Here is a 57,671-nt window from a genome sequence, read left to right as displayed (position 1 = left end):
CTTGATCTTAGAAATATTTAAAGCTGCTTCTTTATCTACCAAAGCAACCCTTACTATCTCACAACCAGCCTCTTCTAATTCTTTAATTTGATCAATTGTTTTCTTTAAATCCTTAGTGTCCGTCTTAGTCATAGACTGAACAACAATAGGAAAACCACCTCCAATAATAAGGCTTCCTACTTTAATCTTTTTAGAAATTCTTCGCTTCACTTACTTAACTACTCTCAAGATATCATTAAAAGTGACAAATAAAATAAGAGCAATTAAGATACTAAATCCCACTTGAGAAGTTATTTCTTGAGTCTTTCCACTAAGAGCCTTACCGCGGAGTTTTTCCAGAGCAAAAAATAAGAGATGCCCTCCATCTAAAGCTGGAATAGGAAGGAGATTTAAGACCCCTAAATTAACACTTAAAAAAGCAATAAAGAATAACAAGCTCATTAGACCACCTTGAGCTTGTTGGCCTGCTATTTGAGCAATACCTAAGGGACCAGCTAAGTATTTTACAGAAATTCCTCCACTAATTAATTTCCATAAAACAAAGAAGACATACTGAATAGAAATAACAAGTTGGGTAAATGCTTTTTTAATAGAGTCTATTGGTCCATACCTTTGAATCTTGGTCTTAGGAGAAATCCCAATCGCCCCTACCTGAATTACTCCTTCTTTTCCTTGAATCTCCTTAAGGATAGGAGTAATTTTAAATAAAATTTCTTGATCTTTTCTTTTAACTAAGATTTTTAGGGGAGTAGGTTTTGAATGATGAATAATTTCAGACATTTCACTCCAACAACTAATATCTTTCTCATTAATCTTTAAGATCTCATCTCCTTCTTCCATTTTAGCTTTTAAAGCTGGAGATCCTTTTTCTAATTTTCCAACCACCGGAGGGATAAAAGGATGGATGCCTAAGAACTTACTTTGATCTTCTTCTGAAATAATCAATACTTTTTTTAATAGTTTATCTTCCCTGACTACTTCTATGACAATTTTTCCTTTTAAACTTCCTTTCAAGAAAGCTTCTTCTGCATCTTCCCACTCTTCTACTTTTTTGCCATTTACCTGGGTGATAACATCCCCTTTTTGAACCCCTTCTTTCCAAGCTAAACTGCCTTTTTCTACTAAGCCAACTTTATTGTCTAGTTTAAGAACAGGCAGACCAATCATAAAGACCATGATAAAGAATAAGAAAGCTAAGATAAAGTTCAAAAGTGGTCCAAAGAAGACAATTTTAGCTCGATCTCCTACTGGTCGAGAATAAAATTCATCCACTTCGCCCGTAAGTTCTTCACTCCTTTCTTCTCCTTTCATTTTTACATATCCACCTAAAGGGATAGCTGAAATGAGATATTGAGTGCCATTATAGTTAAATCCTAAAAGTTTTGGCCCAAACCCTATAGAAAATTTTTCGACCTTTACACCCACCTTTTTAGCCATAATAAAATGGCCTAATTCATGAAAAAAGATGACTAGACCTAATGTAAGTAAAGTAGCTAATATAGTAATAATCACATTATCTCTCCTTTAGTTTTTTAATTATTTCAGCCGTCTTTTCTCTTGCCCATTGATCAGTCTTTAGTATCTCGTCAAGATCAGGATTTTCTATCGTTTGATGAAAAGACAAAACTTTCTCAATAACTTTAGGTATTTCTTTAAAACTAATCTTGTGGTTTAAAAATTCTTCCACCCAAACCTCATTGGCAGCATTTAAGACACAAGGAAGACTTCCTCCAATCTTGGCTACTTCTAAACAAAGCTTCAAGGCTGGAAATTTTTCAAAGTCTGGCTCAAAGAAGGTAAGTTCTTTGACTTGAGTTAAGTTTAAATCGGGCAAGTTAGTCTTATATCTTTTAGGATAAGTTAAAGCAAAAGCAATAGGAATTTGCATATCAGGAATACCTAATTGAGCTAAAACTGTTCCATCTATAAATTCAACTAAAGAGTGAATTATGGATTGAGGATGAATTAAGACCGAAATTTTAGAAGCGGGCATATTAAACAAATGAGTAGCCTCAATAACTTCTAATCCTTTATTCATCAAAGTTGCTGAATCGACAGATATCTTCTTTCCCATTTTCCACCGAGGATGATTTAAGGCTTGAAAAGGAGTAATTCGATCAAAGAAATTTTTATCTTTTTTTCTAAAAGGACCTCCTGAAGCTGTTAAGATTAATCTTTTTACCTCTTCTATCTTTTGTCCCATTAAGCATTGAAAGATAGCACTATGCTCGCTATCCAATGGTAGTAAGTTTACCTGGTGTTGTCTAACTAAATTCATGACAATCTTACCAGCCATTACTAAGACTTCTTTATTGGCTAAAGCTATATCTTTATTACATTTAATGGCTTCTAAAGTAGGCATTAAGCCTATTGACCCAGCTATACCTGAAATTACTAAGTTAACTTCTTTGAGAGAAGCTACTTCACAGACTCCAGCCAGACCTTCGTAAATTTCTACCTGGGAGATTTTACCTAACTTCTTTCTTAAAAGATTTGCTTTTTCTTTACTTGTTACCGCCACTGCTTTAGGCTGGTATTTCTTTATTTGTTCTTCTAAAAGCTCAATGTTTTGAAAAGTAGTCAGTCCATAAACCTTAAATTGTGAAGGTAAATTATCAACTACTTTTAAAGTACTTCTGCCTATAGAGCCCGTCGAACCTAAGATTGATAATCTTTTCACCAACCAGCTTCACCCTCAAGACTATAAATTCTTTCTTACTTTGGTAATTCTTGCCTTAATGGACTTATTCCTAATAAAATTGCTAGCCGCAAGCTGATACCGGAACGTTTTCTTACTCTTTAACAAGATCAAAGATCAACATTCATATGGTAGTTAGATAAAGATAGCCGTAAAGGAAGGGCGCGTTGAAAATAACCCCATCAAATATATCTAAAATACCTCCATGTCCAGGAATAGTGCTGCCAGAATCCTTTAAATTCGCATCTCTCTTAAAAAAAGATTCTACCAAATCACCTAACTGACCCCATATTCCTAAGGCTATTCCTATTATAATTATATTAAGAAAGGATACATCCTTAAGAAAAAAGGATTTAGTAACCAGCGAAAAGGCAACGCTTCCTATTATTCCAGCTATAAAACCTTCGATGGTTTTATTAGGACTAATACGTAAAGATAACTTGTGCTTACCCAGAAAAGTTCCAAATCCATAAGCAAATACTTCACTCATCCAAGTAATCATAAATAAAAGAAGTAAATATTCCTTTCCCTGAGATAACTTCTTAAGCCAGAAAAGAAAAGATAAGTTCCAGCTGATATAAATTATTCCTAAAATAGTTACCGCTACGCTTAAGATAGCCCCTTCAACCTCTTTTTTTAGCAAGCCATTTAAGGATATGGCAAAAAAAGTTATCGAAGCAACTAAGATGATTAAATTAATTTCTGAAAAGATATAAAAGCTTAAAGCTAAAAATATTCCTCCCAAAATACCTAAATAATTCTGAGATTTTATCTTTTTTATTTTAGAAAAATTGTAAAATTCTAACATTCCTAAAATAATGATACCTTGAATCAAAAGATAAAATAAGAAATCGTATTTAAAAAATATAGTATAAAGTAAGATAGGAATAAATATTAAACTAACCGTAATTCTTTTTAGAAGCATTTATTCTTTTAGTCCTCCAAATCTACGTCTTCGATTTTGAAAACTTATTATAGCTTTTAGTAAATCTTTATCTTGAAAATCCGGCCAAAGAACATCAGTAATCCAAATTTCAGTATAAGCAATCTGCCAAAGCATAAAATTACTTATCCTAAATTCTCCACTGGTCCTAATTAGCAGGTCAGGGTCAGGTAACATTTTGGAATATAAATACTGACTAAAGTATTCTTCGTTTAGTTTTTTTTCTATCTCTAATAAATTTTCTTGATGATCCTTTAACAAGTTTTTAATACCCTCAATAATATCTACACGACCGCTATAATTTAAAGCTACATTTAAGATTAATCCTTGATTATCCTTAGTTAAATTTAAAGCAGAATTTATCTCTTTTTGGACTTTCATAGGAAGCTGGCCTAATCGTCCCATTGCTTTTATCCTTACATCACCTTTGTGGAGTTCTTTAATCTCTCTTTTTAAAAACTCCATTAATAAAATCATTAAACCATTTACTTCTTTTGGCGGACGAAGCCAATTTTCAATAGAAAAGACAAATAATGATAAGACCTCTATTTTTAAATGATTACATAATCTTATCATTTTTTTAACGGTCTTCATTCCTTCTCGATGGCCAAATAAACGAGGCTTTTTTCTTCTCTTTGCCCAGCGACCATTACCGTCCATGATAATAGCAATATGTTTAGGCAACTTATCTTTATTGATTAAACTTAATAACTCTTCTTCGGTTAAAGGATCAAGTTCTTTAGCATTCATACTTAGCGATATTTTTTACCTCATCTTTTAAGCCTTGCCATTTGTAATTGTTCAGCTATCAGGAGATTAGTAGTTAGCTCATAAAATCAACTAAAAACTGATAGATATTATCTCTTCTTCCAGTTGATTGCTGATACCTGAAGTTTTATAGCACTTATTAATGAAAATTTGACATAGAGCAAATTAATTGAGTACCAACAAGTTTATCTTTTATTGCTCGGTATTATTTCCTATGGCTGGTTTTCGTTAATAACTACTATATTTAAAAGTTTTATTCAAAAATTAATGGGTAATAGGTGTTACCTATTACCCATTAATCTCATTCTCTTTTGCTTTTACTCTTAAATAACCTTAAAATTCTAAAATTTCTTTTTCTTTTAGAGATAAGATTTTATCAATTTCTTTAATAGTTTCATCAGTTATCTTTTGAATTTCATCCTCGGCTTTTTTAGCTTCATCATCTGAAACTTCTTTTTTATCTTTTAGATTTTTTATTTGATGGATGGCTTCTCGTCGAATATTTCTAATCGCTATTCTTCCTTCTTCTGCTTTCTTTTTAACTACCTTATCTAATTCATCTCTTCTTTCAGAAGTTAGAGGAGGAATAGTAATGCGAATTAAATGACCATCATTTGTGGGGGTAAGACTTAAATTTGACTTAAAAATAGCTTTAGAAATGCTATCCAGGGTAGACCTATCCCACGGTTGAATAATAATTAACCGAGGCTCTGGAACATTAACTGTAGCTACTTGGTTTATGGGCATCAAATTTCCAAAGTATTCCACCTTGATATGATCCAATAAAGATGATGAGGCTTTTCCTGTCCTAATGCTGGTAAATTCATGTTTAGTTGCCTCAATAGCCTTCTTCATGTGGTCTTTACTAGTGGCATATATCTCTTCTAAAGGCAAGGTCCCCTCCTTTAAACTTAAGTTTTATTAAAAACTATCATATTTAAGTTTTGAGGTCAAGAAAAAATAAGCCCTGTGTTAGCAATTCTCATGATGAAAAAACTGTTAGGCTCTAGTCTATCTAAAATTTTTGCCAACTAATTTTCATTAGGTAATCTTACCGATAAACTTTTATAACATTAGAAACTTTTTCTATCCTCTCTGTTATCTCCCTTAAATGATTAACATTTTTAATCATCATAACTAATTTTCCTGTGGCCATGCCTTTACTGGTGTGCTTAGCATAAGCTTCATTAACAACAGTGGAACTTTCATGAACAATATTTAAGATATCCGCTAATAATCCTTCTCGATTGTAAGCTAAAATGAAAAGGGAGATTTCAAAGGTACTTCCATCTTTTACCAACCATTTTACTTTGATAAAATGTTCCTTTGAAAATTTACTTGCCATAATACTATGGCAAGTAGTTCGGTGAATAGAAACACCTCGTCCTTGGGTAATATAACCTGTAATTTCGTCCCCCGGGATAGGATTACAACATTTAGCAAAGTAAGTTTCTACTTCTCCTTCAATTTCAGGAATAATAACGTTAGATTTAATTTCTTCTTTCTTTTTGGAAATTCCTAATTTTTCTTTAGAAATTTCTTTCTTTGGCGTTGTTTTTACAGTTTCTTTTTTTTCGACTTCCTTCTCTCTTTCTTTGAACCAATGCCTAATACAACTTTTAGCTTTGGGAGTTTTAACTATTTTTAACCAGTCTCTACGGGGCCTTTGCTTAGAGGAAGTCATAATGTGAATAATATCACCGCTATTTAGTTGATAGCTTAAAGGTACTATCTGGTTATTTATCTTAGCTCCAATACAAGTATGTCCAATATCAGTATGAACTAAATAAGCAAAGTCAATCGGCGTAGAACCTTTGAGTAAAGATCTTACTTCTCCTTTAGGAGTAAAAACAAATACTTCATCAAAGAAGAGCTCCATCTTTAAATTTTCCATAAACTCTTTAGGACTTTTTAGTGTTTCTTGAATCTCTATTAAATCTTGTAACCAACTAATCTTTTTATTAAACTCCTTGTCTATCTTCAATTTTTCTTTATACATCCAATGGGCAGCAATACCTTCTTCTGTAATCTTATTCATCTCCCAGGTTCTTATCTGAATCTCCATTAATCTACCCTCTGGTCCTATAACTGAAGTATGAATGGATTGATACATATTTGATTTAGGTATAGCTATAAAGTCTTTAAATCTGTGAGAAATAGGTTTAAAAAGAGTATGAGCAATCCCTAAGATAGCATAACAATCTTTAATACTCTCCGTAATTATTCTAAAAGCTTGTAAATCATAAATCTTATTCATCTCTATATTTTGAGCCTTTATTTTCTGGCAGATACTATAAATATGTTTTGGTCGTCCCGTAATCTCTGCTTTTATTTCAGCCTTCTTTAATTCCTGATCTAAAACTTTTTTTATATTTTCTATGTATCTTTCTCGTTCTTCTTGAGATTGATCTAATCTTTTTATTGTTTGATCATAAATTTCTGGCTCTAAACAACGAAAGGATAAATCTTCTAATTCCCATTTTATCTTTCCCATGCCTAATCTATTAGCCAAAGGAGCATATATTTCTAAAGTTTCATGAGCTACTTTTAATTGTCTTTCCCTTTCTAAGTATTCTAAAGTTCTAATGTTATGTAATCTATCAGCTAATTTAACTAAGATTACTCTAATATCTTTAGCCGTAGCTAATAATAGCTTCCTTAGATTTTCAATTTTTCTTTCTTCATGGCTTTGATCGGTAATCTTTTTAAGATGAGAAACCCCTTCTACTAATTCGGCTATTACCTCACCAAAAGTTACTTTTAGGTCTTTAAGAGTAACCTTGGTATCTTCTAAGGTATCATGAAGAAGTCCACAGACAATAGAATAAAGATCTAACTTTAAATCAGTTAAGATTTCAGCCACACATACCGGATGGATAATAAAAGGTTCACCTGAAGCTCTTTTTGTTCCTCGATGGGCAAGCTCAGCAAATAAGTAAGCTTTTTCTACTAATCTTAGATCAGCTAAGGGATGATATTCTTTTACTTTTTCTAAAATATCTTGAATACTCATTTATCTTTTGTCTGTCTTAATAAGGATGAACATGAATCATAATCTGATTAACAAAACCTATCTCTTTTTTAAGCGTCTTTTCTATTGAATTACAAATTTTGTGGCCTTCATCTACAGTAATCTTACCATTAATACTAATAGTTAAATCTATGTTAATCTCAGAACCTGCCTTATAAGCTTTAAGCCCCCTAATGCTTTTTATTTCTGAAATGCCTCCAATTATTCTTCTTATTTTGTCCATAATTTCGTCTTCAATCACGCCATTCATTAGTTCATCATAAGCTTGGTGAAACATAGAAATTCCAGTCTTGATAATCAATCCAGAGACAAAGATACCAGCCAAAGGATCAAAAAGAGGATAGCCAGCCAGAGTCAATAAAATTCCAATTAAAGCAGCTAAGGAAGAAAGAGCATCGGAACGATGATCCCAAGCACTGGTTATTAAGATAGTACTAGAAAGTTTATTGCCAATTTGCAAGGTATACCTAAACAAACTTTCCTTGACCACAATAGAAAAAATGGCTGCCATTAAGGCAATCAGGTGAAGTGGTTTTAAACTTGAAACAAAGATAGCTTTTAGGGACACATAACTTACTTCCAATCCAAACAAGATTAAAAGGATAGCTACTACCTTAGCAAAAATAGCCTCTGCTCTGGCATGACCATAAGGATGTTCTTCGTCAGCCGGCTTTTTGGCAATTTTAAGTCCGACAATGATAATTCCTGAAGAGATTAAATCTGAAAGAGAGTGAATAGCATCAGCCATCATCCCTTTGCTATTTCCAAAATAAGCAGCCCATAGTTTAATGAAGCATAAAGAAAAATTAACCACCATTCCTACCCAAGCGCAACGTTCACTTAGGTAATAATAAGTTCGATTAGTCTTCATCAGCTTACATCGGGTGTCAGTCATCAGCTAAATCCAGCAAAATCAAGACAAAAATAACTTTATGATTTACGGCTTTTATCTTTGGGGGCTAATTAACTTAGAAACTAAAGTTTTTGACTGGTACTTGACAGCTTAAACATTATAAATTGTAGTATTGAGATGCTCCTGTATCAATACCTTTGGACATACGCTTTAATCCTTCAGGATTTGGACTGATACTTAAAGCTTCGTCAAAAGCAATCCATCCTTTATTATATAATTCTACTAATGATTGATCTAAAGTCTGCATCCTATAATAAAGAACTGACGATTCAATGGCTTTATGAATTTCGGAGGTTTTTCCTTCTTCGATAAGTTTCTTAATGGTAGGTGAATTTATCAAAAGCTCAACTGCAGCTATTCTTCCTGAGCCATCTGCTTTATTTAGTAATCTTTGAGAAATTATCCCCTGAAGAACTAAAGAAAGCTGAAGTCGAATTTGTGGTTGCTGATTGACAGGAAAAGAATCAATTATCCGATCTACAGCTTGAGTAGCATCATTAGCATGGAGAGTGCTAAAGACTAAATGTCCTGTTTCGGCAGCAGTCATCGCAATGGACATTGTTTCAAAATCTCTCATCTCTCCAATTAAAATAACATCAGGATCTTGTCTTAAAATATGCTTTAAAGCATATTTAAATGATTTAGTGTCTAACTCTATTTCTCTCTGATTAATGGCACTTAGGTTATCTTGGTATACAAATTCAATAGGATCTTCAATCGTGATAATATGGCCTTCTCTATTGTTATTAATATAATTAATTAAAGCCGCTAAAGTAGTAGACTTGCCACACCCAGTGGGGCCAGTAACCAAGATCAGACCTTTATCTTTAATAGATAGATCCTTAAGCACCGAAGGTAAACCCAGCTCATCTATAGTTGGAATCTTATAGGAAATCATTCTAATAACCGTACCAACTGCTCCTCTCTGACGAAAAACATTGACTCTAAAACGAGCTATATTTTTATAAGAATATGAAAAATCTAATTCTAAGTCTCTTTCAAATCTTTGAACTTGGGCAGAGTTGAGCATAGAATAAATTAATTCTTTAGTATCTTCAAAAGTTAATATTTTAAGTTCCGTAGGAATTAATTTACCATAGACTCGGATAAGAGGAGGTCGACCTACTTTAAGATGCAAATCAGAACCTTTTCTCTCTATTAAAAGATTAAGTAGTTCTTCGATATTCACTATCTACCCTCCCTATCTCTTCGTTTATTCTTTAAATTCTCTATAATCTTGGTGTTTTGAATAATCTTCACCAGATAAAAAGAGGCCAGAGAAAGAATTTCCATGTCAGCCAGAGAAAAGATATTATTATCTTTTTTATTAATTAATTCAATCACCCCAATAGATTTATTCATCAAGATAATAGGGATACAAGCGATAGACTTTGTCTCAAATCCAATATTTTCACTTATTTCTCGTTTAAATCTTTCATCTTTATCTACTTCTGACACCGCCACAGACTTTTGACTTAAAAATACAGAACCAGCAATTCCTTCTCCTGGTTTTAATTTAAAATTTATAACCTCTGAAGCCTTAGAGCCTTTAGCTACTTCAAAGTAAAGTTCTTGATTATCTTTATCGAATAAAAGAATAGACCCTGCTTCTACATTAATTACTTCAATAATATAGTCTAATATTTTGTCTAATAAGTTATGGAGATTAAAACTTGTATTTAAAAGCCCAAATATTTTTTGAAGTAAACTTATTTTCTGTCCAGTTTCACTAAAAGCTTTAGCTAAGACAGAAAACTCTTTTAATTGTTCTGCTAAATCTTTTTGATAATCTTTAACCTCCATCTTCTCTCCCTTTTATTAATTACTTTCTTTCATTATGACTTAAATTGGATAATTTATCAATACTTTTTAACTATAATAGGGTTTTTGAATCAGTAGCTAAAAGGTGTAAATATAGTAGTTATTAACAAAAACCGGACATAGGAAATAATACCGAGTAATAAAAGATAAACTTGCTTGTAGTTAAATTAATTTGTTCTATGTCAAATTTTCATTAATAGGTGCTATAAACAAACTAGTTTTAAGATGTTCACTCTCTAAAAAAGCAAAAGTAAAGCTAGACATTAAACCTGAAACAAAACATATCCCCATCTTGGACCTCGTATTCCTTGCCTTCAATCCGAAATAACCCCTTTTCTTTAACCGCTGCCTCGTCGCCAAGGGCAATTAAATCCTTATAATTCATCACCTCTGCCCGAATAAATCCCCTTTCTATGTCTGAGTGGACCTTGCTGGCGGCACGGGGAGCTTTGGTATGCCTTGGTACAGGATATGCTTTGACCTCCTTTGGCCCGCAAGTAAAAAAAGTTACCAGATCAAGCAAGTTATAACAAGTATTAATCAGCTTATTTAGCCCGGAGCTCTCTATGCCAAGCTCTTTCATATATTCCTTTCTTTCTTCCTCTTCGAGCTGGCCAAGCTCTGCCTCTATTTTAGCACAAACGGCAATAATCTTCGCCTTTTCTCCTGTAATTTCGCGAATCTTCTTTACAAATACCTCGCCAGGAATATCTTGTTCAGCAATATTAGCTACGAATAAGATTTGTTTAGGAGTTAATAATTGAAGCTCATTAATTATGGCTTCTTCTTGAGGGGTAAGTTTTTTATTTCTAAGGGGAAGATTATTATCGAGTGCTTCCTTTAAGCCTTCAAGAGTCTTGATCTGCTCCCGAATTTTGACATCTCCTGATCTTGCTTGCTTTTCCAATCGTTCAATCTTCCGCTGGATAGAATCCAGGTCAGCTAATACTAATTCCAATCCTATAGACTCTATCTCTTCAGCTGGGTTAATTTCAAGAGCATTAGAGGCAGGGTTTTTAAAAAAGCAGACAACTTGGACAAGGGCATCAACTTCACGAAGTTGTCCCAATTTTTGTGTTCCAATCTCATTTAAATCAGGCGAGCCGGCAATGTCTATAAATTCAATTGAGGTATGGCTTATCTTCTTGGGCTGATACATCTTAATCAGCCTTTCCATTCGTTCATCCGGAACCTTAACCACACCAATATTTACCCCACTCTTCTGATACCCGGATATATCTACATTTAAGCTGGTAAGAGCATTAAACAAGCTGGTTTTGCCAGAATACCTGCTGCCAATTATCCCAAGATTCATTTTTTACCTCCACTATAATTGTTTTTTCTTAAGAAAAGACCGGGACACCCCATTTCCTTTTATTCCATTAAAATCTAAATTCTACTTTTACTGAAGCTTCATAAGAAAAATAATCTTTATATTTCTCAATCTTATCTTGAAAATAAGCACTCTTAGTCCATACTTCTACGATAACGGTATCTTTTACTTTATAATCACACCCTAAGCCTAAATTATATTGCCTGGTCTCTTTCTTGGTTTGGCCAGTATCTTCTTTATTTAAGACACCGTCTAGACTTAACTTATTTTCTAACCTATTCTTTAAATAAACATACTTTTTAGTAAATAAAATCTTTATTTTCTTAGGTTTTAAAACAGTATAATTTAATAAAAGCTTGGGCATTACTGTCTTGCTAAGGGTAGTATTTTTAGGATAGATCTTCTTACTTTCTTTATAGTTCATAGAGAGACTGCTCCGAAAACTTTTATTCCAATTCACGCTCCAAAGAGTATCAGGGTTAATTGAAATAAAAGTAGAAATTGCTGGCTCGGTAATTTTATTTCGACTATAGTTAAGGATTAGATACGAACTTTCAGCTAGATCTTTTAACTTGGAAAATATCTTCATTAAGTTAAATCTTGACGTGCCTCGATAAGTAATAGATTCTTGGTATCTTATTGAGCTTAAAGTTTGCTGAGTATTCTTTTCTAAAGTAGAAGTAATCGATAAATCCAATGGTTTCCATAAGTACCAATTGCTAGAAAGATCATAAGTTGCTTTTTTAGAAGCACTCTTTCTAAGGCTCTCTAAAGATGATCTTGATTTAGAATGATTAAATAAAAGTTTATCAAGGTAATAATCTCTATAAATTTCTTTAAGGGTATCCTTAGTGTTTAAATCTCCACTAATCTTATCATAACTTGCGGCAAGGGATAAACTATAACTTGGATTAAAGACTACTAACTTTAGTGGTAACCACCACTCTCCTAATGCAATGTTACTTCCTACATTAAAAGAAAGATTAGTCTTGACATTCTTGTATCTTTCTTTAATTAAGTAATCTTCACTCAGGAAAGATTTAAGACCAACTTTAGGTGCTAAACCTTTAATCTTATAGATGTTTAAATCATAGTTATTTTCAATTAATCTAAATTTAGGATAATAACTCTCTCTTTCTTTTTGATCCTTTCTCTCGAAGTTAAATAAAGTATTAATTCCTAAGATGGAGATAGGCGTATAATTGATAGTGATAGAGTTTCCTAAGCCTTTCTCTCTTAGGTAAGAATCTTTACTGGCTTCTCTGGGATACTCAGTCTTTCTAATCTCCCCATTATATTTACAGACTAATGAAACACTAAGACTTTCTCCAGTTGGAATAATCCAAATTTTCAAAGGAAATTGGTATTGATAATTCATATTAACTGATAAGGCTTTACTATCTTCCATTCTTTCTTCATTTTGATAATCATTTTTATTCTTACTGGTAACATAATTAGCCTTAACCGTAGGTAGCTTGGGTAAAGAAAACTTTACCCCGGTGTTATGCTGCCTAAAGATTCTCTGGCCAAAGTTGGAGATAGTTATATTTTCACTCCTTACGGGATCTTCTGCCGGATCAGTCAAAGTTTTTTCCTTTTGAAAGCTATAATTCATAGGTAGACATTTAATTATACTTAGGGAAGCATCAAAATTTTGCCATTCTTTATCTTGTAAAGGAGAAACACGGTCTATGTTTTCAAAATTTCTATCGATTTCTTTTTTACTCCATTTTAAGTTTAAAAAATCTTTATAGTTAGTATTAATAGTAACTCTTTTTGCCTGGCCTTCTTTAATCATATTCTCTGATAGAAAGACTTCATTAACCCAAATTTCTCCCTTTTGTCCATCTCCTCTTATCCCTAATCTAACTTCATTAATATTACTTAAAGAAGGATTACCTTTAATCTCATAAGAACCTTCTTGGAAAGAATAAGGAGGGGAACCTCCTAACTGAAGCTTAAGAAGATGTCGATTAAGCTCTATTAGATCTACCTTTATTAACTTCCAGCCGGTAAAGTCCATCTTACTCTTATATTTAAGATAGTTTTGATCATCGTTTCCTAACCAAATAAAAAACTCTTCTCCCTTTCCATCTCCATAAACAAAATAATTAAGGTATTTATAACCAGTATAATTTTGAGCCTTCTTATATTTATAAAAAGCAAATCCTTCTTTATTTTTTTCTAAGTCATAATTTAAGACTAAAGCTTCTTCTTTTTCAAGATCTACATATTTATAGAGATCCTTAAAGTCTTTACCATATTGAAGGTCATCTTTTAGAGACTTATACTCTGGATTGTCTTGACTGTTTAAAGATTTAACGATGATATCCTTTCCTTGCCATTTATTAGCCACAAAAGAGATCTGATCGATGTTAATTTCACCACTTTCACCTCCTTCTACTCTAAGGCGAAGATGCTTAATCACCTCCCACAGCTTTTTCTTTTCTTCATTACTTCCCTCTATGGTCTTCTCTATATCCAAACAAGGAATTAAATAAAACTTCCACTCCGGGTTAGTCTTTTCTGGAAGAGAGGTAGATTGGTAAGTATCTTTTACTTCTACGGTAAAATATTTCTCTTGGGTATCTAAGATTCCATCTTTATCTAAATCTTCACTATCTATCTTACTATTTCCTTTTCCTACCTTAGTTATAACTTCCTTTCCTTCATTAAACTCCCATCCTGTATCTTCTCCAGAATTTAGTAAGAGGTCTTTATTTTTGTCTTCACTATCCAATATTCCATCCCCATCAGCATCTTCACAAACCATTCCTAAATCTAGATAAAGTCTTGCTTGTTTTGGTATCTTTGCCCAAATCTCTAAATACTTATATCCTGAAAGGTCAACTCCTGGGTTAGAAAGGCTATTGACAATACTTATCCTCTGCTCTAAAGTATTTTCATACTTTAAAACCAAAGAATTCTTTTTTTCTTCATCGTTTAGATGACCCACTTCTTCATTATAAGGACCTGCTCTTTCATTATATGACTCTAACTTATAAAGCAACTTTCCTCTTTTTTCACCAGAAGAAAGCCATCCTAAATTCCAAGAATCTTCATCTAAAGAAACATGGTAGCTTATTTTGTTTCCTTCCATATTATCAATTATTGCTTTTCCAAAAGTATTCCAATTACGTTGAGATTTAGCTATCTCTCCAGAGATAGCCATCTGCCAATCTTTAGAAGGAAGATTAAAGAGATCCCCGATCATAGAAGAAATATTAATCTTAGTATCTATATCGATCAGACTTAAGCTTTCAGGAGAAGAAGTAATCTCAGGAATCTCCCTAACTTGACTACTTCCTTCGTAGATATAAGTAGATCCAAGGCAAATATTCTTACTAAGATCTAATGTTCCTCTCACCCCTAATAAATTCTTCCTAAATAATCCCCCAAAAGGCATATATTCATAATCAACCTTAATTTCGCTTTGCTTGTCAATCTCTTCTTCTCTTAAAAAAGTTATCCAACCAGAAAAATAATCAATAAGGTAATCTTGATCTTTTTTAAGTAGTTTTCCATCTAAGTATATTCTTTCACTATCAATCACTATATTAATTCGACTTAAAAAAAACTCCTTTTTTTTACTCTTATATTCTACATGAATCTTATATTTAGGCTTTTTATTAGGGGTATCATATAAGTCTTTATTAGAGCGCTGGTCATCGTCTGTTAAAAGAAAGGGAGTGAAGCTTGGAAAATGGAGTAATCCAAAATCAACGTCAATATATTCATAATCTACTAAATTATCTTTATTCTTATCCAGACCAAAGATAAATAGATAAGCATCCTCATCCCCATCTCTAACATTATTATTATTCTTATCATCATAATTTTTATTGTTTAAATCTCTAATCTCTAACAAGAAATCCTTATCATCTAAATTAATACTATTCATCTCTAAGGAGTAATAACCATTTTGTTCAAAAAATTTATAATATTCTTTATTATAAGAGCTATAGCCTTCTTTCGTAGGAATATCTGAAGCAGCTTTAATCATTAGAAGGTCTTCTTTATTTAAATTACCAAGATCATCATATCCTCTTTTTTCTAAAGTTGACTTAAAAGCCACTAAGATAATATTGTCCTGGCCTATATTTTTACGAAGACTAACCATTCCAGTTTGGTGGTCTATGACATAATCACTGATAGGATAAAGCTCATCAAAGCTATTTTCACCTCGATAATAATTTTGGTTATTAAAACTTTTTCCTGCCGCCGTAGTTGCCTTCTGGTTATCACTACCTACTCTATTATCTAAATAAATCTTAACTGACCCAACTTCGAGGGGCAAAGTCTTACCTATCTCCTTTGGTGGTGACAAATAAGGCAAATAAGCTAAAATTTGGTAATATTTTCTTTCCATAAAATTTGTATCGCTTATATCGATCGTTCTTTGTTCGGAATATCCTTTAAAGGTCTTACTTTCAGGAATTCCTTTGGTACGGCTCGCTACCGCTATAACACTTAGTTTTTTATAATTAACTGCTGCTTTAATTCCAAATAAATTTTTATTATAAGAAACAAATTCGGTATTAGGAAGAGATAATTGCAAGTCTCCAAAAGCAGCTTCCTTAACGACTTCTTTTTCTTTGCCTTTATACTCTATATGAAATTTTTGTCTTGTTTGAGTATCTGTAACGGTATCATCATAATCAATATCAGTAAAGATTCGATCTTGAATATTTCCTAAGACTCTTACTTGTAGTTCTTGATTAATATCAACTCCGGCAGCTAATCCTCCAGAAGGAGGCTTATCTTTTCGTTCCTTATCTTTAACCCAATAAGAATTTCCTAACTTAGCTTCGATCATCTTTCTTCCTTGGAAATTAATGTGTGATTCTATGGCAGAAATATCTCTCTCAAAAAATTTTTTAAGATCTAATTCATCATCAGGAGTTTTGTCCCCTTCTCCTTTCTCATCTTTAGGGTCTTTTTTTACTTCCTTGGTTTGGGAGCTTGCCAAAAAAGACTGAACCGTCTCTTTTTGAGGAAAAACTTCTTCTGAAAAACCATTTTTTAGAGAAGTTATGAGGAAGATTAAAAGCAAGATTATGACTAAGTTATTCTTAGAAAATTTTTTCATCTTTAGCTCATCAATATTAAGGATTAAACTTTTAGATCCTATCATATAATAAGTAAACCCCTGGTCAAGGTCAACCTCTTTATTTTACAAATTCCCCAACTTTGTAAAAAGATAGCAGAAACAGATTAACTTAATTTTTACGATTTTCATAGAAACATTAATGAATTTTCCCCAAGTTTGAATTAAAAAGAAGCTTAATTTGATTCTAGTCCAGCTTTTTTAATCACACCTTATAACTTATCGAACAATCGGGCAATTTTTCTACTTGATTGTCTTGGGAAAATAAACTAATATTCATATGAATAAGTAGCTTTTGTTCTATTTTGGTGACACTCAAATGATTACCTTTGATGATTTTAAAAAGATAGAAATTAAGACCGCGATCATTAAAGAAGTAAAAGAGCATCCTAATGCAGATAAACTTTATGTGCTTACTTTAGACTTAGGTGATGAAGAAAGGCAGTGTGTGGCGGGAGTGAGATTATATTACGAAAAAAAGACGTTAGTAGGTAAACAAGTAGCCGTGATAACAAATTTAGAACCTGTTACCATAAGAGGAATAAAAAGTTCGGCCATGATCTTAGCCGCTAAGGATGAAGAAACATTATCGATGGTCGTAATGGACAAGCAAGTTAAGAATGGTTTAAACGTAACATAGGATGGTTGGAAACCTACAAGGGCTATTCGGCAGGGTGATTCCTCGCAGCGAAAACGAGTGGATTAGCACGCCGGCTGCGTTGGATCAGGAACTAGTCGAGATGCTAAAGCAAGTCTGATTTGGGAAGAATGGTGACTGACACTTGAAAAAATTACCTCTTTTTAAACCCACTAAGATCATAGCTTGTGGTTTAAATTACTTAGACCACGTTAATGAACTTAAGATGGATATTCCCAAAAAGCCAATCATTTTTCTTAAGCCTTCTACATCGATAATTGGCCATTTAGAACCAATTATTTATCCAAAAATGGCTAATCAAGTGGACTATGAAGCAGAATTAGCTTTGGTGATTAAGGACAAAGTAAAGAATGTTTCGGTAAAGGAAGCTCCAAATTACATTTTAGGATATACTTGTTTTAACGATGTGACGGCGAGGGATCTTCAAAAGAAAGATGGCCAGTGGACAAGGGCTAAATCATTTGATACTTTTTCTCCTCTTGGGCCAAAAATTATTTCTGACTTAGATCCGACCAATCTTGATATTGCTCTTTATCTCAATGGAGAATTAAAGCAGTCTTCTCATACTTCTAATTTGATCTTTTCTCCCTTTTATCTAATAAGTTTTATCTCCCAGATTATGACTCTTCTTCCTGGAGACATAATTGCTACCGGAACCCCTGCTGGTATAGGTCCAATGAAGATAGGAGATAAAGTTGAAGTTAAGATTGAGAAAATTGGAAGTCTTATTAACTATGTAATAGAAAAGGAATAATTTTTTAGAGAAGATCTCCCAAGCTTAAAGTAAATCTTAGGTTACTTCTTTGAACTATTCTTTTCTTCTTTTCCTTTTTTGACTTCTTCTTTTTTAGATCCAGCCTTTTTTTCTATCTTCTTCTCTACTTTCTCTTTTACTATTCCTTTTTCTTTAGCAATAGAACCTTGACGAGAAGAAGATATGGTAAGAGACAGTGAAGTAATCATAAAGATAATCGCTATGCTGGTGGTGATCTTAGTTAAAATATTTCCTCGACGAGGACCAAAAGCACTCTGACTACTTCCACCGCCAAAGACAGAAGCTAAATCTGTTCCTTTGCCTGATTGCAATAAAATAAGGGTAATTAATAAAAAACAAGCTAAAATATGAGTAATGATTAAAAATGTGACCATTTTTCCTCCTAAAAAGCCATGTTTAAACTAAGATTAAATCCAAAACCTGTAAAATCCATACCAAAAGAAGAAGGCTTGAAATACCAAATCTTATTAGCTTCATAATTTCCTTGGTCATCTTTAAAATTCTTAGCCGAAGCTATTTTATAATCAACTACTCCCTCAAGACCAAGCCAGTCAGTGATATCTAATTTGAAACCTTGAAAAAACAAGACCCCATAGCCTACTTTAAAAAATTTTAACTTAGCCTCAGAATATACTTCTTCTTGGTCCTTAGTAGTCCCAGAATTTACCTTTAAAATAGTAGGAATAATCAATAGCCCTATTCCTGTATAGAGATGAGTATCTTTAAACTTCAGATAAGGATACTTAAGAAAGCCATTTATCCTTAAAGGAAAAGCATTAGCTTCTATCGAATATTTAAAAGCAAAATCCCCAGAATACATAGTATAAATCTCTGTGTCATCGGAATCATCGGTAAGTTTATTATCTCGCTCGTCTTTTATTTGAGAATAATTTACCATAGCAGAACTTAGATAAGATATATTCCCAAGACCCAATCCAAGAAAAAAATTTGGCTTTACTTGAAAAGAAAGATTAAGGTTGTAAAAAGCACTTCCTAATGGACGAATCACTCTTTCTTTAGCTAAACCTTGGTATTTATTTACTGCCCTTTCAATAATCTCTTTTCCTTCTGTATCTTTAGGTATTACAAAGATATCTTCTTTTTCTCTTTCAGGTAAATCTTCTGAGTAATTTTTTGAAAAATAGCTATAAATATTATTTGCCCATCTCTCTAAAGAGTTCTTTACTTCTTGGGGAGAAAAAAAAGCATACCCTATTCCAACCCCTATGCCTGGAGTATACCTTTCAGCCAGGTAATCTAAAAACTTAAGCCGCTTTTCTAAAGGAATTTCTCTCCAGCTTAAAGGCTCCCTTACTCTTTTTGGATGGTAAATATATTCAGGATATTCAGGAGGAATAAGATCTCTTTTTTTATCCACCGCCTCATCCTTAATAACTTTACCTTGACTATAAGGGGGCTCTACATAGATGATCTCTTTTTCATCTATTTCTTCTTCTTTTTCTTCTCCGAGATCTTTTTTTCTATCTTCTTGATAGTAATCCTGGAGTAGGATATTTTCTTCTTTATTCTTGGGAAGAATTATTTCTTGGCTTTCTTTATTATTCAGGTGATCTTCTTTAGGTTTTTTAGAAGTAGTTTCTTCTACCTTTTCTAAAAAGATATCTTCATAAATTTTCCAATGAAGGGGTGTTATTTGGGAATATAAGGTAGTAACAAAGTTCATCTCTAAGATCACGATCAAGAGAAAGAACCTTAGATAAGTTTTAACCATAAAATCTTACTAAGACCATAGTTTGCTTAAGCGCCAAATTTTGATAACTTTAAGGCATGGGCTAAGGCAAGCGGCATAACATTTATCGCTTCAAATTTACCTAAACCTCCAAAAATACAGCTACTTTCAGAAAATTTATCTACTCCATCCCTTCTTGTAGTTTTAGAATGAATAAGGATAGGGACACTATGCCAACTATGGCCTGAAAGTATAGCTGGAGTGCTATGATCCCCAGTAATAACAAGGACTTCCGGGTTTAAATTTAGTATTTTGGGCAATAAAGAGTCAATTTTTTCTATCATAGTTACTTTTTGACTAAAATTACCATCTTCGCCAAAGCTATCGGTCTTTTTAAAGTGAAAATAGAAGAAATCATAAATAGCTAAGTTTTTTTCTAAAGTTTTTATTTGATCTTCTAATGTTTCGCCACTATCTAAAATCTTCATCCCTACTAAACGAGCTAATCCTTTGTACATATGATAAATAGCAATGGCAGCGGGATTTAATTTATAAACTTCTTGCAGAGAAGGAAGTTTTATATTATTAGCAAAACCCCTCAGGAGCACCATATTGGCAGGATAAGAGTCTCTTAACCTCTCTTTAGCTATCTTGACAAACTCATTAATAACTTCAGCGGTATATTTAGCCGTAGAATCCAAAGGTCTAACTTCTAAAGCTGATAAACCAGTCTTTTGAGGATCTGACTCGCTAACCTTCTCCATTAAGTTATCTCCTCTAAAAACAACTAAGAAACGATGTTCTTTTACCGCCGTAACAAATACCTTTACTCCTTTAATGGTTATTCCTTGCAAAAGCTTGCAAACTTCTAGATTAATTTCGGTAGAAATTCTTCCGGCTCGACGATCCACGATTATTCCTTCTTGATTAATAGTAGCAAAATTACCCCTTGCGGCTAAATCATTTGATTCTAAAGGAAAATCAGTTCCTAAAGCTTCTAAGATGCCTCTACCAATTTCATACTTAAAAGGGTTATAACCAAATAAAGCTAAGTGGGCTGGTCCGCTTCCAGGGGTAATGCCCATAGAAAGAGGATAAGTCAATCCACAAATAGACTTTTGAGCTAATTGATCTAAATTAGGTGTCCAAGCCGTCTCTAATTCTGTCTTTCCTTCAGCATTAGGTATTCCTCCTAATCCATCAATGACTATTAAGATAATCTTAGCTTCATTCTTTAAGGAAAGTTTCTTTATAATCTCTTGCAGCACACTTTTTCCTTTCTATCCTTCGCTTACCTACCCTTTATATTGGACAATCTTTTCAAAAGAAGAAGCATTTAAACTTGCTCCGCCAACCAAAGCTCCATCAATGTCTGGTTGAGCCATTAAACTACTGATATTTTCAGGAGTGACACTTCCTCCATACTGAATACGAACATGATTAGCTAATTCTTGATCATAAATCTTAGCTAATGTTTCTCGGATAAATTTATGGATAGCTTGAGCATCGGACGGGGTAGCCGTATTTCCTGTGCCAATAGCCCATACTGGTTCGTAAGCAATGGTTACTCTTTCGACTTCTTTTTTACTTAAACTTAAAAGGCCTCCAGTAATATGAATATAAACAATCTCTTCATGAACTCCTCTTATTCGTTCTTCTAAATTTTCCCCTACACATAAAATAGGGAAAAGATCAGCCTCAATAGCTGCTCTAATCTTAAGATTAATCATCGGATTATCTTCCTGGCAGTACTTTCTTCGTTCACTATGTCCCACAATTACATAGTCACAACCTAGATCTTTTAACATCAGAGGAGATATTTCTCCAGTGTAAGCTCCCTTTTTTTCAAAATAGACATTTTGAGCACCTAATTTAATGTTAGTTTTCTTAATTAATTTGGCTACTGGATCAAGAGAAGTGAAAGAAGGACAGATGACTACTTCTACATCTTCTACAGAAGATAGAGATTTTACTAACTGGAAAGCTAAATGACAAGATTCAGAAACAGGATAATTCATTTTCCAATTACCAACCATGATAGGCTTTCGCATAACCTTTTCCTTTCTTTTGATAGCAATGATAGTTACTATATGCAATCTGATAAATAATTTGACATAATAGTTGTATTTCCACCCCCTAACCCCCGCCAGCGGGGGATAGGCTTGTCCTTGTCCGAAAAGGCAACGAAACCAACGGACATTCACGAGGCTGTCCCCCGCTGGCGGGGGATAGGCTTGTCCTTGTCCGAAAAGGCAACGAAACCAACGGACATCCACGAGGCTGTCCCCCGCTGGCGGGGGTTAGGGGGTGGATTTTCCCTACGAGGTATGTCAACTTAATTAATGGTTTGCATATATCAAAAAAGAAAAACTTAAGAATAATTTGTAACCGTAATTTATCTTTATCTTATTAGATAGTAAACATCTATAGTAGTTATTAACGAAAACCGGACATAGGAAATAATACCGAGCAATAAAAGATAAACTTGTTTGCCCTCAAATTAATTTGCTCTATGTCAAATTTTCATTAATAAGTGCTATAATAAGGTTTACTTATTAGTTAAAGCGACAATTCCGGGAAGCTCTTTTCCTCCTAATAGTTCTAAACGAGCTCCTCCAGCAGTAGAAACATGGGTAAATTGATCTGCTATCCCTAATTTATCTATGACGGCACCTGAATCTCCACCACCAACAATAGTGGTGGCAGGTTTATGGTTAGCGATAGCTTGGGCAATGGCATAAGTTCCTTTAGAAAATGCTTCTACTTCAAATACGCCCATCGGTCCATTCCAGACAATAGTCATGGCTTTATGTATCTTAGCAATATAATTATCGATGGTCTGCGGACCAATATCTACTCCCATCCAACCATCTGGTATTTCTTCTGTTATTTTGCCGTATTCGGAAGAATCAATTGATTTAACTATTAAGTGATCCACAGGAAGATAAACAGGGGTGCTTAATTTTTTGCTGTTTTCCAAAATCTTTTTAGCCACATCTAGCTCAGCTTTTTCAAATAATGAATTACCGATAGAACTACCTAAGGCTTTTAAGAAAGTGTAAGCCATTCCTCCGCCAACTAAGATCGCATCAACTTTTTCTAAGAGATGGTCTATTACCCCTATCTTAGTAGAAACTTTAGCTCCTCCTAAAATAGCTAAAAAAGGTCTTTTGGGGCGAATTAAGGTTTTACCTAAATACTCAATCTCCTTTTCTACTTGAAACCCCGCTACTGCTTTTTGAACAAAATTTGTAATTCCTGCCACGGAAGCATGAGCTCGATGAGAAGCGCTAAAAGCTTCATTTACAAAGATATCTCCTAAAGCAGCTAATTTTTGAGCAAAGACTTGGTCATTCTTAGTTTCTTCTTTATAAAACCGCACATTTTCTAATAAGATAACTTCTCCTTCTTCCATCTTATCAATCTCTAATTCTATCTTTTTTCCTATGCAATCATCTAGCTTTTTAACTTCTTTACCTAAAAGTTCGCTTAATCTTTTAGCAATAGGATTAAGCCGCATACTTTCTACTACCTTACCTTCTGGTCGGCTTAAGTGAGAAATTAAGATAACTCTTGCTTTTTGAGAAAGAACGTAGTTAATAGTAGGTAAAGTTTCTCTAATTCTACGATCATCAGTGATGTGACCATCTTTATCTTGGGGTACATTAAAGTCAACTCGAATGAGTACCTTTTTTCCTAAAAGATCTACCTCATTAATAGTAAGTTTTTCAAACATCCCTTACCTCCTTTTAACTTGATTAAGATTAGAAAAATCAATAAAGCTAGAATCCAAAACTACTAATATAAGAAATTAAGTCAATTACCCGACATGAATAACCCCATTCGTTATCATACCAAGCAAATACTTTAACTAAATTTCCTCCAACCACACTAGTACAACTTCCATCCACAATAGAAGATTTAGGATTACCTTTAAAATCACAAGAAACTAAAGGCAAGTTGGTAAACTCTAAATATTTACTTAACCTTCCAGAGGCAGCCATTTGAAGAGCTTTATTAACTTCATCAACAGTTACCTCTTTTTCTAATTCGGCGGTAAAATCTACTAAAGAAACATTTGGCGTCGGAACCCTTATGGCGATTCCATCAAGCTTGCCTTTAAGTTGGGGAATAACCTTAGTGACAGCCTTAGCGGCCCCTGTAGTAGTAGGAATCATAGAAAGAGCTCCAGCTCGAGCTCGTCTTAAATCTTTATGAGGTAAGTCTAAAAGGCGTTGATCATTAGTATAGGAATGAATGGTGGTCATTAGACCTTTCTTAAGACCAAAGTTTTCTAATAATACCTTGACCACAGGAGCTAAGCAATTAGTGGTGCAAGAAGCATTAGAAATAATATGGTGTTGACTATGATTATAAGTCTCTTCGTTCACTCCCAAGACTAAAGTTACATCTTCATTTTTAGCTGGAGCAGTAATTATTACTTTCTTAGCTCCTGCTTTTAGATGCTTAGAAACGTTTTCTCGATCCAAAAATATACCAGAAGATTCTATGACTACTTCAACTCCTAAGTCTTTCCAAGGTAAATTAGCCGGGTCTTTCTCTTTTAAGATCTTAATCTTTCGATCTTTAATCTGGATAAAGTCATCTACTACCTTAACTTCTTCTTCCAGAAGACCGTGAATAGAGTCATATTTTAATAGATGGGCTAAAGTAGAAACATCAGTAATGTCATTTATGGCTACAAAATCTATCTCTTTATTTTCTAAAGCTGCCCTAAGAGTAATTCTACCAATTCTTCCAAAACCATTTACCCCAACCTTAATTGCCATTTTACCTCCTTAGATATTTATTATGTAATTATTATGTAAAATATTATAAATAAAATAGGCTTGGCCTTTTATAACTTATAATAGTCCTACATGCTTTAATGCCTCTGTAACATTCTGGTCTTTAAGGGCAATCTCCCTTAAAGCCCTCTCTATCCTTTCCTTTCTATCCTTTCCTCTCTTTCCTCGAGTTCTTTATTCTTTCTTATGGCCGATGCCAGAGCAGTTCTTTATCCCACAGGACAAATCCTATCATCACCTTTTGTCCAATAGGCATTACAACTTCCTCCTCTCAAAATTAAGGGTTAAAGCTATATTATCAACTATCCTGATTTTGTTAGCTTTAGCTGACAGCGAAGTGCTTACGACTTAGTTATTCTTTTTTAAGATCCTTTCTTAAGTCTTTTATTTCCCTAAATAAGTCACTGAGACGATACTTTGAAACTAAAAAGATAGTAGAACTGCCTTCTCTCTTTAAATAAGCTTGATCATTCTTATTCTCATTTCCAACAAGAAGTGTCTTTTCTAATTTATTTTTAAAGATCACTTTTATAAAAGAACAGGGACGGTCAAACCCACAAACTTTTAAGTTATCTTCTAAATAAAAGTTGTCTGTTTTAAGTTTAGAGAGTTCATCTAAGATAGATTTTACTACTTCTTCTTTAGCTTCTATTTTTTCAGGTTTAATTATTTCAAATTTACCATCTTCAAATTTACCATCTTTAAATTTACCTTCTTTTTTTGAAGAGATAATAGTTTCTTTTCCTTCTTTATTTAAGATAAGTTGATCTACTTCCCAAGGATTAAAACTAAGTATAGTCCGATCTCGCCAACAAGTATTGCCTTTATTAAAGATGCCTCTTAGGTCTTCATTAATTAAGATTACCTCTTGGCTATCCTTTTTTTGAATATAGGTGCTGTAAAAATCAGGAGCATTCTGACCAATAAAAAAACAAGAAATATCTTTATCTTTTGCCTTACTAACTCTTACTTCTAGATAATCTTTATCTAATCCATAAAAGGCTTTTTTCTTAGGATTAATAGAGACTACATTCTTACTAGAAAGATGCTTGATTTTATCAATAAGATCTTTTACTTGCTGGGGATTGGCAGGATAATTTAAAGAAGTAGTAACTAACCATTCATTAGCTTTCTTTTCCAAAATTACTTTATCTTCTTTAGTTAAAATAGTAATCTTAGAAATTTCAGCTACTTCTAAGTTTGGAAAAAGTAAGCTTTCTTTTTCCTTAAAGCATTTTTTAGTAATAAAGATAGCCAGGACTAAAGTAATTAAGACCATTAAAGAGAAGTAAGTTCCCTTAAACTTCATTTCTCGTATACCTCTAATAACTTCTTAGTCTTGTTTTTTAAATAAAATCTTATCCCACTATAAATAATTACTCCTAAAGGAGCTAAGAACATAACTATAAATTTAAAGAGAGACTTATTGTATTCGCTTATCTCTTTTAAGGGACGGTCAATTACTTCTTTTAAACGAATGTCTATTAATTTATCACCTAAGTTTAGCCAATCTATAATATTTAAGAAGAAGATACTATTAAAATTAAATTGTCTTATAAAATTATCAGTAATAAGATTAGAATTTCCAATAAGGACAATTTGAGCTTCCGGGGAAGATTCTTTAATTATATTATCTTTTTCTTTAAGGGCACTCTTAAATCTTCCCTTAAGCATCAGGGCTAAGGTACTTTGAGAAGTCTTTGGACTTATAAAAGATTGTTGGGGATTAAGATTAAAGGATTCTTCTTGAATCCAAGCATGTTTTGTAGTTTTAACTAATTCTACAGCTTTTATCTTTTTATCCAAAGAAGGCAGTATTTCTACTGAGGCACTCCAAGGAAAGACTAAAGAACCTAATTTACTTATGATAGGATGATTTAAGGCTGTATTTTCGGCTAAAATTTTAATCCATAAAGGATAAGGTAAAGTAAAGTAAGCAAACCCAGAAGAAAAAGAAGCTAAAGCATAACTACGATCTAAAATTAAATTTTTGTTTAATCTTACGCCGTAGTTTTTTAAAAGGAAGTCAAGACCATCATTGTTAAGGGTAACATTTAAGGAGTCTTCGGCTATCTTAATGGCATCAAGTAAAAAGACAACCTTCCCTCCTTCCATAATAAATTGGTTTATTTTTAAAGCTGTTTCTTCTGGAATTTTTTCCTTTGGTCCTGGAATAATTAAAGTATTTACATTAATTTTAGTCTTGTTATTTTCTACCTTTACCTCGCAAGTTTTATACTGTTTTTCAAGTAAATTTCTAATTTCATTATAATCTTGGTAAATGCTATGTTCCTGGTGGCCAGTTAAGAATCCAATTGTCTTTATTTGAGGAGAAGTTAATTTAAGAATCTTAGAAGTAAGCTCATATTCTAAATTATCCGTATCTTTAACTAAAGGAATTACTTCTTTCTTATCTTCATATAAAATAGCTATACCCAAGTAAATATTGACTACTTGGGCTTTATCTTTCTCAATAATATTAAATTGGACTTGAGGAATACCCATCAGTTGAGCACTTTGCGTTAATTTTAGGTCTTTGGAAGGATCTAAATAATTAAACTTTATCTTTCCCTTAGAGTAAATTTGATACTCCTTTAAAAGATCATCTACTTTTTGAGTTAAGTTTACTAAATAAGGGGGCAATTTCTTAGAAAAGTAGAGGTTAATATTCACTAGATCATCTAGGTTCTTTAAGACTTCTTTAGTCGATTTAGATATCGTAAATTCCTTATTCTCAGTAAGGTCTAATCTAAAGAATAACTTTGTAGAAAAATAATTAATGACTCCTAAAAAGCCTAAGAAAATAAAGATTAAAGTTAAAGAATTAATTTTATGTTGAAGTTTTTTAAGGCTGACCATCTTTATTCCTACTTTTTACTTTCTAAGATCTAAGATCTAAGAAAAAGTAATATATTATGTCTTGACTATCAATTCTTTTTACTTTCTAAAAAAATAAGATATTATGTCTTGACTATCAATTCTTTTTACTTTCTAAAAAAATAAGATATTATGTCTTGACTATCAATTCTTTTTACTTTCTAAGAATCGAATATTAAGATATAAGAAGAAAGCAATGAAAGAAAGATAACATATGATATCTCGGCTATCAATTACCCCTCGTCCCATGCTGTCAAAATGAACTCCTAATCCTAAATACTTAAAGATAAAGATTAAAGAATCGGGAAGAAACAAGAGAATAAAGTTTTCTCCAATGATTAATAAGGCGAAAGAAATAACCACTCCTATAATAAAAGCTATAATTTGGTTTTTAGTAAGAGCCGAGGCAAATAAGCCAATGGATAGATAAGCTCCTCCCAACAAGATTGTTCCTAAATAACCTCCAATGATAGGTCCTAAGTCTGGATCTCCTACCAGGGTTATTATTAAGGGAATAGTGAAGGTTAAGCAAAGATTTAAGATTAAGAATAAGAGACTACCTAAGAATTTTCCTAAAACAATTTCGTAATTTTTCAAAGGAAGAGTAAATAAGATTTCTAAAGTTCCTAAGTTACTTTCTTCGGCCCATAATCTCATGGTAATTGCTGGGACAAAGAAAAGAAACAACCAAGGTAAGATCTCAAAATACTCGCGCATAGTAGCTTGGTTGATAATAAAGAATCCCCTTAAAAATAACCAACCAGATAAAACTAAAAAGACAGTGATAAAGATATAAGCAATATGGGAATTAAAGTAACTGTTAAATTCTTTTTTAAGAATAATAAAGATGTTATTCATAATTTTCTCTCGTATTAGCTTCCTTGGTGGTTAACTGTAAGAATAAATCTTCTAAATTTAACTCTTCTTTATGAAGGCTAGTAAGACTCCAATGATTATCTCTGGCTAAAAAAAATAAATCTTCACTTAAATTAGCCCCAACTTTACCCTGAACTAAAAAAGTAGTTAGATCATCTTTTTCGCTAACCTCTTCTACTGTAAGGACATCCTTTGCTAAAGCTATTTTATCTTTAATTTCCTTTTTGGGACCTCTTATGGTAAGATAAATATTTTCTTTTCCTTTAGCTTTCTTAATAAGCTCACTAGGACTGCCACTAGCTACCAGCTTTCCTTCATTAATGATTAAGACTCGACTACAAGTAGCCGAAACTTCTGGTAAGATATGAGTACTTAAAATAACCGTCTTCTTCTTTCCAATCTCTTTAATGAGTTTACGAATTTCTATAATTTGACTTGGATCTAACCCTGCCGTGGGTTCATCTAAGATGAGAATTTCTGGGTCATGAATCAGGGCTTGAGCTAACCCCACCCTTTGGCGATAACCTTTAGAAAGCTCACCAATATCTTTGCTTATTGCTTTTTGGAGGCTGCAAACTTCAATCATCTCTTTAATCTTTTTCTTGCTTTCTAACTCTTTAAATCCTCTAATTTTAGCGATAAAGTCTAAGTAATCCAGAACACTCATATTTAAATACAAAGGTGCATTTTCTGGAAGATAACCGACTATCTTTTTTACCTGAAGGGGGTTTTCAAGAATATCATAACCAGCTAAAGTAGCTGTTCCGTTATTGGGAGGAAAGAAACAAGTTAAGATTCTCATGGTGGTGGTCTTTCCTGCCCCATTGGGACCCAAAAGACCTAAAACTTCTCCTTTGTTTACTTCAAAAGAGATATTATCTATCGCTATAGTATTCCCAAATCTTTTAGTAATATTTTTGACGTTAATCATTATAATTAATTTTTAAATATCTCTAAAATTTAACTTTCTAGTCTACTAAATTAGTAAACTTATTAAAATTTACTAAGACTGTCTAAGACTGTCAAGGAATTTCTTTGATTTTGATATTATAATCTCAGGGCAAGCCCCTATTCCTAATATTTAGTTCCATAAAATTCCATCATTAGAATGGCTGAAGTTTTATCATCCTTCCTTTAAAGACTTAGTTAATAATGGAACCACTTCAAATAAATCACCTACTATTCCATAATCAGCTATTTGAAAGATAGGAGCATGAGGGTCTTTATTGATTGCCACAATACATTTTGAAGTCTGCATACCTATTAGATGTTGAATAGCCCCAGAAATTCCACAAGCAATATAAAGTTTAGGTGATACCGTTTTACCTGTCTGCCCTACTTGGTGATAATGAGAAATCCAGCCTGCATCTATAACGGCCCGAGAAGCACCGACTACTCCTCCTAAAGCTTTAGCTAATTCTTCTAATAAAGCAAAATTCTTGGCCTCCCTTATTCCTCTTCCTCCAGAAACAATTACCTCTGCTTCTTCTATATTAACTTTGCTCTCTAATTCCTTGACTATCTTTAATATCTTTATTCTTAAATCTTCTTCTTTGATTTCTGGAAATATCTTAACTACTTCACCTCTTCTTTTTAAATCTTCCTTTATCTTCTTCATTACCTTAGGGCGAACGGTAGCCATTACCGGACGACGACTTTTACACAAAATGGTAGCCATAATATTACCTCCCAAAGCAGGGCGCGTCTGGGCTAACTCTCCACTTTCCGTAAGATCTAAACCAGTGCAATCAGCCGTAAGTCCGGTCTTAAGTTTAGCGGCTACTTGAGGAGCAAAAGCTCGTCCTATGCTGGTAGCCCCTATTAAGACCATCGCTGGCTTGTATTGACTAATAAGTTCTGCCATCATCTTCGGATAAATACAACCAGTATAATTCTCTAATCTTGAATGTTGGACTAAATAAACTTTATCTGCTCCGTGAGTAATTAAATCCAAGCACTTATCTTCCCAGCCATCTCCCATTAAGACTACACTAAGCTCTGTCTCTAACTTATCAGCTAATTCTCTTCCTTTGCCTAATAACTCGTAGACTACATTTTGAATCTTTCTTTCCCGCTGTTCGGCAAATACCCAAATTCCTTGATAATTATTTAGTTCTTCCGAAATATTCATCTATTTAACCTCGCCACCTTATTTGGTAAGCATTCAGGTATCAGCCATCAGTTTTTAATCTATTAGTTATTAACGAAAATTAGACATAGGAAATAACACCTATTTCCTGATTTTGTTAGACTTAACTGACTGCTGATTGCTAAAAACTTACCTTGTTTTTATATTATTTTTGTCTCTTTTAAATTTCCAATTAATTCCTTAACTACTTCTCCTGGGTCTCCTTGAAGAATTTTACTTCCTTCCTTGGGAGGTAGGGTAAATACCTTGATTACCTGAGTAGGTGAACCTTTAAGACCAACTTTCTCTTTGTCTACTTCTAATTTTTCCACACCCCAAATTGGTATCTCTTTCTTCTTAGCTACTAAAACTCCTCTTAGAGAAGGATGTCTTGGTTCGTTAATCTCTCTATTCACCGTAATTAATAAAGGCAAATCTACTTCTACTGCTTCATAACCATCTTCCATGACACTTTCTACCATAGCCTTACCATCTTCAATCGTTATTTTACGGACATAAGGTATAACTGGAATATTTAAGATCTCTCCTAATTCTGGTCCTACTTGAGCGGTATCGCCATCAATGGCTTGTTTTCCACATAAGATTAAATCAAAACTACCTATCTTTTTTATAGCCGTAGCTAAGGTAATCGAAGTAGCAAAAGTATCTGCTCCTGCAAAGGCTTTATCTGATAACAAAATAGCTTCGTCTGCACCCATGGCTATTGCTTCTCTTAAGGCTTCCTGAGCTTGAGGAGGTCCCATCGAAACAACGGTCACCTTTCCTCCATGCTTTTCTCTTAACCTCAAGGCTTCTTCAAGGGCATTTTTATCAAAGGGATTAATGATGCTGGGCACACCTTTTCGAATTAAGGTATTAGTCTCTCTATCTATCTTAACTTCTGAAGTATCTGGAACTTGTTTAATACAGACAATAATATTCATTCTCCACCTTTTTGTCTTTAATAGTATTAGTCTCTCTATCTATCTTAACTTCTGAAGTATCTGGAACTTGTTTAATACAGACAATAATATTCATTCTCCACCTTTTTGTCTTTAATAGTATTAGTCTCTCTACCTATCTTAACTTCTGAAGTATCTGGAACTTGTTTAATACAGACAATAATATTCATTCTCCACCTTTTTGTCTTAAGATATAATTAGCAATTACTCCTCTTTGAATTTCTGAGGTTCCTTCTACTATTTCAAAAAGCTTAGCCTCTCGAAAATATCGTTCGACAGGATATTCCTTACAATAACCGTATCCTCCATGAATCTGAACGGCTTTGTTTACTACCCTCATGGTTACTTCAGAAGCATATAACTTTCCCATGGCCGCTATATCTTCAAACTTTTGACCTTGATCTTTTAAAAAAGCAGCTTTTAAGATTAAAAGCCTAGCTGCTTCAATTTCAGTAGCCATATCAGCTAACATAAATTGGATAGCTTGAAAGCTTGAAATGGGTTTATCGAATTGGATCCTGGTTTTAGCATACTTCACCGCTTCATGAAATGCTGCTTGGCCTAATCCCACTGCTCCAATACCCATGCCTATTCTTCCTAGATCCAAAGTCTGCATCGCTACCCTAAAACCTCTTCCTTCTTTATAAAGTAAATTTTCTTGGGGTATTTGGCAATTCTCAAAAATAAGTTCTCTATTAGGCAAGGCTTTATAGGCCATCTTATTTTCATTTTTACCAAAAGTAAAACCAGGTGTTCCTTTCTCTACAATAAAAGCACTCATTCCTCTTGCTCCCCGTTCCTGGTCAGTCTTAGCTAAGATCACATAAATATCTGCTTCTCCGGCATTAGTAATAAAGATCTTAGTTCCATTAAGAATATAACTACTGTCTTTCTTTACGGCTTTAGTTTGGATGCTCCCAGCATCTGAGCCAGCATTTGGTTCGGTAAGACCAAAAGCGCCAATCTTTTCTCCCTTGGCTAAAGGAACAAGATACTTTCTTTTTTGTTCCTCGCTTCCAAATAACATAATAGGATAAAGACAAAGCATATTAGCTCCAAAGATAGCTCCCGTAGTAGCACAAGCCTTAGAAATCTCTTCCCCCACTAAAGTCCAGGTTACAAAGTCATAACCTAACCCTCCATATTCCGCAGGAACAGGAATACCCATTAAATCATAAGCCGCTAATTTTTTGACATTTTCTACCGGAAACTCTCCTCTTTCATCAACTTCATTTGCTCTTGGGGCAAACTCCTCCTGGCAAATTTCTGAGGCCGTCTTTCTTATTAGTTCTTGTTCTTCAGTAAGATTAAAGTTCATCTTTCTTAAAACCTCCTTTATCTTCAGATATTTCCTCTAAATCTATCTCCGTTAAATTTTTTAACCCTTGATCAAAACTTAAATCTTCCTTATCTTCAATCATGTCTTCTAATTCAGATCTATTTTTTAAATTTATTTCAGCTAATTTTTTTATTTCAGCATTTATTTCAGCGTCTATTTCAGCGTCTATTTCAGCATCAACATCTTTAACACTATTTAACCTTTTTAAGACTACTTCTTTTATTTCAGAAAGTTCATTCCTTAGTTTTTCTATCTCACTCTTTCCTTCCTTAATAACTTCTTCTAAATATAACTTTAAATCATCTTTCTTATCTTCAGGCTCCTCAAGTCTTTTATTTATAATCTTGTTAGAACATTCCATCACTATGTCCTGGAGTAGTAAAATACACAACCTACACAAGACTACCGTATTTTCCTCAATATCTACCGAACTACTTAATTTATTTTCTATAACAAAATGCTTAAAGTATGGAGAAATATCAACAAAATATTCATAATAGTTTACTCTATAGCCTTTAAAATTATTCTTGCAGATCCAACAAGTAGCTCCTTTCTCTAAATTTTCAATCATCTTTTCGCAACGAACTCGCCATTTTTCATCGCCACAATTAGAGAATAACCTGGAGGCTTCTTTTAACTTTTTTATTACCCCTTCAAAATTAAAAGTTCCCTTAGCTTCACGAACAGCTTCATAAAAAATAGCACAAGCAGAATTGTATAAATATCTTTCTTCTCCATTATTAGTATGGCCATCAGTAACTAAATATTTAAAAGTAAGTAATTTCTTCTTTTCTATTTCTTTAAAGGTTGAAGCCGCATCTAGATACAATTTTACCTTCTCTCCGTGATCCTTATTTAAGTCGGCTAAATTTTCATATCTTCGGGCTTCTACTTCTAAAATTACTCCCTCTATTTCTACTTTTCCTCCAAGTATTCCTATTTGGGCAATAGGAGGTAATTTTTTAAGGATTTCTATTATCTTTTCGCTATATCTTAATTGACGTTCTTGATCCTTGGAAGATAAGTAAGCCTTTATTAATTCATTAGTTACCTCAATAATTTTATCCTTCTTTTCTGGCTCTTTTAAAGACTCTTCGATCTCGGTAAACCTTACTTCCCTTACTTCTTCTACTATTTCTTCTTCTAAAGACCTTCCAATTTCTCCAATCCTTTCTTCACTTGCTTCTTCTTCCACTTTTTCTTCCTGTTTCCGAGTTTGCCAAGCTTGACTAGAAACAGAAGCTACGAGTTCATTCCTCTTATTGGTTAACTCTTCAATTAACTCCCCAGACAATATTAAATCATAAGGAAAGCTCATTCTTTCAATTTCATCAAAACCTTTTAAATTATGAACAATCTCCTTAATTAAGCCTACTTGTTCATCTCCATCTTTGGCATTTAAATACTTATAGATTAAAGCATTAGCAAAAGATCTCTTTTCCATAAGTTGGTCTTTTTCTTTTTTAAACTTTTGAGAAGCAGCCTCAAAAGACAAAATAGCTTGGCCAAAATTTTTTATCTTCACTAAATCAAAAGCTTTCTGATAATGGTATTGGCCATTATCAATCCCTTTATCACTTTTAGCGTCTTTAAACTTATTGATTATTTTTTTTAAGACCATTTTAATTAATTCCTTTTTCAAATTTTTTGATAGCCATCAAAGCTGCTTTTTGTTCCGCTTCTTTCTTACTTCGACCAACCCCAAATCCAAAAATTTTATTATCAATTAAAACATCCACCTCGTACATTTTTTTATGATCAGGTCCTTTAATGCTTACTACTTTGTATTCTGGTAATACTTTAAACTTCTCTTGAGTAATTTCCTGAAGGGTGGTTTTGCTATCTAAATTATACTTATCATCTTTTTCGAGTAATTCAATATCCCCTTTTATTTGAAGAATAACAAATCTTTGTGCCTCTTTAAACCCTCCATCTAAATAAATTGCTCCAATAATTGCTTCTAAGGTATTACCTAAGATTGAGTTTCTATTTCTTCCTCCCGTCGATTCTTCTCCTTTTCCTAATAATAAATGCTTTCCAATAAACAATCTTTTAGCAACCTTAGCTAAAACATTCTTATTAACTAAAGAAGAACGAATCTTAGCTAAATCACCTTCCACCTTCTTTGGATAAAGATGATAAATATATTCACTTATAATTAAGTTTAAAACTACATCTCCTAAAAATTCCAACCTCTCATTTTGAGAGTAGCTATTTTTCTCGTAAGCAAAAGAACTATGAACCAAAGCTAAATCTAAATAATCTTTATTTTTGAAACTATACTCAATTTTTTCTTCTAACTTCTCTAATTCTTTTTTTCTCTCTTCGATAATCATTACTAATCCTCATCTTCATATTTTTTTCCAACTAAGCAGACATTATGCCCACCAAATCCATAAGCAAAAGAAATATTTTTCTCGCAAGTAAAAGAACTATAAACCAAAGATAAATCTAAATAATCTTTATTTTGGAAACTATACTCAATTTTTTCTTCTAACTTCTTTCTAATTCTTTCTCTCTTCGGTAATCATTACTAACCCTCATCTTCATATTTTTTTCCAACTAAGCAGACATTATGCCCACCAAATCCAAAAGAATTAGAAAGAAATATTTTTATTTCTACCTCTCGTGGTTTATTAGGCACATAATCTAAATCGCATTCCGGATCAGGATCTTCATAATTTATAGTTGGATGAACCATCTTTTTTTCCATGCACATTAAACTCACTATAAATTCTACACTTCCAGCTGCACCTAATAAATGTCCAATCATCGATTTAGTTGAATTTATAGGAATGTGATAAGCATGCTCTTTAAAAACCTCTTTAATGGCTAATGTTTCACCTTGATCATTTAACTTAGTAGAAGTACCATGGGCATTTATATAATCTACTTCTTTTGGACTAACATTGGCATTTCTTAAAGCCATCTCCATAGCTCTAACAGCTCCTTTTCCATCAGGTGAAGGAGAGGTAATATGATATGCATCGCCAGTTAACCCGTAACCAATTATTTCTCCGTAAATAGAAGCGTTTCTCTTTAGAGCATGTTCTAAAGATTCCAGAACTACAATACCTGCTCCTTCACCCATCACAAATCCATCTCTTTTTAAATCAAAAGGGCAGCTAGCTTTTTCTGGAGAAACATCTCGAGTGGAAAGCGCTCTGGCGGTGCAAAATCCAGCAAAACTCAACGGAGTAATGGCTGCCTCAGTTCCTCCAGCAATCATTACTTCGGCATCCCCTCGTCTAATGATACTAGCCGCATCTCCAATGGCATGAGATCCAGAAGCACAAGCGGTAACGACCGCAGAATTCGGGCCTTTGAATCCATAAATAATGGAAACCCAACTAGAAGCTATATTAATAATCAACATCGGAATAAAAAATGGAGTTACTCTCTTGGGCCCTTTCTCTAATAAAATCCTATGTTCTTCTTCTATGACATCTAAGCCCCCAATCCCCGATCCTATATAAACTCCAATTTGATCAAGGTCTTCTTTCTCTAAATCTAATCTGGCCTCTTGAATAGCCTTAACACTAGCTGCTATAGCTAATTGAGCAAAACGAGCTGTTCTTTTAATATCTTTTTTATCCATAAAAAGAGTAGGATCAAAGTTATCTATAGTAGCGGCTATACGAGAAGAATAACCACTCGTATCAAAAGAAGTAATCTTATTTACCCCACTTTTTCCCTTAATTAAAGATTCCCAGATAGTTTCTAAATTGTGCCCAAGAGGAGAAATAATTCCTCTTCCTGTAATTACTACTCTTTTTTGCACTTACACCTCTTTAATAAAAATAAATTTCTAAAAATATTCTAAATTAGTAAGCAGTCAGCCTTCAATTTTTATAAGGTGTTAGTATCATGAAAGTAAGAAAGCATAAAAATTAGAAAAATTTCTTTTGCCTTAATTTTTATGGTCTGGGCTTTCTGCTGATACCTGATGGCTAAAGACTTATTTAAAATAATTTCTTATTTAAGTCTTTATTTTAATTTAAGTCTTTATTTTTAATTTGTCTGCTCACTTATGTGCTTAATAGCCTCACCTACGGTAGTAATCTTTTCAGCTTGTTCATCAGATATTTCCACGTTAAATTCTTCTTCAAAGGCCATCACTAACTCCACTGTATCCAAAGAATCAGCTCCTAAGTCATCTACAAAAGAAGCACTTTCTACTACCTCTTCCTTGTTTACTCCTAACTGTTCTGCGATAATCTCCTTTATTCTTGCTCCTAGATCATTCATCTTTTATTCTCTTAACCTCCTTAGTATAAATTAAAAATTGTCACTGGTAATTAATAACCAGAATCTTAACTTTGTCCATTAGACTCATTGCCCAATAAAGCATTAACTACATAATCATTCCTCCATCAATTACTATTACTTGACCGGTGATATATTCCGAAGCAGATGTAGAAAGAAATAAGGCTAATTCAGCTACATCCGAAGGTTTTCCAAATCGATTTAACGGAATTCGTTTTAATAATTCTTCCTTTATTTCTGGGGACAAAACTTTAGTCATCTCTGTTTCAATAAAACCAGGAGCAATGGCATTTACCGTTATATTCCGAGAAGCAAGTTCCTTAGCTATTGACTTGGTGAGACCAATAATACCTGCCTTAGATGCCGCATAATTAACTTGACCAGCATTACCCATTATTCCTATGACCGAAGAAATATTTACCATTTTACCATATCTTTGTTTAATCATCTTTTTAGCCACCACTTTAGTGCAATTAAACACTCCCGTTAAATTTACTTCAATCACCTTATGCCAATCTTCATCACTCATCCTAATTAATAGAGTATCTCTATTAATACCAGCATTATTGATTAAGATATGCGTATTTTCAAATCTGGAAAGAGTCTGACTTGCCATCTCCTCCACGGAAGTTATATCAGCTACATTAACTTCTAAAGCCAAGGTTTCTTTCTTAAATTGGTCTTTAATCTCCCCAGCTACTTCTTCAGCTAACTTTTTATCTATATCGCAAACTACCACCTGAGCACCTTCTTGGGCTAATCTTTTACTAATCGCTTTGCCAATGCCTCTTCCTCCGCCCGTAACTATAGCTACCTGACCTTCTAATTGTCCCACAATCTTCTCCTTTATTTTTTGGTAGTGTCTGTGAATAGCTAACTTGCGTAAGGCTTGTGTAGGATGGGGATAAATTCATTTTAAATTGCAAATTTAACGTTTTAAATTTAAAATTTACAATTCGTAATGATAAATTTGTAATGAATAATCCCTTTTTTATATCTTTTTCAGATGTCTCACTATAACTAAGCTATTGTCGGACACCACCTATTTTTAACTCTCTATAAACTTTTGTAAACTAGTTAAATTATTAACATTTATTATTTCTACAGAATTGTCTATCCTATTAATCAAATCTCTAAGGATTTTACCTGGACCAATCTCTACAAAAGTATTTATTCCTCTTTTTATCATATTTCTGATGCTATCTTCCCAAAGAACAGAACTTTTAACTTGTTCTATTAAACATCTCCTCATTAATTCCAAATCTTGGACATATTCACCTGTAAAATTAGCGACGATAGGCATTTTAAAAGTTTTAAATTCTATAACTTTTAAAAGATAACTTAAATTATCAGCTACTTTCTTCATAGCTAAAGAATGAAAGGGACCACTTACTGATAAAGAAACTATTCTCTTGGATCCTCTTTCTTTGGCTAAATCTATAGCTAAATTAAGAGCTTCGGTCGTTCCTGAAATCACTACCTGTAAGGGGCAGTTTAAATTAGCTACCTGGATAATCTCTCTCTTTTTAAAACAATTAGCTTTTACTTCTTCGCAGATCTCTCTTACTTCTTCCCTCTTCATTCCTAAGATAGCGGCCATACCTCCTATATATTTTTTGGCCTCTTGTTGCATATATCTCGCTCGACAATTTACTATCTCTATCACCTCTTGCTCGTTTAAGACTTCTGCCGCAAATAAGGCTGTATATTCTCCTAAGCTATGACCGGCTACTACTTCTGGAACTAGCTCTCTTCTTTCTTGCTTTATAACTTTTAAAAAAGCCATACTAGTCACTAATACAGCTATTTGGGTATAAATAGTCTCATTTAACTTTCCTTTAGGTCCATTAAAGCATAGATAAGAAAGATTATAACCTAATATCTTTTGGGCATTATCAAAGGTTTCTTTAACTATTTTATAGCCCTCGTAAATATCTTTGCCCATTCCTACATATTGAGAACCTTGACCGGGAAACACAAAAGCTATCTTTTTCATTTAATCTAATCCTGAAAAATCTAATCCTAAAAATTTATTTGGGTCTATTGTTTAAACCATCTCATTTAATTACATTAAAATTTATTTGGGTCTATTATTTAAGCCACCCCATTTAATTACATTTGCCCCCCAAGTTAAACCGGCGCCAAAAGCTGTAGTAACTAAAGTATCGCCTTCGTTTAATCTCCCTTCTTCCCTAGCTTCTTTAAGGGCAATAATCAAAGAAGCTGCTGAAGTATTTCCATATTTATCTAAATTAATAAAGACTTTCTCTTTAGGAAATTTTAACATCTTGGCCACGGCATCAATAATTCTAATGTTAGCTTGATGAGGAATTAATAAATCTACATCTTTATGACTTATTTCAGCTCTCTTTAACGCTTCTTTGACTGAATGAAACATCATCTTCACGGCTATCTTAAATAACTCATTGCCTTTCATCTTTAGGTAATGAAACCGTTCTCTTATTGTCTCATTGCTTGCTGGAAATCTACTCCCTCCGGCCGGCATTTCTAACAAATTAGCCAGCTCTCCATCACATCCAAAATAAGAACTTATGATCCCAGATCCAGAAGTAACTTCCTTTAAAATTACTGCTCCTGCTCCATCTCCAAACAAGACACAAGTATTTCGGTCTTCCCAATCAATAATTTTAGAAATAACTTCAGAAGCTATAATTAATACCGTCTTACAGTTGCCACTTAAGACAAACTGCCTTCCTACTTCTAAGGCATAAATAAAACCAGAACAAGCCGCAGAAAGATCAAAAGCTATGATATCTTTTCTCAACCCTAATTTACCTTGAACAAGACAAGCCGTGGAAGGAAAAAGCATATCAGGCACCATAGCTGCTACTATTAAAAGATCAATCTCTTCTTTCTTAATATGAGCATCTAAGATAGCCCTTGAAGCGGCTATAGTTCCTAAGTCAGAAGCTGCCATTTCCTTATCAGCAAATCTTCTTTCTTTAATACCTGTTCGAGTTGTAATCCACTCATCAGAAGTATCAACTAACTTTTCTAAATCATGGTTAGTAATAATCTTCTCTGGAAGATAAGTCCCTATGCCAATAATACCCACCGACTTCAATTAAATACCCCGCTATGTTCTTTGATGATTTCCTCAATATGAATATCTACCTTCTGTTCAATAAGGATTGAAGCCATCTTTAAAGCACTTTGGATAGATTTAGAAGTAGAACTGCCATGACAAATTAAACAATTTCCTTTTATGCCTAATAGTGGGGCCCCTCCATACTCTTGATGATCTAATCTTTTCTTTAAATTTTTGAAAGCAGGTTTCAAAAGGAAAGCTCCTAATTTCTGCCCAAGACTTTTAGAGATCTCTCTTTTTAAAAATTCCATGATCATTTCTATTAAACTTTCAGCAAACTTCAAGATGGTATTGCCTACAAAACCATCACATACTATGACATCAACTTGACCGTTGATAATGTCTCGACCTTCAACATTACCAATAAAGTTAATAGAACTCTTCTTTAGTAAGCGGTAAGTATCATTAGTAAGTATATTTCCCTTGCCTTCTTCTTCTCCTATGCTTAATAGCCCTACACTTGGATCTTTAATCCCCAAGATATACTTAGCATATACATGTCCCATCAGAGCAAACTGAGCGAGGTGTTTAGGTTTGCAATCTACATTAGCTCCTACATCAAGAAGAACAGACATCCCTTTATTGGTAGGAATTAAAGTAGTGATACCGGGACGACTTACCCCCTTAATTCGCCCTAAAATAAACAAAGCAGAAGTCATAACTGCTCCCGTGTTGCCAGGAGAAATTAAAGCATCTGCTTTTTTTTCTCTTAATAAGTTCATGGCTACCACCATAGAAGAATCTTTTTTACTGCGAACCGCTAAAGCAGGTGACTCTTCCATGGTAATCACCTCTGAAGCGTTAACAACTTGGATCGGTAGATTATATTCTTGATACTTATTTAACTCTGATAAAAGTACTTCTTCTCTGCCTACTAATAAAACTTCTTTAATTTTACTTCTTTTTTCTAAAAAAGTATCAACAACACCTTTAACTACTACGGAAGGACCCTTGTCTCCCCCCATGGCATCAACAATGACCTTCATTAAACAGCAACCTTGATAATCTCTTTTTTATGATAATATCCACAGTTCAAACAAAGATGATGAGCTAATTTAACCTCTTGGCAATTTTGACAGGTAGCTAAAGTAGGTGGTTTTAACTTCCAATGAGTTCTTCTTTTATCTCTTCTAGACTTAGAATGTCTTCTTTTTGGATTTGGCATTTTAGTTCTCCTCTTGATTAATTAATTTTTTTAACATCCTAAACGGACCTTCTTTTTTATCTTTACAATGACAAGCCTTATCATTTAAATCCATCCCACAAATAGAACAAAGCCCTAAACAGTCTTCTTGGCACATTGGATAATCTGGAATATTTAATAAAATTTCTTCTCGAATGTTTTCTAATAAATCTAGATACTCTCCTCGAAAATACAAGTTAGTCAGATTATCTCTCTTTAGCTCTACACACCCTTCAGCTATCTCCCCTTCTTCCACAAAATTATTACTAACCATGATATTTAAAGGATAGTTAAAATACTTTAAACAACGAGTGCATTCTAACGTGGCCGTAACCTTAATCTTTCCAGATAAATTTATAATATCATCTCTGCCCTTTAAGCCTTTTAAGATCAAGCTTACTTTAATACTACCAATAATTTTTAAAGGATCTATCTTTAATACTTCAGAATTAATCTCTCTACTTATTCTTTTTGGAAAAAAAGGTTTCTTCTTAATCTCCTCAATACTAATCTTTCTGAGATCCATAAATCAACTATTTTAAACTTCTTAATTTAATTATACCCTCATTGCTACCAAAAACTAATAAGATATCATCTTTAGCTATACTATCATCTGCATCTGGAGCAATATCAAAGGTATCTTTATGAAGAATACTTCCCTCGTCATTAACATTCAGATATTGTCTTTTAATAGCAATAATATTTATTCCATATTTACGTCGGGCATCAATCTCTTTTAATGTCTTTCCTGTAAAATTCAGAGGAGCTAAAACTTCCACGATGCTATGCTTAGAAGAAACTTCTATTTGCTCTAAGACTTTACTAGAGATTAAACTACGCGCTACCCTTACCCCCATATCTATTTCTGGGTAAATAGTTTTAAAAACACCAATCTTCTCTAAGGCTTTTCCATGAAGTTCATTTACCGCTTTAGCAACAATCATCTTTATTCCCATTTCTCTTAGAACTAAAACAATCAGAATACTCGCTTGAATATCCTGACCTACGCTTATTATGGCTACATCTACCTCAGAAATTCCTATCATCCGTAAAGCTTTTTCATCGGTAGCATCTATCGCCACCGCATGAGAAACAAATTCACTTGCTTCTTTTACTTTTTCCTCTGAAATATCAATAGCAATGATATCCCCACCTTCGGTAGCTAAAGTCTTGGCGACACTCATTCCAAATTGCCCTAAACCTATTACTGCAAACTGTCTTTTCATCGCCCTTATCCCACACTAACTCTTTCTTCTGGATAATGATATTCAGCTTTAAGCCTTTCTTCCTTGATCGCTAAAGCTAAAGTTAAAGGTCCCAGACGTCCTATAAACATAAGGAAGATCGTTACTACCTTACTTAAGAAAGATAACTTGGAAGTAATTCCTACTGAAAGACCAACAGTTCCAAAAGCTGAAACGACTTCAAACAAGATATTAAGAAAAGAAAAATCATCTCCTCTTCCACTTTCTAAAATTAATAAAGAAATGGTGCCTATAATGACCACCAAAATAGACAATATTAAGATTAAGATAGCTTTATAGCCAATATTTCTTGGTATGGTTCGATAAAATAATTCTATCTCATCTCTTCCTTTAAAGATAGATTTAATTATTCCATAAACCACTCCTAATGTATTAACCTTTATCCCCCCTGCCGTAGAACCTGATCCCCCCCCTATAAACATTAAGATAATCATAAAAAATAAGCTGGCTGAAGTAAAGGTAGCTACATTTACCGTATTAAAACCTGCTGTTCTCGGCACAATAGCATGAAAGTAAGCTGCTTTTAATTTATCAATCAGAGAAAAATCTAAAAATGCATGATTACTCTCTAAAATAAAGATTACCAGGGTAGAAAAAAATATTAAAAAGATGGTAAAAGAAATTACTATTTTTGCTTGCAAAGAAATTATCTTAATCTTTTTATCTTCTTTGCCTTTATAAAAATCTTTTAGATTACTTATGGTAAAAAACCCAAGACCTCCTATAATAATTAAAGAAGTAATGGTTAAATTAATAAGCCAACTTTCTTGATAGCTCATTAAATTGTCAGTAAATAATGAAAACCCCGCATTACAAAAGGCAGAAATAGAATGGAAGACAGAACAAAATAAAGGATTAAACTTTACTTCACTTCTACTCCAGTAAAAATATAAGACTAAAGTACCTAAAAATTCAACTAAAAAGGTAAAAATAAATAAATTTTTTAAAAGATCCTTTATGCTTTCTACTTCAAGTGTGTTTAGAGATTCTTTAACTAACATGCGATTTTTAAAAGTAAACCTCTGGTGCAAAAGAACAACAAATAAAGAAGAGAAGGTCATTATTCCTAATCCACCTAATTGCATTAGCAACAAGATCACTAACTGGCCAAAATAAGTAAATCTAGTTCCTATGTCACAAACACTAAGCCCCGAAACACAAGAAGCAGAAGTAGCGGTAAATAAACAATCTATGAAAGGCAAAGAAGAACCGTGCACTGCCCAGGGTAATTTTAATAAAATTGTACCTATGGTAATTAAAACAAAAAAGCTCAAAACTAATATTTGAGCTGGGGTTAACTCTTTTTTAAATAATTGATAATCGATAAAACTTTCCCTCACTCTCCTTTAATTAGGTAACCCTCCCAGTAAATTATTTTACTGCTTCTACTAATTGTTTAAAAGCTAAATTATCATTAATCGCTAAATTAGATAATATTTTTCTATTTAAATTAAGGCCAGCCTTCTTTAACTTATTCATAAATATACTATAAGAAAGTCCGTATTGATGAACAGCTGCATTAATTCTTAAGATCCACAAGCTTCTCATATTTCTTTTTTTAGCCTTTCGATGCTGATAAGCAAAAGCTCCCGCTCTCATTACCGCTTCTTTGGCTATTCGGTAACATTTACTTCTTGTTCCGTAATACCCTTTAGCTTTCTTTAGAGTTTTCTTTTTTCTTGCTTGACTAGCCACATTTGTCTTAACTCTTGGCATATTTTTCTCCTTCTTTAACCGTCTAAACTAAGCATAAGGAAGCATTTTCTTGATCTTTTTTACCTCAGAAGAACTAACTACTTCCATCTTTCCTAACCTTCTCTTTCGATTAGATGACTTCTTAGTCAAGAGATGGCTTTTAAAAGCCATCTTCCTTTTAACTTTACCATTAGCTGTTAATTTAAATCTCTTAGCTACTCCTTTTTTAGTCTTTAGCTTTAACACTGTTTATATTCCTCCATCATCCTCTGGGCTTTACTTTTTTGGTATTAAAACAATACTCATACTTTTACCAGTCATCACTGGTGATTGCTCTACTGTGGCAAAGTCAACAGATTCTTCAATTATCTTTTCTAATACTCTTCTTCCAAGTTCTGGATGTCCAATTTCTCTTCCTTTAAACCTGATACTAACTTTAGCTTTATCGCCAGCCTTTAAAAATTTTTGTAAATTTCTAAATTTAAATTGATAGTCATGTTCACTAATCGTAGATCTCATAATAATCTCTTTTACATGAATAATTTTTTGGTGTTTTTTATTCTCCCGAGCTTTCTTTTTCTGCTCATAGATATATTTACTAAGATCTATTAATTTACAAACTACCGGATTTGCCTGCGGAGCAATTTCTACTAAATCTAAGCCTTCCTCTTCAGCTTGTCTTAAAGCTTCTTCAATAGAAACAATCCCCACTTGGGACCCTTTATTAGAGATTAACCTTACTGTAACTGCTTTAATCTTTTTATTAACCCGAACTTCTTTTAAGATAACTAACCTCCTCCTTTAAATCTCTTTCTCTATTGAACAACCAAATTTAAACTTAATGCTATTAAATTATAACATTTTATATTAAAATACCATAATTTTTTTTAATGTCAACAAATTTTCTATTTTTTGTTGTTACTATTCCAAAAACCTTACATAGGAAATAACTACTATATGGAGATTTAGGCAATAGTCTTAGAATGAATTTAAATATGGGTTAGTGGTAGAAAAAAGATTAAGTTTGGTCATACTCATCTCTTAAGAGTTTAAGATCTTCCCAGGTAGCTTTTTTTAAATTAGGATTTCTTAAGATAGCGGCCGGATGAAAGATAGAAAGTAGTTTTATCTGGCCGTAAAGATAAAACTTACCTCGTAATTTACTTATCCCAGTAGTGGTATTAAGTAAAGCCTGAGCAGCAAAATTACCCAAAGTTAAGATAATCTTGGGATTAATAATCTCTAACTGTTTATGTAAATATGGTTTACAGTTTTTAATTTCTTCAGGCAGTGGATTGCGATTATTAGGAGGCCGACATTTAACGATATTAGTGATATAAACTTCAGCTCTTTCAATATTAATAGCTTTTAACATCCGAGTTAAAAGCTGCCCTGCTCTGCCTACAAAAGGTTCCCCTTGAATATCTTCCTCATGTCCAGGTGCTTCCCCAATGATTAAAAGCTTTGCTTTTTCATTGCCTTTTCCAAAAACAATATTGGTTCGGTGCTGAAATAGCTCACATTTAGCACAACCGGCAATTCCTCTTCTTGTTTCATCCAAATTCTCCTCTTCGCAGGTCATCTTGCTATTTATTAAGATATCTCCCTGGGAAGCCATAATATCTTCTAGATGTTGCTTAAATAATCTTATAATTTGAATAAACTCAGGAGAGGAATTTTCTACTATCATTTATCAGCTATTATCGTAGGCGTAATAATTTAAATAAATTTATTTTGAATGTACTCAGGAAAGAGATTTTTTACTATCATTTATCAGCTATTATCGTAGGTGTAATGAATATCAATAATTCTGTCTTCTTTGTTTCTGTAAACTTACTTTTAAAGAGTCGACCGAGAAGAGGGATTCTTCTTAAATAAGGGACACCGTAATCAGTAATAATCTTTTTATCTTTTATTAACCCTCCGATGACAATAGTCTCTTTATCCTTAACTAAGATTAAAGAATCACTCTCTCTTTTAGAAATAATAGGCATCTCATATTTCCACTCTTTGACATCCGAAACCTCAGGGTGAATCTTTAAAGTAATATAATTATTAGTATTAATGGTTGGAGTAACTATTAACTTGATACCTACTTCTTTAAAAGAAACTTGTTCCGTAGAAGTACCCCCTGTGCCCACGGTGGTAGTTTTATAAGGAACTTCCTCTCCTACGATAATTTTAGCTTCTTGGCCATTTAAAGCTACAATCCGAGGATTAGATAAGATATCTAATTTTCCTTCTTCCATCATGGCTGAAATTTGAGCATTGATATTAAATCCTTTCTGGATAGTCCCTAAATTAAGATAACCTCTTGATTCTTTATAAGGAACAGTTGCCGAGAGACTTACTCCCACCTCACCGGAAACATCTTCTTTGACTCCTAAAGGTTTAACATCCCAATTAATGCCTAATCTTTCTTCATTAGAAAGAGTAACTTCTATAATTTTAGCTTCGATAATTACTTGAGAAGTCTTGGTGTCAAGTTCCTTAATGACACTATCTAAAAAATTAATTACTTTAAAGTTATCAGTAATAATAATCGCATTGGATCGAGTATCAACACTTATATTCCCCACTCCTATGGTTAGCATATCTTTTAAAGAAGCAGCTAATTTAGTTGACTCAGCATATTTAAGGGTAAATACTTTAGTCATTAAGGCTTCTTTCATAAGTTTTTCTTTGGTATCTACTCTAATGACTTCACCTTCTTCTACATAGTTATAATCATAGGCTTGCAAAAGAACTGACAAGGCATTTCTCCAAGTAACATTATCTAACTTAATAGTCACCGTGCCTTTAACATTCTTACTAGCCACAATATTAATTTCTGTTTTATGGGAGATAACTCTTAGCACATCAATAATATCAGCATTCCTAAAATCTAAAGAGATTAAATCAGGAGAAGTTGTTTCTTCTTTTTTGCTTACTACTTCACTGGTTGGTTTTTTAAAATTAGTTAATTCTTCTTTCTTGTCAACTTCGGGTATTTCTTTAACTTTTACTTCTTTTGGTTTTTCTACCTCAGTTATTTCTTGAGGTAATACCTTTTTTTCTGCTTTTTCTGCTATTAGTTTTTCTTTATCTTTTTCAGCTCTTTCCAATAGAGAAACTTTATTTCTCACCATTTCTTTTGATAAAGAAATTGTCTCTTGTTTGGTTGTTACCATTTCTTTTGCAAACTTCTCTTGGTCTTTCTTAGTTTCTTCTACATCTCCTACTAAAATTTGAAGCTGACCATCTCTTTCTATAACTTTAGACGAAACTTCTTTTGTTAAATCAAATACCACCCGGACAATTTCTTCTGGTTGATCTTGATATTGAGAAAGGCGAATTTTATCAACACCTGCCTGATTAACCTTAATCTCTTGTTGTTTTAAATTTAAGATAGCTTTTTTTAAATCCACGACAATCTTATCTGGATTAGATAACTTATGAATATCATATTTTATCCCCTTAAAAGCAGGTATATTTAAAGAAATCCAACTTTTCTCTTCTTTAAGTTCCACCGAACTTATTTCACAAAGATCTTCTAACTCCCCTTTCTTAAAAGAGACAATGATATTATTGTCTCTGCTCGAAAGATGATGCTTTAATCTTTTCCCTAAATCAATAACCACTCTTGAAATCTTAACTGGTGTTAGTTGAAATTGAGAAGAACGAACACAAATAATCTGGTCTTTATTTACTAAGATATTTCTCTCCGGACATTGATAATTAGCATTAATTATATTAATCACCAAACGAGGAGGATTAGAAAGAAGAAAGGTAATATATTGAGGAAGGTGAGAATTTTCTAAAACTATCTTAATCGTCTCTTTATCCTCGACTACTTTTATATTATTTAAGCTATATTCCACCATGGGAATTTGAGGTGTTTGAGTGCTTTTTTCTTTTTCCCTCTTTATCTCGGCGTTTATTCTCACTCCTATTAGCAAAAGCAAAGAAATTAAAAGCATTAAAAATGTAGTATAATTTAAGTATTTGTGTTTCAAGGAATTATTCACCTCCCGTTTTTTGGGATTTATCTTCTTCTTTCTTAACTTCGCCCTTGGTTAAAGTTACCTTGTAGTCCTTTTGCTGATGACTAATAATCACATGATCTTGTCTTATTGCCCCACTAATTCCGGCTATTTTATTATTGTGATCGTCATAAAGTTCGCCCCGTTTTAAGATATAACCATTTTTTTTGCTGTCATAAAGTAAGGCCAAACTCTCTTTTTTATCGGTAATAATACCGATCAGAGAAATACTTTTTATATCAATGGGCATTTTTCCTGCCTTGGTGGCCTCTGTTTTTTCTTCTTTTTTACCATACTCAAGACCAAGTTCTTCAATTAAAGGAACAAATGGATCTCTCTTTTGATAAGATTGATAAGTATTCACGTTAGGTTTTATCCCCTTTATCTCCGTAGCTGGCAAAAGTAATTCTTTTGTCTGGGGCAGAAGAGAAACTTCTTCTTTCTCTTCGAGATCAGCCATCTCTTTTTGAGGGCTACAACCAAGAAATCCTAAGACTAAGATCATCAAGAATAAAGTATTAATCTTCTTCATCGTCTAAAAATATTCTTCCCCCTCCTTAGGGGACCCTTTGGAAATTAAGGAAGATGTTTCTTTCTTCTCTTCTTTAGGTTCTTCTTTAAAGATATAGGCCTCCATTATTAATTTTGAAGTTAGGGTATAAGGGGATTTCCTTTCTCTTTTAGAGGTAGTAGCCATCTCTTCTTCGCTAGAATTTCCTTCTAAAGCTGCCTTGACTGCGGATTCCTGAGAAGCTGGTGAAGAAGAAGTCTTTCCTGATGGGGTCTCTTCTTTAATAGTTTCGGTAAAAGCAGTAATTTCCTTGATATGAGGAGTAATAATCCGAGGTAAATTCCCTATCTTACTTAAAAAATTTCCTAAATTATGATAAGTTCCTTCCATGTTTACTTCAATAGGCATTATTTCATAATAAACTTCTTTCTTAATCTCTAAGGGTTTAAAAATAGTAAATTCTACTCCCGACATTAGACCTATCTCACTCACTTGTTTTAATAAGCTGGCCATCTCTTTTTCTTTGGGTAATCTTTCTTCAATGTAAAATAACTCATCTCTTAGTTTTTTATGTTCTGCTTTTAAGATATTCATCTTATTAGCAATAAGTTTGTTTTTTCCTAATACTTCTCTCTTTGCCCAAAGATCTTCTTTTAAGATTTCTGTCTTAGAAGATAAAGGAGAATAAAGGTAGCTATAAAATATAGCTCCCAACATAACCATCATCGTAATGGTAACGACAATATATTGTTGTTCTTTAGTTAGATTAAACATCTTTATTCTTCTTCTTCAAATATACGAGCATTACAATTTAAATATAAATATTTTTCGGCTCTTACTTGATTACCTCTTTCGTCTATCCCTTCTAATTCACACTTTAAGATCCAGTAATATTGACCATCTCGAGGTACTCCACCTATGCCAGAAGTAAATAATCTCTCGGTCCCTTCATCTCCTACCTCTAAAGCAAAAGAAACTCCTTTTTCTTCTCCCGCTCCTTCTTCTTGTTGCATCTTAATTTGAGAAGAAGCCGTCGTTCCGCCGTTAGCTTCTTTAGTTACTGGAATAAAGTAACTTACCCACTTAGTAATAACAAAGGCAGGATTTCCAAGCTCGGCATTACTTTGAGGGTAATACTTCATAATAATCTTGTTTAAGGTTACTCCTTTTGGCTTCATAGAGTCTATAGCTGGCTCATAAGCGCTAATCGCTTCTATAGTAAAGTTAGCTTTCATAGGATAATAAACAGCCGTAGCCCCTGGTTTGTACCACCGAGCGATATCTGCTCCTTTAGTCTCACCACCTTGCGGGTCTAAACTCCCGGTGCTAATAATATTTAGATATACGGGCGCTTCGTAGTAATCAACCCTGCCGCAAGAAGAGATAAAAATAATAATAAGGTTAAGGATGATTAGCCATAGATTAGCTTTCTTACTTCTGGCCATAAATATTTTTACCCTCCTACTTTAAACTCCAGATGAAAATTTTGAATTCTTTCTTTACCCTTTGAGGTTTTTTCAATACTCTTTAGACTTACTTCCTTGAAAAGAGGAAATTTTTTTAAGTTGATCATTAGATTAACAATGGGATAATTTCCTAACGAACTTCCTTTTAATTCCACCTTACCTTCTTCTTGAAATCCAAAATTTCTAAGCCATAAACCCGCCGGAATAGATTGATTAACCTCTTCTAATATACGAGTCCAAAGCATTTGAGTCTTCAGGAGAGCTTTAATAATATCAATTCTCTTCTTCATTAATTCTTTTTCCTTCTTCAATGTCTCTACTTGAACAACTACTTCTTCTATTTCTAAGAATTGTCCTTCTAATGAAGTTAATTCTTGTCTTAAACCTTGATATTGCCACCATTTTTCTAAAAAGATGCCTAACATAAAAGATAAGATGACTACGGCTGTGGTTGCTACAAAGATAACAATTCTTCTCTTTCTTCTTATTTCGATTAACTTATTAATTAATAAATTAATCTTAGTCATAAGTTTAGCCCTCTTAGTGCTAAACCAAAACTAACTGCATAAATTGGATCTTGGAGATAAACCTCATCTTTCTTGATCTGGTCAAAGTCAATCTCTAATTTATCAAAAAAACTAATCTTATCAACTGGCATTCCTAACCCATTAGCTAAGTAATCATCAATATTAAGAAGTTTTGCCCCTCCACCACCTAAAATTATTCTTTCTATTCCCTCTTTTTTTAACTGCGTATAGTAATAAGAAAAAGACCGCATAATTTCATTCATCAGTCTATTAACTACAGAGTTAATAGCACTAAATAAGAGCATAGATTCATCTTCGGTAATTACAGAAATATTCATGGCCGCTACCTCAACGTCCTCAAAAGGAGAAGGAACCTTACCCTTAGAAATCTTCAAGTCTTCTGCTTCCTCAAGACTTAATCGAAGAGTTCTGGCTAAAGCTTCAGTAAAGTCATTACCTCCCAAGTGAATGACTCGATTAAAATGCGATTTACTTTTTTCCACAACATTGATGCTGGTAGTCTTTGCCCCGATGTCAATTAAAGCTACAACTTCATTATCATTAACACCTTTTTGAAAATCCCAGGTATCTCTTAAAGAAAAAGTATCCACGCTTATTATATCGGTCTTAAAACCAACCTTCTTTATTATTTCTTGATACTGATTAACAATATCTTTTTTCACTGCCACTAACAAGACTTCCATCAGGGTCTCTTTATTTTCGTAAACTTCACCAATAATTTCAAAATCAATCTCTACTTCTTCAGCAGAAAAAGGAATATGTTCATCTGCTTCAAATTTTATACTTTCTCTTAATTCTTTTTCTGTAGCTACTGGTAATTTGAGGTGTTTAATGACCACAAATTCTCCACAAGGGACAGAAGTTACAACATATCTGCTTTTACATCTCTTGAGAAGATTAGAAATGATAGGGATAGTATTTTCTTGGTCAAATTTTAAAGTCTTACTTTCTGAAAGAGTTTCTGGTTTTGGAATCTTTGCCATGCCAATATTTAAAAGGACAATCTTATTCCCTTTCTTCATTAATTCTACTAACTTTACCGAGTCAGAACTAATGTCTAACCCAATCGCTGTTTTTTTACCAAATCCTAACATCACCAACAACCATTCTTAAATTCTTACTTTACAATTTTAGAAACCGAGACTAACTCTACTTCTTCTTTTTTTAACCAAGAATCGATGTCTTGTAAGACTAAAAGAGTATTTTTAGATTGAGCATGGCCAATACCGATCGCTCTTCCTTTCTTTTTAGCTAAGTTAATCAGCTTATTAACTTGACCTTTAATCCTTTCTAACTCCATGTTGTTATCAATAAAAACATCTCGACCAGCAAAGGATATAGCTTCTTTCTGAGCTACTTTTTTAACAATAGAATGAGGACTCGTTAAACTATCAATAAAGTATAAATTATATTCTTTGGCTTTTTTTAAGATAGTAGTCATCACTCTCTCATCTTCAGTAGCTTTGGACCCCATATGGTTATTAACTCCTTTAGTAAAAGGAACATTTTTTAAAGCCTTTTCCACTTGATCAACTATCTCTTCTTCGGACATATCCACCAATATAGCTCCTTTACCTGGGTTTTTACCTGAAGAAGGATAGCCATGTGGCTCTAAAGGAAGATGAAGCATTAACTCAAATCCTTCCTTATGGAGACTATCAATCTTTTCATTCCTTAAAAGAAAGGGTAAGATAGAAAGAGTAATATGTTTATTTAACTTAAGTAAAGCAGGTAGATCTGAATTATTTCCTACATCGTCTATAATAATAGCTACCTTAGGCCTACCCACGGTAGGTAGCTTCTTTAATTTTAACTTTTTTGATCTTAGTAAGATAATTTTGTGGGTTTGATATTTTAAAACCCCAATCTCAAAGTTTAAAGAAATCTGCTCTTGATCTTCTTCTTTAAAGAAGTTAAAAATCTTACCTTTGGTCTTTCTTAGAGAGGTAAAGATTACTTTTTCATAGCTTTCTAAAGGAGTTCCTTTAGGGATCTCTAACTTTAGAAGATCTAAATTCCAACTCAAACCATCTTTTATCTGCTTTACAGAGAGGACATTACCCAGAGATTCTTCGGTAAAACCTACTTTTTTTAAGTCTTCTTTTAAAATTCCTCCAATGTCTTGAGAAATTTCTAATAATTTTTTATTATCGAGAACCAATCTTCCTTTTTTTTCTTTTAAGTAATAGAGAAGACCAATCAAAGAGACTAATAAGATTGTTAAAAGAAATAAATAGATAGATAATCTTAAAGTTGATTCTTTCTTTTTATCCTTCTTCTTCTTCAAAAAATACCCCTCATTTAGTGTCAGCCTTCATCTATCAGCTTTATTAGCAATAAGTCTGTTTAAGGCCAAGAGAGAGGAATATTTGAGACGTTATTACTTGATTTTATTAGCCTTAGCTGACTGCTAATGGTTGACGGCTGAAGGCTGATGTTATTTGCTTATCAGCATCTCCACCGCTACTATTTCTACCATTGGTCAATGGTTGCTATTGGTAGTGAAGGCTGATGTTATTTGCTTATCAGCATCTCCACCGCTACTATTTCTACTATTGGTCAATGTTGCTATTGACGGCTGAAGGCTGATGTTATTTGCTTATCAGCATCTCCACCGCTACTATTTCTACTATTGGTCAATGTTGCTATTGACGGCTGAAGGCTGATGTTATTTGCTTATCAGCATCTCCACCGCTACTATTTCTACCATTGGTCAATGGTTGCTATTGGTAGTGAAGGCTGATGTTATTTGCTTATCAGCATCTCCACCGCTACTTTTAACTGCTGGTCAATATCTAAATCATAAATAGGTTTTTTCCCCCGGCTTAAATAATGTTTTTCTTTTTTAATCTCTTTTAAGATTATCTCTTGACTTAAGTTAATCTTATTTTTTGCTAATTCATTTGATAAAATCTCTACCTCGCTTTGGTTATGATTTTTAACAAATTTTTTAATAAACTCTCCTTCTCGAGCCTTTAAAAGTAAGCTTAAGTCTTCTTTTGAATAATTAGAATATTCTACTTCTTTATCTGGAATAATACCTTTATCATGAATAGAGCGACCAGAAGGGGTATAATACATAGCGGTAGTTAAAGCTACCGCGGCGTTATGGGGTAGGGGAAATATAGTTTGAACACACCCTTTACCAAAGCTTTTTTTGCCTAAAATAATACCTCTTTTACTATCTTGAATAGCTCCAGTGACAATTTCTGAGCCACTGGCACTTCCTTCGTTTATCAAAACAATCAGGGGTAAGTTGACGGTAGTTTTACTTCTATCTGAAAAATATTGAGAACTGTCCTGGGGATTTCTCCCTTTGGTAAAAACAATTAAACCTTGTTTAATAAAACGATTACTTACTTCTACTGCTGAATTAAGTAATCCTCCTGGGTTATTTCTTAAATCTAAGATCATTCCTACTAAATCTTGATGTTCTTTTAATTTGCTTATCTCTCGATCTAACTCAAAAGGAGTATTTTGGTTAAAAGTTATAATTCTTAAATAACCTACCTTTTCTTGAATTAAATCAGACTTGGCACTATCAATCTTGATGATATCTCTAATAATAGTAAAATTGAGAAGATCTTTTTCTCCTTCTCTTTGAATAGTCATCGTAACTTTACTTCCTTTAGGTCCTCTAAGCATCCGCACCGCTTCAGAGAGAGTAATCCCCTTAGTGTTTTTATCTTCTATCAGAGTAATGATATCTCCAGCTTTAATTCCAATTTTATAAGCAGGAGTATCTTCAATAGGTGAAATTACGGTAAGTTTTTCATCTTTAATCCCAATTACAATTCCAAGCCCTCCAAAGCTTCCTGAAGTTTCCACCTTCATTTCTTTGTATTCTTCAGGGTCCATAAAGCGGGAATAAGGATCATCTAATTTTTTTATTAAACCTTCTATCGCTCCATAAATTAACTTTTCATCCTCTAATTTAGTAGAATCTACATAATTATTTTTGATGAGATTTAAAGATTTACTAAATAATTCTAAACATTCGTAAGTAGTATTATTTTCATTTTTAGAATTAACAATAGAAGTACTTATACCAATACTTAGACTTAAAAGTAAGATTAAAGCTATGAGATAAAGATTTTTCTTTCTAAGAAACTTCATTTTTAACAACCTTTCTTTTTATCTTTCTAACCAAATCAATGGATTTATGGGATTTCCATTTATCCTTACTTCAAAATGAAGATAAGAACTATTTTCAATAATACCAATAGGTACATTTTTGTTAACATTACTATTATCAGCAACCAAGATCTGGTTTAAGTTGCTATATAAAGTATAACAACCACCGCCATGGTCTAACATCACCATCTGACCATATCCTTTAAACCAGTCTGAAAAGACCACCTTTCCTGCTTCAGCGCTACGGACAGAAGACTTATTTTCCACAGAAATATCAATTCCTTGGTTATAAACATAAGCATTAAAGTTTTTATGTTTACTTTTTCCAAAATTACGTAAAATTTCTCTAGAATCTACTGGCCATCTTAATCTTCCTTGATCTGTTTGAAATCTTGAATGAGTTAAAGTAAAGTTTTCATCCTTTCTTTTCTTCTTCTGCACCTCTAATTTTTCAATTAACTTCTTAATATTTAAAGAAGCTTTTTTTAGGTATTCAATATCCCTCAAGCAAAGATCTTTATTCTCTTGAGTCTCAGCTAATAGTCTCTTTTCTTTTCTTTCTCTTTCTATCTTTTTCTGATAAACTAGATCTGTTTGATCCTTTAAGGTTTTTAAATTACTACATTTTATCTCTAAATTCTTTTTTTCAATTAAGATAATATTCTTTTGATATTCAATATCTTTCACCAGATGAGCAAAACTGGTCACTAAAACAGTTAAAAATCTATATCTTTTTAAAAGATCACACCCATCTTTAGCGGTAACTAGATATTCTAAATATCCTCGATTCTTATACTTATATATATTCACCATGAAGCAAGAAAGATCACTTTTGTATACTCTCAATTTTTTATTGGATAGGGATATTTTCTTTTTATCTTTTTCTATTTCTCTATTTTTCTCTTCTATCTCTTTTTTTAATCGCCAAATAGTATCTTCATCTTTAATAATTTCTTCTCTAACTGCCCCTAAGTTAGCTAAAGTTACTTCCTCTTTTTTTTTTAATTTATCAACAGTCTTAGTCTTTTTTTGAATATTTTTACTAATCTCTTTAAGATGTTTTTCTTCCTTAATAATCTGTCTTTCTATTTCTCGACTTTGAATATTATAACATCTACCACTTGATGAAAAAAATAAGAGACCAAAAAGCATTAAGAAGAAATATCTATTAGCGATAGTCATCTTTGTTTAATTATACTAAATGAAGCCATGTAGCTTGAAACAAAACCAAAAAATAAGCTCAGCGCCATCATTCCTAAGCAATGTTTCCAAGATAAAAAAACAAGGATCTGAGAAATTAAAAGATAGATCTCTGACCTTGGCAGGATAATATTAAAGAGAAACCAAAGTAAGACTAAAGATAAGATACAACCTAAAGAGCTAAGAATAATTCCTTCTACCAAAAAAGGAAGACGAATATACCAATTAGTAGCTCCAATTAGCTTCATCACCCCAAACTCATCTCTTCGGGCAATAAGAGTAAGCTTTAAAGTATTGGTCAGGAGTAAAATAGTAAAAAAAGAAAGAATAAGCATCATTCCAATAAAAGTCATTTTAATAATCTTTATTGTTTTAAGGATGAGATCAAAGATTTTATAGCCATAATCTACTTCATCTACCCCAGGTATCTCGCTAATTAAAGCTGAAATTTTAGCAATGTGCTTATTATCTTTTAGGTTACGTTTTCCTATATTTTCTAACTTTAGATTCAAGGAGTCTGGCAAAGGATTCTTAGATAAGACTTTAAAAACACTAACCTCTTTTCCAAAAGACTCCTTTAACTCCTCTAATGCTTCTTGATTGGAAACATACTTTATCTCTTTTACTCCTTTAATTACCTTAATTTTTTTAATTAAGTCTTCTAATACTCCTTTATTTAAACTCTTCTTTAGATAAACAACCATAGAAGCCTTGGAAGATAAATCAGCTATAAATTTATTAATATTAACCATAAATAGTAAAAATCCACCTAAGATTAGAAATATAACCACAATACTTACTAAGGAAGAAAAATTTACAAATTTATAGCTATTAATATTTTTAATTACTTCTAAAAATTGATATCTTAAAGAGCTAAAAACTTGATTTTTTTTAGTTATTCGATTGAATCTTCTGTATCTTGCCATTTTCCAAATAGACTATTTTATTAGAAAGATAACCATATTCATTTATTAAAAATTCTTGATTAGTAACAAATAAAATGGTTGTTCCGTTTTTATTCATTTCCTGAAATAAATTCATCATTCCCTTGGTTAATTCTTTGTCTAAATCCAAGACTGGTTCATCGGCTAATATTAAACAAGGATCATTAATCACACTTCGGGCAATAACTATCTTTTGTTGCTCTCCTTGAGATAGTTGGCCAGGAAAGCAAAGCTTTTTATGACTTAAGCCCATATAACTTAAGATATGATTGGTCTTTTTATATATTTCATCTTCCGAAGAGTTGCAAATGCGAAGCATAATAGAAATATTCTCAAAGACAGTCTTATTATCGATAAGTTTAGTTTCTTGGAAAATAAATCCTATCTTACGACGGTAATAAGGAATCTCTCGAAAAGGCATCTTCATTACATTTTTTCCATTAAATAATAAATAGCCTTTTTCTGGAAGAACATCCCGATAAATAATTTTAAGTAAAGTGGTCTTGCCTGCTCCAGAGGGTCCATAAATTATCGCAAAGTCTCCTCGATCAAATTTAATATTAATCTTAGTTAAAGCAGGAGAAAGATTATTATAACTCTT

General features: G+C 32.9%; 54 protein-coding genes and 1 pseudogene (1 of these 55 running past the window's edge). 2 read left to right on the top strand and 53 right to left on the bottom strand.

Annotation, left to right across the window (positions count from 1 at the left end; genetic code table 11):
• The 12 genes from ispG to KJ849_05485 form a co-directional block, all read right to left on the bottom strand.
• On the bottom strand, positions 1 to 210 hold the beginning of the coding sequence (gene ispG, locus KJ849_05540) for a flavodoxin-dependent (E)-4-hydroxy-3-methylbut-2-enyl-diphosphate synthase (protein ID MBU2600017.1). The gene continues 870 nt to the left of window position 1, outside the view; 210 of the gene's 1,080 nt are visible here — the first part of the coding sequence; its start codon is at positions 208 to 210; the stop codon falls past the left edge of the window.
• Positions 211 to 1,512 carry an RIP metalloprotease RseP gene (gene rseP / locus KJ849_05535; protein MBU2600016.1) on the bottom strand — a complete coding sequence of 434 codons (1,302 nt, stop codon included), beginning with the start codon at positions 1,510 to 1,512 and terminating at the stop codon, positions 211 to 213. It abuts the gene before it with no gap.
• Position 1,513: 1 nt separating this feature from the next.
• Positions 1,514 to 2,680 carry a 1-deoxy-D-xylulose-5-phosphate reductoisomerase gene (locus KJ849_05530; protein MBU2600015.1) on the bottom strand — a complete coding sequence of 389 codons (1,167 nt, stop codon included), beginning with the start codon at positions 2,678 to 2,680 and terminating at the stop codon, positions 1,514 to 1,516.
• A gap of 142 nt (positions 2,681 to 2,822) precedes the next feature.
• Positions 2,823 to 3,623: a phosphatidate cytidylyltransferase gene (locus tag KJ849_05525; GenBank protein ID MBU2600014.1), complete on the bottom strand. Its 801-nt coding sequence runs from the start codon at positions 3,621 to 3,623 to the stop codon at positions 2,823 to 2,825.
• Positions 3,624 to 4,391: an isoprenyl transferase gene (locus KJ849_05520; GenBank protein MBU2600013.1), complete on the bottom strand. Its 768-nt coding sequence runs from the start codon at positions 4,389 to 4,391 to the stop codon at positions 3,624 to 3,626.
• 351 nt (positions 4,392 to 4,742) lie between these two features.
• Entirely contained in the window at positions 4,743 to 5,264 is a 522-nt protein-coding gene (gene frr, locus KJ849_05515; protein MBU2600012.1) for a ribosome recycling factor, read from the bottom strand.
• Between the two features lie 196 nt (positions 5,265 to 5,460).
• Positions 5,461 to 7,422: a bifunctional (p)ppGpp synthetase/guanosine-3',5'-bis(diphosphate) 3'-pyrophosphohydrolase gene (locus tag KJ849_05510; GenBank protein MBU2600011.1), complete on the bottom strand. Its 1,962-nt coding sequence runs from the start codon at positions 7,420 to 7,422 to the stop codon at positions 5,461 to 5,463.
• Between the two features lie 16 nt (positions 7,423 to 7,438).
• A complete protein-coding gene (locus tag KJ849_05505; protein MBU2600010.1) occupies positions 7,439 to 8,311 on the bottom strand; it encodes a cation diffusion facilitator family transporter in 873 nt (290 codons plus the stop codon).
• A gap of 139 nt (positions 8,312 to 8,450) precedes the next feature.
• Positions 8,451 to 9,545, bottom strand: coding sequence for a type IV pilus twitching motility protein PilT (locus KJ849_05500; GenBank protein ID MBU2600009.1), 1,095 nt, complete (start codon positions 9,543 to 9,545; stop codon positions 8,451 to 8,453).
• Positions 9,542 to 10,156 (bottom strand): GAF domain-containing protein, encoded by a 615-nt coding sequence (locus tag KJ849_05495; protein MBU2600008.1) that lies wholly within the window; start codon positions 10,154 to 10,156, stop codon positions 9,542 to 9,544. The genes KJ849_05500 and KJ849_05495 overlap by 4 nt, the downstream gene beginning before the upstream one ends.
• Before the next feature lie 274 nt (positions 10,157 to 10,430).
• Positions 10,431 to 11,489, bottom strand: coding sequence for a redox-regulated ATPase YchF (gene ychF / locus KJ849_05490; GenBank protein ID MBU2600007.1), 1,059 nt, complete (start codon positions 11,487 to 11,489; stop codon positions 10,431 to 10,433).
• A gap of 67 nt (positions 11,490 to 11,556) precedes the next feature.
• Positions 11,557 to 16,641: a hypothetical protein gene (locus KJ849_05485; protein ID MBU2600006.1), complete on the bottom strand. Its 5,085-nt coding sequence runs from the start codon at positions 16,639 to 16,641 to the stop codon at positions 11,557 to 11,559.
• Between the two features lie 292 nt (positions 16,642 to 16,933).
• Here KJ849_05485 and KJ849_05480 point away from each other — a divergent pair, with 292 nt between their 5' ends.
• Positions 16,934 to 17,254, top strand: a complete 321-nt coding sequence (locus KJ849_05480; GenBank protein ID MBU2600005.1) for a hypothetical protein — start codon at positions 16,934 to 16,936, stop codon at positions 17,252 to 17,254.
• Between the two features lie 142 nt (positions 17,255 to 17,396).
• On the top strand, positions 17,397 to 18,026 hold the full coding sequence (locus tag KJ849_05475; GenBank protein ID MBU2600004.1) for a fumarylacetoacetate hydrolase family protein: 630 nt from the start codon (positions 17,397 to 17,399) through the stop codon (positions 18,024 to 18,026).
• Positions 18,027 to 18,067: 41 nt separating this feature from the next.
• On the opposite strand, the gene secG is transcribed toward KJ849_05475, so the two are convergent.
• From secG to KJ849_05270, 41 genes and pseudogenes are all read right to left on the bottom strand, one after another.
• Positions 18,068 to 18,421, bottom strand: coding sequence for a preprotein translocase subunit SecG (gene secG, locus KJ849_05470; GenBank protein MBU2600003.1), 354 nt, complete (start codon positions 18,419 to 18,421; stop codon positions 18,068 to 18,070).
• Positions 18,422 to 18,429: 8 nt separating this feature from the next.
• Positions 18,430 to 19,779: a hypothetical protein gene (locus KJ849_05465; protein ID MBU2600002.1), complete on the bottom strand. Its 1,350-nt coding sequence runs from the start codon at positions 19,777 to 19,779 to the stop codon at positions 18,430 to 18,432.
• Between the two features lie 26 nt (positions 19,780 to 19,805).
• The gene (locus KJ849_05460) at positions 19,806 to 20,990 is read right to left on the bottom strand and encodes a 2,3-bisphosphoglycerate-independent phosphoglycerate mutase (GenBank protein ID MBU2600001.1); all 1,185 of its coding nucleotides are present in this window, start codon (positions 20,988 to 20,990) and stop codon (positions 19,806 to 19,808) included.
• Between the two features lie 42 nt (positions 20,991 to 21,032).
• A complete protein-coding gene (gene tpiA, locus KJ849_05455; GenBank protein ID MBU2600000.1) occupies positions 21,033 to 21,788 on the bottom strand; it encodes a triose-phosphate isomerase in 756 nt (251 codons plus the stop codon).
• 497 nt (positions 21,789 to 22,285) lie between these two features.
• Positions 22,286 to 23,473 (bottom strand): phosphoglycerate kinase, encoded by a 1,188-nt coding sequence (locus KJ849_05450; protein ID MBU2599999.1) that lies wholly within the window; start codon positions 23,471 to 23,473, stop codon positions 22,286 to 22,288.
• A 46-nt stretch (positions 23,474 to 23,519) separates the two neighbouring features.
• The gene (gene gap, locus KJ849_05445; protein MBU2599998.1) at positions 23,520 to 24,527 is read right to left on the bottom strand and encodes a type I glyceraldehyde-3-phosphate dehydrogenase; all 1,008 of its coding nucleotides are present in this window, start codon (positions 24,525 to 24,527) and stop codon (positions 23,520 to 23,522) included.
• A gap of 370 nt (positions 24,528 to 24,897) precedes the next feature.
• Positions 24,898 to 25,854 carry a DUF4340 domain-containing protein gene (locus KJ849_05440; protein ID MBU2599997.1) on the bottom strand — a complete coding sequence of 319 codons (957 nt, stop codon included), beginning with the start codon at positions 25,852 to 25,854 and terminating at the stop codon, positions 24,898 to 24,900.
• On the bottom strand, positions 25,851 to 27,404 hold the full coding sequence (locus tag KJ849_05435; GenBank protein ID MBU2599996.1) for a GldG family protein: 1,554 nt from the start codon (positions 27,402 to 27,404) through the stop codon (positions 25,851 to 25,853). Before KJ849_05435 ends, KJ849_05440 begins: the two co-directional genes overlap by 4 nt.
• 162 nt (positions 27,405 to 27,566) lie before the next feature.
• Positions 27,567 to 28,280, bottom strand: coding sequence for an ABC transporter permease subunit (locus KJ849_05430; GenBank protein MBU2599995.1), 714 nt, complete (start codon positions 28,278 to 28,280; stop codon positions 27,567 to 27,569).
• Positions 28,273 to 29,229, bottom strand: a complete 957-nt coding sequence (locus tag KJ849_05425) for an ABC transporter ATP-binding protein (GenBank protein MBU2599994.1) — start codon at positions 29,227 to 29,229, stop codon at positions 28,273 to 28,275. Before KJ849_05425 ends, KJ849_05430 begins: the two co-directional genes overlap by 8 nt.
• A gap of 192 nt (positions 29,230 to 29,421) precedes the next feature.
• On the bottom strand, positions 29,422 to 30,429 hold the full coding sequence (locus KJ849_05420) for an electron transfer flavoprotein subunit alpha/FixB family protein (GenBank protein ID MBU2599993.1): 1,008 nt from the start codon (positions 30,427 to 30,429) through the stop codon (positions 29,422 to 29,424).
• A 158-nt stretch (positions 30,430 to 30,587) separates the two neighbouring features.
• Positions 30,588 to 31,370 (bottom strand): electron transfer flavoprotein subunit beta/FixA family protein, encoded by a 783-nt coding sequence (locus tag KJ849_05415; protein MBU2599992.1) that lies wholly within the window; start codon positions 31,368 to 31,370, stop codon positions 30,588 to 30,590.
• Positions 31,371 to 31,383: 13 nt separating this feature from the next.
• Positions 31,384 to 31,464 (bottom strand): annotated as a pseudogene (locus KJ849_05410) (electron transfer flavoprotein subunit beta).
• A gap of 90 nt (positions 31,465 to 31,554) precedes the next feature.
• Positions 31,555 to 32,706: an acyl-CoA dehydrogenase family protein gene (locus KJ849_05405; GenBank protein ID MBU2599991.1), complete on the bottom strand. Its 1,152-nt coding sequence runs from the start codon at positions 32,704 to 32,706 to the stop codon at positions 31,555 to 31,557.
• A complete protein-coding gene (locus KJ849_05400; GenBank protein ID MBU2599990.1) occupies positions 32,696 to 34,348 on the bottom strand; it encodes a hypothetical protein in 1,653 nt (550 codons plus the stop codon). Before KJ849_05400 ends, KJ849_05405 begins: the two co-directional genes overlap by 11 nt.
• A 1-nt stretch (position 34,349) precedes the next feature.
• Entirely contained in the window at positions 34,350 to 35,063 is a 714-nt protein-coding gene (rnc, locus tag KJ849_05395; GenBank protein MBU2599989.1) for a ribonuclease III, read from the bottom strand.
• A 197-nt stretch (positions 35,064 to 35,260) separates the two neighbouring features.
• Entirely contained in the window at positions 35,261 to 36,508 is a 1,248-nt protein-coding gene (gene fabF / locus KJ849_05390; protein MBU2599988.1) for a beta-ketoacyl-ACP synthase II, read from the bottom strand.
• A 230-nt stretch (positions 36,509 to 36,738) separates the two neighbouring features.
• Positions 36,739 to 36,975, bottom strand: a complete 237-nt coding sequence (locus KJ849_05385) for an acyl carrier protein (GenBank protein ID MBU2599987.1) — start codon at positions 36,973 to 36,975, stop codon at positions 36,739 to 36,741.
• A gap of 106 nt (positions 36,976 to 37,081) precedes the next feature.
• Positions 37,082 to 37,828 (bottom strand): 3-oxoacyl-[acyl-carrier-protein] reductase, encoded by a 747-nt coding sequence (gene fabG / locus KJ849_05380; protein MBU2599986.1) that lies wholly within the window; start codon positions 37,826 to 37,828, stop codon positions 37,082 to 37,084.
• Positions 37,829 to 38,041: 213 nt separating this feature from the next.
• Entirely contained in the window at positions 38,042 to 38,989 is a 948-nt protein-coding gene (gene fabD, locus KJ849_05375) for an ACP S-malonyltransferase (GenBank protein ID MBU2599985.1), read from the bottom strand.
• Positions 38,990 to 39,070: 81 nt separating this feature from the next.
• Positions 39,071 to 40,078: a ketoacyl-ACP synthase III gene (locus tag KJ849_05370; protein MBU2599984.1), complete on the bottom strand. Its 1,008-nt coding sequence runs from the start codon at positions 40,076 to 40,078 to the stop codon at positions 39,071 to 39,073.
• Entirely contained in the window at positions 40,075 to 41,088 is a 1,014-nt protein-coding gene (gene plsX / locus KJ849_05365) for a phosphate acyltransferase PlsX (protein ID MBU2599983.1), read from the bottom strand. The genes KJ849_05370 and plsX overlap by 4 nt, the downstream gene beginning before the upstream one ends.
• The gene (gene rpmF / locus KJ849_05360; GenBank protein ID MBU2599982.1) at positions 41,088 to 41,267 is read right to left on the bottom strand and encodes a 50S ribosomal protein L32; all 180 of its coding nucleotides are present in this window, start codon (positions 41,265 to 41,267) and stop codon (positions 41,088 to 41,090) included. Before rpmF ends, plsX begins: the two co-directional genes overlap by 1 nt.
• 1 nt (position 41,268) lies before the next feature.
• The gene (locus tag KJ849_05355) at positions 41,269 to 41,811 is read right to left on the bottom strand and encodes a DUF177 domain-containing protein (protein MBU2599981.1); all 543 of its coding nucleotides are present in this window, start codon (positions 41,809 to 41,811) and stop codon (positions 41,269 to 41,271) included.
• Between the two features lie 7 nt (positions 41,812 to 41,818).
• A complete protein-coding gene (locus KJ849_05350) occupies positions 41,819 to 42,511 on the bottom strand; it encodes a TrkA family potassium uptake protein (GenBank protein ID MBU2599980.1) in 693 nt (230 codons plus the stop codon).
• Positions 42,512 to 42,516: 5 nt separating this feature from the next.
• Positions 42,517 to 43,890 (bottom strand): TrkH family potassium uptake protein, encoded by a 1,374-nt coding sequence (locus KJ849_05345; GenBank protein MBU2599979.1) that lies wholly within the window; start codon positions 43,888 to 43,890, stop codon positions 42,517 to 42,519.
• A 31-nt stretch (positions 43,891 to 43,921) separates the two neighbouring features.
• Positions 43,922 to 44,266 carry a 50S ribosomal protein L20 gene (gene rplT, locus KJ849_05340; GenBank protein ID MBU2599978.1) on the bottom strand — a complete coding sequence of 115 codons (345 nt, stop codon included), beginning with the start codon at positions 44,264 to 44,266 and terminating at the stop codon, positions 43,922 to 43,924.
• A 27-nt stretch (positions 44,267 to 44,293) separates the two neighbouring features.
• The gene (rpmI, locus tag KJ849_05335; GenBank protein ID MBU2599977.1) at positions 44,294 to 44,491 is read right to left on the bottom strand and encodes a 50S ribosomal protein L35; all 198 of its coding nucleotides are present in this window, start codon (positions 44,489 to 44,491) and stop codon (positions 44,294 to 44,296) included.
• Positions 44,492 to 44,521: 30 nt separating this feature from the next.
• On the bottom strand, positions 44,522 to 45,031 hold the full coding sequence (infC, locus tag KJ849_05330; protein MBU2599976.1) for a translation initiation factor IF-3: 510 nt from the start codon (positions 45,029 to 45,031) through the stop codon (positions 44,522 to 44,524).
• A 232-nt stretch (positions 45,032 to 45,263) separates the two neighbouring features.
• A complete protein-coding gene (locus tag KJ849_05325; protein ID MBU2599975.1) occupies positions 45,264 to 45,935 on the bottom strand; it encodes a uracil-DNA glycosylase in 672 nt (223 codons plus the stop codon).
• A 76-nt stretch (positions 45,936 to 46,011) separates the two neighbouring features.
• Positions 46,012 to 48,240, bottom strand: a complete 2,229-nt coding sequence (locus tag KJ849_05320; GenBank protein ID MBU2599974.1) for an AMIN domain-containing protein — start codon at positions 48,238 to 48,240, stop codon at positions 46,012 to 46,014.
• A 4-nt stretch (positions 48,241 to 48,244) separates the two neighbouring features.
• The gene (locus KJ849_05315; GenBank protein ID MBU2599973.1) at positions 48,245 to 48,799 is read right to left on the bottom strand and encodes a hypothetical protein; all 555 of its coding nucleotides are present in this window, start codon (positions 48,797 to 48,799) and stop codon (positions 48,245 to 48,247) included.
• Positions 48,800 to 48,802: 3 nt separating this feature from the next.
• Positions 48,803 to 49,552, bottom strand: a complete 750-nt coding sequence (locus KJ849_05310; protein ID MBU2599972.1) for a type 4a pilus biogenesis protein PilO — start codon at positions 49,550 to 49,552, stop codon at positions 48,803 to 48,805.
• Between the two features lie 2 nt (positions 49,553 to 49,554).
• Positions 49,555 to 50,223 carry a hypothetical protein gene (locus KJ849_05305; protein ID MBU2599971.1) on the bottom strand — a complete coding sequence of 223 codons (669 nt, stop codon included), beginning with the start codon at positions 50,221 to 50,223 and terminating at the stop codon, positions 49,555 to 49,557.
• An 8-nt stretch (positions 50,224 to 50,231) separates the two neighbouring features.
• The gene (locus KJ849_05300; GenBank protein ID MBU2599970.1) at positions 50,232 to 50,771 is read right to left on the bottom strand and encodes a PilN domain-containing protein; all 540 of its coding nucleotides are present in this window, start codon (positions 50,769 to 50,771) and stop codon (positions 50,232 to 50,234) included.
• Positions 50,768 to 51,886, bottom strand: a complete 1,119-nt coding sequence (gene pilM, locus KJ849_05295) for a type IV pilus assembly protein PilM (protein MBU2599969.1) — start codon at positions 51,884 to 51,886, stop codon at positions 50,768 to 50,770. The genes KJ849_05300 and pilM overlap by 4 nt, the downstream gene beginning before the upstream one ends.
• Positions 51,887 to 51,909: 23 nt before the next feature.
• Entirely contained in the window at positions 51,910 to 53,079 is a 1,170-nt protein-coding gene (locus KJ849_05290; protein ID MBU2599968.1) for a divergent polysaccharide deacetylase family protein, read from the bottom strand.
• A 458-nt stretch (positions 53,080 to 53,537) separates the two neighbouring features.
• Positions 53,538 to 54,908 carry a S41 family peptidase gene (locus KJ849_05285; protein ID MBU2599967.1) on the bottom strand — a complete coding sequence of 457 codons (1,371 nt, stop codon included), beginning with the start codon at positions 54,906 to 54,908 and terminating at the stop codon, positions 53,538 to 53,540.
• Positions 54,909 to 54,926: 18 nt separating this feature from the next.
• Positions 54,927 to 56,108 (bottom strand): peptidoglycan DD-metalloendopeptidase family protein, encoded by a 1,182-nt coding sequence (locus tag KJ849_05280; protein ID MBU2599966.1) that lies wholly within the window; start codon positions 56,106 to 56,108, stop codon positions 54,927 to 54,929.
• Positions 56,105 to 57,052: a permease-like cell division protein FtsX gene (locus KJ849_05275; protein MBU2599965.1), complete on the bottom strand. Its 948-nt coding sequence runs from the start codon at positions 57,050 to 57,052 to the stop codon at positions 56,105 to 56,107. The genes KJ849_05280 and KJ849_05275 overlap by 4 nt, the downstream gene beginning before the upstream one ends.
• Positions 57,018 to 57,671 (bottom strand): ATP-binding cassette domain-containing protein (locus KJ849_05270; protein MBU2599964.1); only part of this gene is annotated, 654 nt, incomplete at its 5' end. The genes KJ849_05275 and KJ849_05270, both read right to left, overlap by 35 nt.

The sequence above is a fragment of the bacterium genome (assembly GCA_018830565.1).
Taxonomy (GTDB): domain Bacteria; phylum UBA9089; class JAHJRX01; order JAHJRX01; family JAHJRX01; genus JAHJRX01.
Note: the sequence above shows the minus strand (reverse complement) of the source record. Positions and strands in the feature narration are given on the sequence as shown.

Bases quoted from the DNA above. Each gene is read 5' to 3' on its own strand.
- frr (MBU2600012.1), bottom strand. From the start codon at position 5,264: ATGAAGAAGGCTATTGAGGCAACTAAACATGAATTTACCAGCATTAGG.
- KJ849_05400 (MBU2599990.1), bottom strand. From the start codon at position 34,348: ATGGTCTTAAAAAAAATAATCAATAAGTTTAAAGACGCTAAAAGTGAT.
- rnc (MBU2599989.1), bottom strand. From the start codon at position 35,063: ATGATTATCGAAGAGAGAAAAAAAGAATTAGAGAAGTTAGAAGAAAAA.
- KJ849_05495 (MBU2600008.1), bottom strand. From the start codon at position 10,156: ATGGAGGTTAAAGATTATCAAAAAGATTTAGCAGAACAATTAAAAGAG.
- KJ849_05465 (MBU2600002.1), bottom strand. From the start codon at position 19,779: ATGGTTAAAACTTATCTAAGGTTCTTTCTCTTGATCGTGATCTTAGAG.
- KJ849_05355 (MBU2599981.1), bottom strand. From the start codon at position 41,811: ATGGATCTCAGAAAGATTAGTATTGAGGAGATTAAGAAGAAACCTTTT.
- KJ849_05420 (MBU2599993.1), bottom strand. From the start codon at position 30,429: ATGAATATTTCGGAAGAACTAAATAATTATCAAGGAATTTGGGTATTT.
- KJ849_05325 (MBU2599975.1), bottom strand. From the start codon at position 45,935: ATGATAGTAGAAAATTCCTCTCCTGAGTTTATTCAAATTATAAGATTA.
- pilM (MBU2599969.1), bottom strand. From the start codon at position 51,886: ATGTTAGGATTTGGTAAAAAAACAGCGATTGGGTTAGACATTAGTTCT.
- KJ849_05480 (MBU2600005.1), top strand. From the start codon at position 16,934: ATGATTACCTTTGATGATTTTAAAAAGATAGAAATTAAGACCGCGATC.
- KJ849_05485 (MBU2600006.1), bottom strand. From the start codon at position 16,641: ATGATAGGATCTAAAAGTTTAATCCTTAATATTGATGAGCTAAAGATG.
- KJ849_05415 (MBU2599992.1), bottom strand. From the start codon at position 31,370: ATGAATATTATTGTCTGTATTAAACAAGTTCCAGATACTTCAGAAGTT.
- KJ849_05425 (MBU2599994.1), bottom strand. From the start codon at position 29,229: ATGATTAACGTCAAAAATATTACTAAAAGATTTGGGAATACTATAGCG.
- KJ849_05505 (MBU2600010.1), bottom strand. From the start codon at position 8,311: ATGAAGACTAATCGAACTTATTATTACCTAAGTGAACGTTGCGCTTGG.
- KJ849_05525 (MBU2600014.1), bottom strand. From the start codon at position 3,623: ATGCTTCTAAAAAGAATTACGGTTAGTTTAATATTTATTCCTATCTTA.
- secG (MBU2600003.1), bottom strand. From the start codon at position 18,421: ATGGTCACATTTTTAATCATTACTCATATTTTAGCTTGTTTTTTATTA.
- KJ849_05300 (MBU2599970.1), bottom strand. From the start codon at position 50,771: ATGACTAAGATTAATTTATTAATTAATAAGTTAATCGAAATAAGAAGA.
- rplT (MBU2599978.1), bottom strand. From the start codon at position 44,266: ATGCCAAGAGTTAAGACAAATGTGGCTAGTCAAGCAAGAAAAAAGAAA.
- gap (MBU2599998.1), bottom strand. From the start codon at position 24,527: ATGGCAATTAAGGTTGGGGTAAATGGTTTTGGAAGAATTGGTAGAATT.
- KJ849_05350 (MBU2599980.1), bottom strand. From the start codon at position 42,511: ATGAAAAGACAGTTTGCAGTAATAGGTTTAGGGCAATTTGGAATGAGT.
- plsX (MBU2599983.1), bottom strand. From the start codon at position 41,088: ATGAAGGTCATTGTTGATGCCATGGGGGGAGACAAGGGTCCTTCCGTA.
- ychF (MBU2600007.1), bottom strand. From the start codon at position 11,489: ATGAATCTTGGGATAATTGGCAGCAGGTATTCTGGCAAAACCAGCTTG.
- KJ849_05275 (MBU2599965.1), bottom strand. From the start codon at position 57,052: ATGGCAAGATACAGAAGATTCAATCGAATAACTAAAAAAAATCAAGTT.
- KJ849_05430 (MBU2599995.1), bottom strand. From the start codon at position 28,280: ATGAATAACATCTTTATTATTCTTAAAAAAGAATTTAACAGTTACTTT.
- KJ849_05520 (MBU2600013.1), bottom strand. From the start codon at position 4,391: ATGAATGCTAAAGAACTTGATCCTTTAACCGAAGAAGAGTTATTAAGT.
- KJ849_05385 (MBU2599987.1), bottom strand. From the start codon at position 36,975: ATGAATGATCTAGGAGCAAGAATAAAGGAGATTATCGCAGAACAGTTA.
- fabD (MBU2599985.1), bottom strand. From the start codon at position 38,989: ATGAAAAAGATAGCTTTTGTGTTTCCCGGTCAAGGTTCTCAATATGTA.
- KJ849_05405 (MBU2599991.1), bottom strand. From the start codon at position 32,706: ATGAACTTTAATCTTACTGAAGAACAAGAACTAATAAGAAAGACGGCC.
- KJ849_05315 (MBU2599973.1), bottom strand. From the start codon at position 48,799: ATGAAGAAGATTAATACTTTATTCTTGATGATCTTAGTCTTAGGATTT.
- KJ849_05310 (MBU2599972.1), bottom strand. From the start codon at position 49,552: ATGTTTAATCTAACTAAAGAACAACAATATATTGTCGTTACCATTACG.
- KJ849_05450 (MBU2599999.1), bottom strand. From the start codon at position 23,473: ATGTTTGAAAAACTTACTATTAATGAGGTAGATCTTTTAGGAAAAAAG.
- KJ849_05440 (MBU2599997.1), bottom strand. From the start codon at position 25,854: ATGAAGTTTAAGGGAACTTACTTCTCTTTAATGGTCTTAATTACTTTA.
- KJ849_05305 (MBU2599971.1), bottom strand. From the start codon at position 50,223: ATGGCCAGAAGTAAGAAAGCTAATCTATGGCTAATCATCCTTAACCTT.
- KJ849_05285 (MBU2599967.1), bottom strand. From the start codon at position 54,908: ATGAAGTTTCTTAGAAAGAAAAATCTTTATCTCATAGCTTTAATCTTA.
- KJ849_05435 (MBU2599996.1), bottom strand. From the start codon at position 27,404: ATGGTCAGCCTTAAAAAACTTCAACATAAAATTAATTCTTTAACTTTA.
- rpmF (MBU2599982.1), bottom strand. From the start codon at position 41,267: ATGCCAAATCCAAAAAGAAGACATTCTAAGTCTAGAAGAGATAAAAGA.
- KJ849_05510 (MBU2600011.1), bottom strand. From the start codon at position 7,422: ATGAGTATTCAAGATATTTTAGAAAAAGTAAAAGAATATCATCCCTTA.
- tpiA (MBU2600000.1), bottom strand. From the start codon at position 21,788: ATGCGAAAGCCTATCATGGTTGGTAATTGGAAAATGAATTATCCTGTT.
- KJ849_05280 (MBU2599966.1), bottom strand. From the start codon at position 56,108: ATGACTATCGCTAATAGATATTTCTTCTTAATGCTTTTTGGTCTCTTA.